Source organism: Actinoplanes rectilineatus (assembly GCF_000962825.1).
Classification (GTDB): Bacteria; Actinomycetota; Actinomycetes; order Mycobacteriales; family Micromonosporaceae; genus Actinoplanes; species Actinoplanes rectilineatus.
This window is the reverse complement of sequence record NZ_JZKF01000056.1, coordinates 1-57,671: the sequence shown is the minus strand read 5'-3', so window position 1 is coordinate 57,671 and position 57,671 is coordinate 1. Positions and strand designations below refer to the sequence as shown.

General features: G+C 72.2%; 38 protein-coding genes and 1 riboswitch (1 of these 39 running past the window's edge). Of the genes, 22 read left to right on the top strand and 16 right to left on the bottom strand.

Going from position 1 to position 57,671, the window contains the following annotated elements:
• The 4 genes from WH85_RS31955 to WH85_RS31940 form a co-directional block, all read right to left on the bottom strand.
• Positions 1-1,173, bottom strand: partial view of a SpoIIE family protein phosphatase gene (locus tag WH85_RS31955; RefSeq protein WP_045745785.1) — the 5' portion only. Its footprint begins 423 nt before the window's first position; the window shows 1,173 of its 1,596 coding nt (coding positions 1-1,173); its start codon is at positions 1,171-1,173; the stop codon falls past the left edge of the window.
• 63 nt (positions 1,174-1,236) lie between these two features.
• On the bottom strand, positions 1,237-2,007 hold the full coding sequence (locus WH85_RS31950; protein WP_045745784.1) for an exodeoxyribonuclease III: 771 nt from the start codon (positions 2,005-2,007) through the stop codon (positions 1,237-1,239).
• A gap of 148 nt (positions 2,008-2,155) precedes the next feature.
• Complete coding sequence (locus WH85_RS31945; protein WP_245674178.1) at positions 2,156-4,432, bottom strand: putative bifunctional diguanylate cyclase/phosphodiesterase; 2,277 nt, start codon at positions 4,430-4,432, stop codon at positions 2,156-2,158.
• A gap of 58 nt (positions 4,433-4,490) precedes the next feature.
• Positions 4,491-5,327 carry a universal stress protein gene (locus WH85_RS31940; protein ID WP_052720964.1) on the bottom strand — a complete coding sequence of 279 codons (837 nt, stop codon included), beginning with the start codon at positions 5,325-5,327 and terminating at the stop codon, positions 4,491-4,493.
• Positions 5,328-5,510: 183 nt separating this feature from the next.
• Between WH85_RS31940 and WH85_RS31935 the strand changes: the two genes are divergently transcribed.
• The 7 genes from WH85_RS31935 (at position 5,511) to WH85_RS31905 (ending at position 24,125) form a co-directional block, all read left to right on the top strand.
• A complete protein-coding gene (locus tag WH85_RS31935; RefSeq protein ID WP_045745782.1) occupies positions 5,511-6,794 on the top strand; it encodes a citrate synthase in 1,284 nt (427 codons plus the stop codon).
• A 105-nt stretch (positions 6,795-6,899) separates the two neighbouring features.
• Complete coding sequence (locus WH85_RS31930) at positions 6,900-8,462, top strand: gluconokinase (RefSeq protein WP_045745781.1); 1,563 nt, start codon at positions 6,900-6,902, stop codon at positions 8,460-8,462.
• Positions 8,463-8,554: 92 nt separating this feature from the next.
• A riboswitch (cobalamin riboswitch) is annotated at positions 8,555-8,685 on the top strand.
• A 10-nt stretch (positions 8,686-8,695) separates the two neighbouring features.
• Positions 8,696-10,978, top strand: a complete 2,283-nt coding sequence (locus tag WH85_RS31925; RefSeq protein ID WP_425394677.1) for a VWA domain-containing protein — start codon at positions 8,696-8,698, stop codon at positions 10,976-10,978.
• Positions 10,979-11,200: 222 nt separating this feature from the next.
• Positions 11,201-11,800, top strand: coding sequence for a cob(I)yrinic acid a,c-diamide adenosyltransferase (cobO, locus tag WH85_RS31920; RefSeq protein WP_045745779.1), 600 nt, complete (start codon positions 11,201-11,203; stop codon positions 11,798-11,800).
• Positions 11,794-13,146, top strand: coding sequence for a cobyrinic acid a,c-diamide synthase CobB (locus WH85_RS31915; protein ID WP_045745778.1), 1,353 nt, complete (start codon positions 11,794-11,796; stop codon positions 13,144-13,146). The genes cobO and WH85_RS31915 overlap by 7 nt, the downstream gene beginning before the upstream one ends.
• Positions 13,137-13,553: a cobalamin biosynthesis protein gene (locus WH85_RS31910; protein WP_045745777.1), complete on the top strand. Its 417-nt coding sequence runs from the start codon at positions 13,137-13,139 to the stop codon at positions 13,551-13,553. Before WH85_RS31915 ends, WH85_RS31910 begins: the two co-directional genes overlap by 10 nt.
• A gap of 48 nt (positions 13,554-13,601) precedes the next feature.
• A complete protein-coding gene (locus tag WH85_RS31905) occupies positions 13,602-24,125 on the top strand; it encodes a beta strand repeat-containing protein (RefSeq protein WP_045745776.1) in 10,524 nt (3,507 codons plus the stop codon).
• A 6-nt stretch (positions 24,126-24,131) separates the two neighbouring features.
• Here WH85_RS31905 and WH85_RS31900 read toward each other — a convergent pair whose 3' ends face one another.
• Both WH85_RS31900 and WH85_RS31895 read right to left on the bottom strand, forming a co-directional pair.
• Complete coding sequence (locus tag WH85_RS31900) at positions 24,132-25,607, bottom strand: glutamate-cysteine ligase family protein (RefSeq protein ID WP_045745775.1); 1,476 nt, start codon at positions 25,605-25,607, stop codon at positions 24,132-24,134.
• A 225-nt stretch (positions 25,608-25,832) separates the two neighbouring features.
• Positions 25,833-26,354, bottom strand: coding sequence for a hypothetical protein (locus WH85_RS31895; RefSeq protein WP_045745774.1), 522 nt, complete (start codon positions 26,352-26,354; stop codon positions 25,833-25,835).
• Between the two features lie 269 nt (positions 26,355-26,623).
• Here WH85_RS31895 and WH85_RS31890 point away from each other — a divergent pair, with 269 nt between their 5' ends.
• On the top strand, positions 26,624-29,854 hold the full coding sequence (locus WH85_RS31890; protein WP_045745773.1) for a hypothetical protein: 3,231 nt from the start codon (positions 26,624-26,626) through the stop codon (positions 29,852-29,854).
• A 377-nt stretch (positions 29,855-30,231) separates the two neighbouring features.
• Here WH85_RS31890 and WH85_RS31885 read toward each other — a convergent pair whose 3' ends face one another.
• A complete protein-coding gene (locus tag WH85_RS31885) occupies positions 30,232-30,957 on the bottom strand; it encodes an ATP-binding protein (RefSeq protein WP_045745772.1) in 726 nt (241 codons plus the stop codon).
• Positions 30,958-31,101: 144 nt separating this feature from the next.
• On the opposite strand from WH85_RS31885, the gene secA2 reads away from it, so the two are divergent.
• The 5 genes from secA2 (at position 31,102) to WH85_RS31860 (ending at position 37,501) form a co-directional block, all read left to right on the top strand.
• The gene (gene secA2, locus WH85_RS31880) at positions 31,102-33,393 is read left to right on the top strand and encodes an accessory Sec system translocase SecA2 (protein WP_045745771.1); all 2,292 of its coding nucleotides are present in this window, start codon (positions 31,102-31,104) and stop codon (positions 33,391-33,393) included.
• 1,469 nt (positions 33,394-34,862) lie between these two features.
• On the top strand, positions 34,863-35,417 hold the full coding sequence (locus WH85_RS31875; protein WP_045745770.1) for a winged helix-turn-helix domain-containing protein: 555 nt from the start codon (positions 34,863-34,865) through the stop codon (positions 35,415-35,417).
• Positions 35,418-35,579: 162 nt separating this feature from the next.
• Positions 35,580-36,212 carry a nucleoside/nucleotide kinase family protein gene (locus tag WH85_RS31870; RefSeq protein WP_045745769.1) on the top strand — a complete coding sequence of 211 codons (633 nt, stop codon included), beginning with the start codon at positions 35,580-35,582 and terminating at the stop codon, positions 36,210-36,212.
• A gap of 200 nt (positions 36,213-36,412) precedes the next feature.
• The gene (locus tag WH85_RS31865) at positions 36,413-36,835 is read left to right on the top strand and encodes a TraR/DksA family transcriptional regulator (protein WP_045745790.1); all 423 of its coding nucleotides are present in this window, start codon (positions 36,413-36,415) and stop codon (positions 36,833-36,835) included.
• 480 nt (positions 36,836-37,315) lie between these two features.
• Entirely contained in the window at positions 37,316-37,501 is a 186-nt protein-coding gene (locus WH85_RS31860; RefSeq protein ID WP_045745768.1) for a hypothetical protein, read from the top strand.
• Positions 37,502-37,505: 4 nt separating this feature from the next.
• Here WH85_RS31860 and WH85_RS31855 read toward each other — a convergent pair whose 3' ends face one another.
• From WH85_RS31855 to WH85_RS31835, 5 genes are all read right to left on the bottom strand, one after another.
• A complete protein-coding gene (locus WH85_RS31855; RefSeq protein WP_045745767.1) occupies positions 37,506-38,207 on the bottom strand; it encodes a hypothetical protein in 702 nt (233 codons plus the stop codon).
• Positions 38,204-40,960, bottom strand: coding sequence for an FtsK/SpoIIIE domain-containing protein (locus tag WH85_RS31850; protein ID WP_045745766.1), 2,757 nt, complete (start codon positions 40,958-40,960; stop codon positions 38,204-38,206). Before WH85_RS31850 ends, WH85_RS31855 begins: the two co-directional genes overlap by 4 nt.
• 45 nt (positions 40,961-41,005) lie before the next feature.
• Positions 41,006-41,905 carry a hypothetical protein gene (locus WH85_RS31845; protein WP_045745765.1) on the bottom strand — a complete coding sequence of 300 codons (900 nt, stop codon included), beginning with the start codon at positions 41,903-41,905 and terminating at the stop codon, positions 41,006-41,008.
• 4 nt (positions 41,906-41,909) lie between these two features.
• Positions 41,910-42,170, bottom strand: a complete 261-nt coding sequence (locus tag WH85_RS31840; RefSeq protein WP_045745764.1) for a hypothetical protein — start codon at positions 42,168-42,170, stop codon at positions 41,910-41,912.
• A 253-nt stretch (positions 42,171-42,423) separates the two neighbouring features.
• Complete coding sequence (locus WH85_RS31835; protein WP_245674177.1) at positions 42,424-42,786, bottom strand: PIN domain-containing protein; 363 nt, start codon at positions 42,784-42,786, stop codon at positions 42,424-42,426.
• 241 nt (positions 42,787-43,027) lie between these two features.
• Between WH85_RS31835 and WH85_RS31830 the strand changes: the two genes are divergently transcribed.
• Complete coding sequence (locus WH85_RS31830; protein WP_045745763.1) at positions 43,028-45,583, top strand: ATP-dependent Clp protease ATP-binding subunit; 2,556 nt, start codon at positions 43,028-43,030, stop codon at positions 45,581-45,583.
• A gap of 84 nt (positions 45,584-45,667) precedes the next feature.
• Here the strand turns inward: WH85_RS31830 and WH85_RS31825 are convergent, their stop codons facing one another.
• Entirely contained in the window at positions 45,668-46,669 is a 1,002-nt protein-coding gene (locus tag WH85_RS31825) for a LysR family transcriptional regulator (RefSeq protein ID WP_045745762.1), read from the bottom strand.
• Between the two features lie 126 nt (positions 46,670-46,795).
• Positions 46,796-47,374 carry a hemerythrin domain-containing protein gene (locus WH85_RS31820; RefSeq protein ID WP_342669812.1) on the bottom strand — a complete coding sequence of 193 codons (579 nt, stop codon included), beginning with the start codon at positions 47,372-47,374 and terminating at the stop codon, positions 46,796-46,798.
• A 100-nt stretch (positions 47,375-47,474) separates the two neighbouring features.
• On the opposite strand from WH85_RS31820, the gene WH85_RS31815 reads away from it, so the two are divergent.
• Both WH85_RS31815 and WH85_RS31810 read left to right on the top strand, forming a co-directional pair.
• Positions 47,475-48,782 carry a M20/M25/M40 family metallo-hydrolase gene (locus WH85_RS31815; protein ID WP_045745761.1) on the top strand — a complete coding sequence of 436 codons (1,308 nt, stop codon included), beginning with the start codon at positions 47,475-47,477 and terminating at the stop codon, positions 48,780-48,782.
• A gap of 22 nt (positions 48,783-48,804) precedes the next feature.
• Positions 48,805-49,473, top strand: a complete 669-nt coding sequence (locus WH85_RS31810; protein ID WP_045745760.1) for a hypothetical protein — start codon at positions 48,805-48,807, stop codon at positions 49,471-49,473.
• Between the two features lie 1,023 nt (positions 49,474-50,496).
• Here the strand turns inward: WH85_RS31810 and WH85_RS31805 are convergent.
• The gene (locus tag WH85_RS31805; RefSeq protein WP_045745759.1) at positions 50,497-50,688 is read right to left on the bottom strand and encodes a DUF5703 family protein; all 192 of its coding nucleotides are present in this window, start codon (positions 50,686-50,688) and stop codon (positions 50,497-50,499) included.
• A 46-nt stretch (positions 50,689-50,734) separates the two neighbouring features.
• Positions 50,735-51,724 carry an aldo/keto reductase gene (locus WH85_RS31800; RefSeq protein ID WP_045745758.1) on the bottom strand — a complete coding sequence of 330 codons (990 nt, stop codon included), beginning with the start codon at positions 51,722-51,724 and terminating at the stop codon, positions 50,735-50,737.
• A gap of 131 nt (positions 51,725-51,855) precedes the next feature.
• Here WH85_RS31800 and WH85_RS31795 point away from each other — a divergent pair, with 131 nt between their 5' ends.
• From WH85_RS31795 to WH85_RS50885, 6 genes are all read left to right on the top strand, one after another.
• Positions 51,856-52,902 (top strand): LLM class F420-dependent oxidoreductase, encoded by a 1,047-nt coding sequence (locus WH85_RS31795; protein ID WP_045745757.1) that lies wholly within the window; start codon positions 51,856-51,858, stop codon positions 52,900-52,902.
• Positions 52,902-53,594 carry a histidine phosphatase family protein gene (locus WH85_RS31790; RefSeq protein ID WP_045745756.1) on the top strand — a complete coding sequence of 231 codons (693 nt, stop codon included), beginning with the start codon at positions 52,902-52,904 and terminating at the stop codon, positions 53,592-53,594. The genes WH85_RS31795 and WH85_RS31790 overlap by 1 nt, the downstream gene beginning before the upstream one ends.
• Positions 53,595-53,702: 108 nt before the next feature.
• Positions 53,703-54,305, top strand: coding sequence for a DUF3090 domain-containing protein (locus WH85_RS31785; RefSeq protein ID WP_045745755.1), 603 nt, complete (start codon positions 53,703-53,705; stop codon positions 54,303-54,305).
• Positions 54,302-55,117 carry an SCO1664 family protein gene (locus WH85_RS31780; protein WP_045745754.1) on the top strand — a complete coding sequence of 272 codons (816 nt, stop codon included), beginning with the start codon at positions 54,302-54,304 and terminating at the stop codon, positions 55,115-55,117. Before WH85_RS31785 ends, WH85_RS31780 begins: the two co-directional genes overlap by 4 nt.
• A gap of 54 nt (positions 55,118-55,171) precedes the next feature.
• On the top strand, positions 55,172-56,410 hold the full coding sequence (gene mshC, locus WH85_RS31775; RefSeq protein ID WP_045745753.1) for a cysteine--1-D-myo-inosityl 2-amino-2-deoxy-alpha-D-glucopyranoside ligase: 1,239 nt from the start codon (positions 55,172-55,174) through the stop codon (positions 56,408-56,410).
• Positions 56,411-57,039: 629 nt separating this feature from the next.
• The gene (locus tag WH85_RS50885) at positions 57,040-57,477 is read left to right on the top strand and encodes a hypothetical protein (protein ID WP_157411339.1); all 438 of its coding nucleotides are present in this window, start codon (positions 57,040-57,042) and stop codon (positions 57,475-57,477) included.
• Positions 57,478-57,671 lie beyond the last annotated feature (194 nt).

Below are 57,671 nucleotides of genomic sequence, written 5' to 3'. Positions count from 1 at the left end.
GAGGGGCGCGGGGTGGCCGCCGGCGGCCAGGTCGAGGCGGACCCGGCCGTGGTCGATGCGGGTCACCGCGCCGGTCACCACGGTGACGAAGCGCCGTGCCCGGCCGCCGCTCATCAGCGCCGTGTTGAGTACGCGCAGCATGTCGACGGGGTCGGTGCCGACCAGGTGCAGGGCGCGCAGGGTCTGCCGGACCTTGCCGGTGAGCACGGCGGCCTCCGGCCCGGTGCCGCACACGTCGCCGAGGGCGAGGGCGGTCGGGCCGCCGTCGGTGAGCGGTTCGAAGACGTCGAAGAAGTCGCCGCCGATCCGCAGGGTGTCGCGGGCCGCCTGGTAGGACCCGGTCAGTTCGAAGCCCTCGGTGTCCGGGAGCACCGGCGGCAGCAGGTCGGCCTGCAGCACCTCGGTGGTGTCGACCTGCTCGCGGTAGAGCACGGCGGCGGCGATCGCCGCACCGGCCCGGGCCGCGAAGACGCGGGCGAGCGCCTCGTCGTCGGTGGTGAACGGGGTGCGCCGGACCAGGATCAGCGCCCCGGCCGGTTCGGCGTTGCCGGGCAGTGGCGTGACCAGCAGGCCGCCGACCGGTCCGAGGTCGGCCGGGAACAGCCATTCGGGGGCCTGCGCCGGGTCCAGCCAGCGGCTCGGGATGGGCGGGAAGCCACCGAGCGCCTCGGTCAGGCCGGGCACCTCCTCGAGCATCCGCTCGTGCAGGGTGCCCTCCTCGACCGGGCGGCCGGGGACGAACCGGGTCCAGGCGCTCTGCCGGCGCACGGACGGCAGGATCACCATGGCCGCGTCGGCGAGGTGACCGGCGGCGAGTTCGACGGTCGTCCGGACGCACCGGCGGATGTGCAGGGACGCGGAGAGCCGGCGGCCGGCTTCGGCCAGGAACGCGCTGCGGGACCGTTCGACCTCCAGCGCGGCGGTCCGTTCGGCCTCGTCGGTGTGGTCGCGCAGGAACCAGGCGTAGTGGTCGTCGTCGAGCCGGCGACGGAACCCCTGGATGTGCTCCCCGTGGAAGGAGGCACCGGTCAGGACGGGAGGCAGGTCGGGCAGGAGCGCCCGTGCCGTCTCGTTGGTGAACAGCACCTCACCGGACGCGGAGCACACCACCGTGGCTTCGGTGGACGCGTCGAGCACGGCCTGGAGCAGGCCTGGCGCGATGACGACGGTCATGCCTCTCCTCCTCTGCGGTCTCAGCCTACGTGCTTTTCCCAGCGAATCGGGCATCAGCGACGGTCAGGACAGGTCGACGATCACCGGAGCGTGATCGGAGGGGCCTTTGCCCTTGCGGGCTTCCCGGTCCACGTACGCGTCGGTCACGCGGTCGCGTACCGCGCTGTCGGCGTAGACCAGGTCGATCCGCATCCCCTTGTTCTGATGGAACATCCCGGCACGGTAGTCCCAGTAGGTGAAGGGACGGTCACCTTTGAGGGGGCGGGCCGGGACGTCGTCGAGTCCGAGCGCGCGCAGGGCGGCGAGCGCCTCTCGTTCCGGAGGGGTCACGTGCGTGGATCCGGCGAACACCGCCGGGTCCCAGACGTCCTCGTCGGTGGGGGCCACGTTGTAGTCGCCGGCGACCACGACCGGTCCCGCTGCCAGATCCGAGACCACACTGTCCCGCAGAGCGGCGAGCCAGCGCAGCTTGTAAGTATAGTGCGGATCCTCCGGAGTACGCCCGTTCGGCACATACACCGAGGTGAAGCGGATGCCGCCGCAGAGGGCGCTGACCGCCCGCGCCTCCGGTTCGGGGAACCCGGGCTCCCCGTCGAAACCGCGCCGCACGTCGTCGAGCCCGACCCGGGACAGCAGGGCGACCCCGTTCCAGCGGCCCTGCCCGTGGTGGGCGGTGGCGTAGCCCAGCGCGGCGACCTCGTCGACCGGGAACGCGTCCTGGGCCAGCTTGGTCTCCTGCAGGCAGACGACGTCCGGCGCGGTGGATCCGAGCCAGTCGAGCAGCCGGGGGAGGCGGGCCTTGACCGAGTTGACGTTCCAGGTGGCGAAGCGCATCACCCCAGGGTGACGCATGGGTGATTCAGCGGCGACGGGGGACCCGGGTGTCGCGGGTGGCGGCCGCCAGGGCCGCGGCCAGACCGGTCACCAGCAGCAGAAGCAGAAGCACCATGAGAGGTGTGGCCATCGCCGCATAATGCCCGACTCAGGCGCCGGACACCAGTCCCGTCCGGTCCGGTTTCGTGACCCGCCACCGCTCGGCGAACTCGGGTGCCGGGACCGCCTTGCCCCAGAGCCAGCCCTGGCCGTTCACCACGCCGACCGCGCCGAGCGCGTCCCGCTGCAGGGTGGTCTCGACGCCCTCGGCGATCACGCTGAGTCCCAGGGCGGTGCTCATCGCGACCACCGCGCGGACGATCTCGTCGTCCTCCACGTTGATGCCGAGCCCGATCACGAACGAGCGGTCGATCTTCACGCCGGTGACCGGGAAGCGGCGCAGGTAGCCGAGGGCGGAGAAACCGGTGCCGAAGTCGTCGACGAGCAGTTTGACGCCGAGTTCGCGGAGCTCGAAGAGGACCCGGGCGGTGAGGCTGGAGCCGTCGACCATCACCGACTCGGTCATCTCCAGGGCCACGCAGCGGGGCGGTACGCCGTACCGCATCATCTCGCCGGACACGATCAGGGGCAGGTCGGCGTCGGTGAGCTGCCGTGGCGAGACGTTGATGGAGAGGTAGAAGTCGTCGCCGACGGTGCCCTCCGAGCGCCAGACGCCCAGCTGGCGCAGGGCCTCCTTGCGGACCCAGGCGCCGATGCTGCCGATCAGCCCGGCGTCCTCGGCGATCGGGATGAACGTCATCGGCGGGATGGTGCCGCGTTCCGGGTGTTCCCAGCGGACCAGCGCCTCCGCGCCCACCGGCAGGCCGGTGTCCAGCCGGACGATCGGCTGGTACGCCACGTGCAGCTGCTCCTCGGTGAGCGCCACCCGCAGCGCCACCTCCAGTTCGATGCGTTCCCGGACCTGCGCGTGCATCGAGGTGTCGAAGATGATCGACCGGCCCGGCCCCTCGGCCTTGGCCCGGTACATCGCGGTGTCGGCGTCGCGCATCAGTGCCTCGGCGATCACCGGAGCCCCGACCGGGTCACCGCCGGCGTGCGCCAGCCCGATCGACGCGCTGATCACCACCTCGTGGTTGATCACCGGGAACGGGCGGGCGAAGCAGGTGCGGATGTCCTCGACCAGGCGCAGCGCGTCCGGTTTCTCCCCGACGTAGACCATCAGGAACTCGTCACCGCCGACCCGGCCGAGCGGGATCCGGGCCGGCACCGTGGTGCGCAGCCGGCGTCCGACATCGATCACCAGCTGGTCGCCGGTGTCGTGCCCCCACGAGTCGTTGACCCACTTGAAGCCGTCCAGGTCGAGCATGTAGACCCAGACCCGGTCCGGTCCGGCCGGGTCGATCGCCCGGACCAGGCGCTCGATCTTCGAGGTGATCGACTTGCGGTTCGGCATGCCGGTCAGCGGGTCGTGCATCGCCTGGTGCTCGCTGCGCAGCTGGGCGGCGACGTGCGCCCGGACCGCGGCGATCGCCCGGGCCAGCAGCAGGGCGACGACCAGCAGGCCGACCACCGCGATCAGGCCCTGTCTCCAGTCGTTGCGGGCCTCCGCCGCCAGCAGCACGAACGGCATGGTCAGCGCCGGGACGATCAGCGCCAGCCGGGGCCAGGACCAGGCCTGCACGGGCGGCCGGTCGGCCCGGCTCATCTCCAGCACCGACGGGTGCAGCGCGGCCACCCCGAGCGCCGTGTACGCGAGCAGGAACGGCACGTTGAGCAGCGGGGAGGCGTAGATGTGGCCGGAGGCGCCGGCGACCGCGTACACGGTGTCGCCGATCAGCATCATCGCCATCGTGCCGAGGACCGCGACCAGGCTGGCCGGCCAGGTCTTGGCGGTGAAGCTCAGGTTCACCACCAGCATCAGCACCAGCACGTCGAGCAGCGGGTAGGTGCCCTGGATGGCGGCGACCACGCCGGAGCGACCGGGCACCCCGGCGGCCGGGGCGGCCAGCAGCAGGGTGCTGGTCATGCCGGCGGACAGCGCCACCATCAGGCCGTCGAGCACGGCGTGCCGGTCCAGTCCCTGCCGGGCCCGGAGCAGGACCACCAGGAACGCGCCGAGTAGCAGGTAGCCGCTGAAGCTGGCCGCGTCGGCGAGCAGCGGCAGCGGCATCGGCTGGTCGGTGACCGCCGGCCGGATCAGGACGCCGACCAGGAAGAGCAGGGCCGACGCGCCCATCAGGAGCCAGGCGGCCGGCGGTTCGGCGCCCCAGTGCCGGGGGCCGCCGAAGCAGGCGCTGACGGTGGCCACGCCGAGCAGGACGAACGCGGTCGTACCGATCGACGACGACGGGAAGAGCGCGTAGACGACGGTGGCGGCGACGCCGCCCACGGCCTGGAGCTGCCACAACCGTCGGGCGAGTGCCACGGGTTCTTCCTCCCGCTTCAGCCCGGAATAGCTGTCGGGATCAACCGTAGCAAATCGGTCAGGTCGCGAGTCTCGGTTCGTGGAACTTCGGTGACCGTGGCACCCGGCGGGCCGGCACCCGCGCACTGTGCACGAAGACCGCCGGGCACAGTCCACGGCGCAGCACCGCGCTCGCGACGGCACCGAGCCGTCCGGAAGCGGTCAGACCTCGAGGTCCGAGAATGATCAGACCCGCGCGGCGCGAGGCCGCGATCAGGGTGGCCGGTGCCGAGCCGGTCAGCACCATCCGGCGTACGCTCGGAAGCTCCGCGACCGCCGCGATGGCCTCGTCGAGCACCCGGTGCCCGGCGGCCTCCTGCCCGTCGTCGAGGACCACGTGCACCGCGTGCACGGCGACCCCGCGCCGCCGCGACTCCTCCGCTGCGAACCGCAGAGCCAGCACCGAGTACGCCGAGCCGTCGACCGCGGCCACCACCGGCCCGGACGGCGGGCGGGCCGTCCGCGTCACCAGCACCGGGCACCACGCCTGGGCCGCCACCTCCGGGGTGATCACCATCCGCCCGGCGCCCAGCACGATCAGCGAGGCGTGCCGGCTCAGGCGCAACAGCACCCGTCCGGCCGGTCCATCCACCAGTTGGCCGCGCGCATCCACGCCGGGTGTGGAACGCTGGGCCGTGACGACCGCCTCCTCGACGACACGCGAGGCGGCCCGGCGAGCCGGGGCGTAATCGGCGCCGGCGGCTCCGGACCGGGGATCGGGCCAGGTGAAAGCGTGCACGACCTTGAGTACCCGACCGCGGGAGCCGGCCTCCCGCGCGGCCAGCCGCACGGCGGCCAGGCCGGCCGTGGTCCCGTCGACACCGGCCACCACGGGTCCCTGCGCCGGGATCTGCATCGGTTCGACCTCCGCTCGGCGTAACAGAGTCGCAATATACCGACCATTGTCTATGGTGCAACGGTCCATACGTACTGGTGACCAATGCCTCAACAGCCAGGCACCTGATGACCCATTCAGGTTGAGGGTTTACGGTGAACGGCAAAATATTCGAGACATCTGCCGGTGAAGTGAGGGAAATACATGACGGATGTCAAGCTCGACCATCCTGGTGGCCAGCTGTCGATGTCGGTACGCAAGGCCGTCGACGGACCGGGCGGCATCGACGTCAGTGCTCTGCTCAAGGAGACCGGCTTCGTCACCCTCGATCAGGGCTTCGTGAACACCGCGTCGACGACCTCGGCGATCACATACATCGATGGTGACCAGGGGATCCTCCGCTACCGCGGATACCCCATCGAGCAACTCGCGGAGAAGTCCACCTTCCTCGAGGTGTCCTACCTGCTGATGAACGGCGAGCTGCCCACGGCCGCCCAGCTGCGGGAGTTCGCCGACCGGATCCGGGTGCACACCCTGCTCCAGGAGGAGATGCGCACCTTCTTCTCCAGTTTCCCGCGGGACGCGCACCCGATGGCCGTGCTCTCCTCGGCGGTCACCGCGCTGTCCACGTTCTACCAGGACGCCCTCGACCCGCTGGACGCCGAGCAGGTCGACATCTCCGCGATCCGCCTGATGGCGAAACTTCCGACGATCGCCGCCTACGCCTACAAGAAGTCCATCGGCCACCCGCTGCCGTACCCGGACAACTCGCTGGACTACGTGCAGAACTTCCTGCGGCTCACGTTCGGCCTGCCCACCGTGGGCTACGACGTGGACCCGAAGGTCGCGAAGATCCTCGACATGCTGTTCATCCTGCACGCCGACCACGAGCAGAACTGCTCCACGTCGAGCGTGCGGCTGGTCGGCTCGTCGCAGGCCAACCTGTTCGCGTCGGTCTCGGCCGGCATCAACGCCCTCTCCGGCCCGCTGCACGGCGGCGCCAACGCGGCGGTCCTCGAGATGCTCGAGCAGATCCGCAAGGACGGCGGAGACGTCAACTCGTTCGTCACTCGCGTGAAGAACAAGGAGAAAGGCGTCAAACTGATGGGCTTCGGCCACCGGGTCTACAAGAATTACGACCCGCGCGCCGCCATCGTCAAGAAGGCCGCCCAGGAGATGCTCTCCACCCTGGACAAGCCGGACCCGCTGCTGGAGATCGCCTTCAAGCTCGAGGAGATCGCCCTCTCCGACGAGTACTTCATCTCCCGCAAGCTCTACCCGAACGTCGACTTCTACACGGGCCTCATCTACAAGGCGATGGGTTTCCCGACCAAGATGTTCACCGTTCTCTTCGCCATCGGCCGTCTCCCGGGCTGGATCGCCCAGTACCAGGAGATGATGCTCGACCCGGCTAACAAGATCGGTCGCCCGCGGCAGATCTACACCGGTGCTCCGGTGCGCGATTTCGTGCCGCTGGATCAGCGCTGACCGTCGTATTTCGTACGCATTTCGAGAGCGCCCCGCCGGCTTCGTGCCGGTGGGGCGCTCTCGTGTCGGGGTATGAGGGTCCGCAGACATCGGAGAGGGGCATGCATGGACGTCGTGATCGGCATCGACACCGGGACCACCGCTACCAAGGGGGTGGCCGCCACCACGACCGGTGAACTCCGGGCACTGGCCAGCGTCCACTACCCGCTGTCGGTCCCCGGGCCCGGCCGCGCCGAACTCGACCCGGCCGCCCTGGTCGACGCCGCCCTGCAGGCGCTGACCGATGTGGCCCACCAGTGCCGGGAGCGCGGCGACCGGGTGGCGGGTGTCGCCCTCAGCTCGTTCCTGCACGCGCTGGTCCCGATGGACGATGCCGGGCGGGCACTGGGACCCGTCGTCACCTGGGCGGACAATCGTTCCGCCGCGCAGAGCCGCCGGATCGCGGCGGACGGGGCGGGGGCGGCGCTGCAGGCGCGTACCGGTACGCCGGTCCACCCGATGTCCCCGCTCACCAAACTCGCCTGGTGGTCCGAGACCGATCCCGATCAGCTGCGCGACACCCCGCGCTGGGGCGGGGTGAAGGAGCTGATCGTCGCGGCGCTCACCGGCGGTCCCTTCCTCGTCGACCTGTCGGTCGCCTCGGGCACCGGCCTCTACGACATCCACGCACGGCAGTGGGACCCCACGGCCGTCAAGATCGCGGGGGTACGCGCGGAGCAACTCGCCGAGGTCGTCCCCACCACGTCCCGGCTGACCCTGTCCACCGCGGTGACCACCGCCGCGGGCCTGCCACCCGGCACCCCACTGATCATCGGTGCCGCCGACGGCCCGCTCGCCAACCTCGGCGTGGGCGCGACCCCGCCCGGCGTGGCAGCGGTCTCGCTGGGCACGTCCGGTGCACTGCGGACCGTGGTCGACCGCCCGGCCGCCGACGAGGCCGGGCGCCTCTTCTGCTACGCGCTGACCGAGGACCGCTGGGTCGTGGGGGGAGCGGTCAACAACGCCGGGTCGGTGGTGCGCTGGGCCGCCCAGTCCCTGACCGGTGTCCCGGACCCCGACGGCTCCTCCCCGGTGGACCCGGCCGACGGCCTCGACGCGGAGCTGCTCGCCGAGGCCGCCACGATCCCGGCCGGCAGCGACGGACTGCTCTGCCTGCCGTACTTCCTGGGCGAACGGGCTCCGTGGTGGCGCCCCGGCATGCGCGGCGCCTACCTCGGCCTGCGCCGCGAACACCACCGCGCCCACCTGGTCCGCGCCGCGGTGGAGGGCGTCTGCCAGCAGCTGGCCCTGGTCCGTGACTCCTTCGAGGCCGAGGGTGTCGCCCTCACCGAGATCCGGGCCACCGGCGGCGCCGCGGCCTCCGCGCTGTGGGTGGCGACCCTGGCCGGCACGCTCGACCTCCCGGTGTCGGTGGCGGACATCCCCGAGGGCACCGCCCTGGGCACCTGCCTGCTGGCCTGGCACGCCCTCGGCGAGTTGCCCGACCTGGACCGGGCCGCCGCCCTGGTGCCGACCGGCGAGACGACCCGGCCCGACCCGCGGGACGCCGCGCTCTACCGGCGCCTGCGCCCACTGGTGGAACGCTCCGCGCTGGCCGTCCTCGACGTGGTGACCGAACTCGACGAACTGGCGCCCGAGCCCCTGCCCGGGACGGAGAAGGCCGTCTGACCTCCGGGGCCGGTGTGAGGGATGTCCTGCGGGCGGGGGCCGCGTTGACGGTTCCACCCCGGGTAGGAAAGAGTGGCCGGGAGCGGTAGCGGAGGAACCCGGTGCGAATCCGGGGCGGTCCCGCCACTGTGACCGGGGAGCGACCTGCCGGCAGAGACGCCACGACCTGCAACGGCGGGCCGGAAGGCGGAGCGGGGAGCGTCGATCCGGGAGTCAGGAGACTCCGGCCGCTCGTGCCACCGTCGCGCGGGCGTGGATACCCGCCGGAAGGGAACCCCGTGACTGTTCCGTACCCGTTCTCGGCCGTGGTCGGCCTGGACGATCTGCGGCTCGCCCTCCTCCTCACCTCCGTGTCGCCGGCCGTCGGCGGCGTGCTGGTCCGCGGCGAGAAGGGCACCGCCAAGAGCACCGTCGTCCGCGCGCTGGCCGGCCTGCTGCCACCGGTCACCGTGGTGCAGGGCTGCCGGTTCGCGTGTGATCCGCAGGCGCCCGACCCGGACTGCCCGGACGGCCCGCACCCGGACGGCGGACCCGACAAGGACCGCCCGGCGAACCTGGTGGAACTGCCGGTCGGCGCCACCGAGGACCGGGTGGTGGGCACACTCGACCTGCAGCGCGCGCTCAGCGACGGGGTGAAGGCCTACGAGCCCGGCCTGCTGGCCGCCGCGCACCGCGGCGTGCTCTACGTCGACGAGGTGAACCTGCTCCCCGACCACCTGGTGGACCTGCTGCTGGACGCGGCCGCGATGGGACGCGCCCACGTCGAACGCGACGGGGTCAGCGTCAAACACGCGGCCCGGTTCCTGCTCGTCGGCACGATGAACCCGGAGGAGGGCGAGCCCCGCCCGCAGCTGGTGGACCGGTTCGGCCTGGTGGTGAACGTGGCGGCGCCCCGCGACGCGGTGCAGCGTGCCGAGGTGGTGCGGCGGCGGCTGGCGTACGAGGCGGATCCGGCCGGGTTCGCGTCCCGGTTCTCCGCGGACGAGCGACGCTACGCGGCCCGGATCGCGGAGGCCCGTGCCCGGCTGCCGCTGGTGACCCTGCCCGACGAGGAACTGGACCGGATCGCCCGGGTCTGCCTCGCCTATGGCGTGGACGGGATGCGGGCCGACATCGTGGTGGCGCGGTGCGCGGTGGCACTGGCCGCCTGGCACGGCCGGGACACGGTGACGGCCGAGGACGTGGCGGGCGCGGCGCGGCTGGCCCTGCCGCACCGGCGGCGCACCGACCCGCTCGACCCGCCGGGCACCGACGAGGAACGGCTCGAGGAGGCGCTGGCCGAGGCCGAGCGTCAGGCCGAGCAGGAGCGCGCATCGCAGGATCAGGCCGATCGGGACCCGGACGGCGGTCCCGACGGTGACGGTCCCGATGGTGACGGTGACGGTCCTCCGGGGGGCGGTGAGCCGCGAGGTCCGCGTGACGGCGGCGGGCCGCAGGGCGGTTCCCACCCCGGCGACGGTACGCAGGGGAGCACCGCGACTGACGACCCGGCGGATCCGGGGCCGGACCCGGCGAGCGGGCAGCCGCAGACCTCGGGGGCGATGGCGAGCGCCGGGGCGGCGTACCGTACCCGGACCCTGCGGATCTCGGCCCGCGGCGAGGGGGGACATGCCGGACGGCGGTCGCCGGCGTTCGCGCGCCGGGGCCGTGTCGTCGGGAGTCGCGTTCCGGCGGGGAAGCCGGCCGGGGCGCCGCATCTGACGGCGACGCTGATGGCGGCTCTGGAACGGGCCGCCGCGGGCGCCGACGCCGCGCCGGGACGATCCGTCACGCCGGGAGGATCCGTCACGCCGGGACCTTCTGGGGAGCCGGGACGATCCGTGGTGCCGGGACGTTTCGGGACGCCGGGACTGCCTGTGCGGACGGGACCGGTCGTGCGGGTCGAGCCCCGCGACCTCCGGGAATCCGTGCACGTCGGCCGGGAGGCGAACCTGGTGCTGTTCGTCGTGGACGCGTCCGGATCGATGGCGGCCCGTAAGCGGATGACCCTGGTGAAGACCGCGGTGCTGTCGTTGCTGCGGGACGCCTACCAGCGACGGGACCGGATCGGCATGATCACGTTCCGGGGTGCGGACGCCGAGGTGGTGCTCCCGCCCACGTCCAGTCACGAGGTCGGCGTGATGCGGCTGGCCGCGCTGCGGACCGGCGGGCGCACACCGCTGGCGGCCGGACTCCGTGCCGCCGCGGCCACGATCGCCACCGAGCGCCGCCGGGACCCGCGACGCCGGCCGCTGCTGGTGCTGGTCACCGACGGCCGGGCGACCAGCGGGCCGGACCCGGTGGGTCTAGCGCCGCTGCTCAGCGGTGTCTCGGCGGTCGTCGTCGACTGCGAGTCCGGTCCGATCCGGATCGGTCGTGCCCGTCGGCTGGCCGCCGCGCTGCGGGCCGACGTGATGCCCCTGGAGCAGTTGCAGGCCGCGACCGTTCTCGGTGGGCGTGCCGCGGCCGGCTCTCCGTCCGGAGCCGGCTCCACGGCCGGTGTCGCGGGCGACCGGGCTTACCGCCGGGCGGCGTGATCCACCGGTTCTGAAGCCGCCGGCCACGGAGAGTCCCCGGTCGCCGCGGTGCGCCACCGCCGCCGGGCCGGGCCACCGCCGCCGGGCCGGGCCACCGCCGGTGGGTGGGTGGCATGAGCCGGGCCGTGCGTGATCGCCGCGGGTCCCGGGACGACCGGTATTCGGCGGGAACGGATCCGTGCGTACCCCACATGAATTCGATCTTGGAGAGGGCGAGCGAGCATGCCGCAAGGGAAAGTCACCACTGTTCCGGACGACGGACTGACGACGCGGCAGCGACGCCGGCAGGCGGTGTTCGCCGTGCACACCGGGCCGGGCAAGGGCAAGTCGACGGCCGCGTTCGGGATGGCGCTGCGCGCGTGGAGCGCGGGGTGGCCGGTCGGCGTCTTCCAGTTCGTGAAGTCGCAGAAGTGGAAGGTCGGCGAGGAGACCGCGCTGAAGGCCCTGAACGGGGTCAACGGTACGCCGGTCACCTGGCACAAGATGGGCGAAGGATGGTCCTGGATCCAGCGGGCCGGCACCGAGCGTGACCACGCCGCCGAGGCCGCCGAGGGCTGGGAACAGATCAAGCGGGACCTGGCCGCCGAGACGCACAGGTTCTACGTGCTCGACGAGTTCACCTATCCGATGAAGTGGGGCTGGGTCGACGTCGCCGAGGTGATCTCGGTGATCCGGGACCGCCCCGGCACGCAGCACGTGGTGATCACCGGACGGGACGCTCACCCGGACCTGATCGAGGCCGCCGATCTGGTCACCGAGATGACCAAGATCAAGCACCCGATGGACGCCGGCCGCAAGGGACAGCAGGGCATCGAATGGTGAGCATCCCCCGGGTGGTGATCGCCGCGCCGGCGTCCGGGCACGGCAAGACCACGGTGGCCACCGGCCTGCTCGCCGCGTTCGCCCGGCGGGGCATGACGGTGGCGCCGTTCAAGGTCGGGCCGGACTACATCGACCCGGGCTACCACGCGCTGGCCGCAGGCCGTCCGGGACGCAACCTGGATCCGGTGATGGTCGGCGAGGAGACCGTCGGCCCGCTGTTCGCGCACGGTGCGGCGGGCGCCGGCATCGCGATCGTCGAGGGCGTGATGGGCCTCTACGACGGCCGGACCGGCGCCGGCGAGCAGGGCTCCACCGCGCAGGTCGCCGAGCTGCTGCAGGCCCCGGTGATCCTGGTGGTGGACGCCGCCGCGCAGGGCCGTTCGGTGGCCGCGCTGGTGCACGGTTTCCGCAGCTTCGGCACGGTCCGGCTGGCCGGGGTGATCCTGAACCGGGTCGGGTCGGACCGTCACGAGCAGATCCTGCGGGACGCCTGCGAAGAGGTCGGCACGCCCGTGCTGGGGGCGATGCGCCGGGCAGACGCGGTCGCCGCGCCGTCCCGCCACCTCGGTCTGGTGCCCGCGGCCGAGCGCCGGACCGAGGCGCTGGCCTCGGTCGACGCCCTCGCGTCGCTGGTCGCGTCGTCGATCGACCTCGATGCAGTGGCGGCGGTGGCCCGGTCGGCGCCGCCGCTCGACGTCACCCCGTGGAGTCCGGTCGCCGAGGAGCCGGCGCAGGGCGCTCCGGTGGTCGCGCTCGCCGGTGGTCCGGCTTTCTCCTTCGCGTACGCGGAAACGGCGGAACTCCTCGCCGGCGCCGGAGCGACGGTGGTGACCGTGGACCCGTTGCACGACACCGCGTTGCCGGAAGGGACCCGGGCGCTCGTGGTCGGCGGCGGTTTCCCCGAGGTGTACGCCTCCGAACTGTCCGCCAACGATCATTTGCGGACGGCGGTGCGGGAGTTCGCGTCGGCGGGCGGGCTGATCTCGGCGGAGTGCGCGGGGCTGCTGTGGCTGTGCCGGACGCTGGACGGCGCGCCGATGTGCGGTGTCCTCGACGCGGAGGCCGCCATGACGCCGTCGCTGACGTTGGGCTACCGGGATGCGGTGGCGCTGAGTGACAGTCCCCTGGCGCCGGCGGGTTACCGGGTGACCGGCCACGAGTTCCACCGGACCGTGGTGCATCCGCGGTCGGGGGTGCTGCTGTCGCCGGCCGGCGGTGCGGCGTGGGCGTGGCGGGGCGCCGATCCGGAGGGTTTCGCGGGTCCGGCGGTGCACGCGTCGTACCTGCATCTGCACTGGGCGGGGCATCCGCAGATGGCGGCCCGTCTGGTCGGGGCTTGTTCCTAGGCCTGGGCGCCCGGGCCGGCACCTGCCGGGCGGACCTGTCCGCGGCGGTGGCGGCGGCGCTGCGGACGGCCGGGCTCGCCCCGGAGGCGGTCACGGTGCTGGCGACGCTCGACCGGCGGGCGGCGGAGGAGCCGGTGCGGCTGCTCGCCCGGGAGCTCGGCTGGCGCCTGGTGGGGTATCCGGCCGCCGCGCTGGGCGGCCGGACGGTGCCGGGCCCGAGCGCCGCGGTCCTGGCCGCGGTCGGAACGCCGTCGGTGGCCGAAGCCGCGGCGTTACGGGCCGCCGGGGTGCAAAGTCGGCTGATTCTACCCAAACAGGTCTTTGCTCGGGTGACCGTTGCGATCGCCATACCTCGTCCGGGTGGCGATCCGACCATTTGCGAGAAACATTCGGAAAGTCGGACCTGACCCGTTCCCGGCCGTGAGAATCGGCTCGTGCTCTCGTCTCGGAGGGACGTGCGCCGGTGGGTCGCGATCGTGGTCGTCGCCGCGGTCGCCGTCGCCACCAGCGGCAGGTCCGCAGTGCTGGCCGCGTCCAACAGCTACGCCACGTCCGCCCAGGCGTTACGGCTGAGCCTGAACGTGCTCAACGGCGTGGTGCCGCTGACCCTGAACAGTCCGAACGCCGCACAGACCTGGGTGGACGGCGGCCCCACCGCCACCCAGTCGGTAGCCAACGGCGGGCTGAACGCGCTCGGCGTCTCGGTGCTGAACCTCGGCGCGGTCACCGCCACCGCCGGGCCGGCCACCAGCGGCGGCGGGGGCCGGGCCCAGGCCGACGTGGCCGGGCTGGGGCTGCTCGGGGCGGCCGGCATCAGCACCGGCGCGATCAAGACGAGTTGCGTGGTCAACTCCTCCGGGATAACCACCACCGTCGACATCGCCAACCTGAAGCTCGGCGGCTCGCCGATCCTCAACCCGGACGCCAACCTCAAGCTGAACCTGCCCGGCCTGGCGTCGGTGACCATCGACAAGCGGACCGCGACCTGGAACACCAGCACCGGCAAGTTCGACTACAACGTCCGCGCGCTCGACGTCGGCCTGCTCAACGGCGCCCTCGGTGTGATCGCCAACGGCAGCGTGGTGGTCGCCGAGTCGGTCTGCTCCGGCACGATCAAACTGGGCACGATCACCACCACGCCGGTCGCGCTGGCGCCGGGCGAATCGGGCACCGCCACCGTCACGGTGACCAACGTCGGCGACACCGGTGCGCAGAACACCACCGTGAAGATCCCGCAGCCGCCGGCCACGTACGTCGTCGACCTGCCGACCAGCACCGGCGGCGGGACGTGCAGCACGGCGGATCCGGCGTACATCGTCTGCACCGGGGTGACCGTGCCCGGCACCGGCAACGCGAAGATCTCGCTCCCGGTCCGGCTCAAGGCGTCGGCGGCCTCGAACACCGCCGCCTGGGCCCCGGCCGTCGGCACGATCAGTGGCACCAGCGTGCCGGTGCCGCAGGCCCCGACGGCGACCATGGAGATCACCGGCGGCGGCACGCTCGCCACCGGGCTGGCCCGCAAGTCGCTCTCCGGGACGGTCACCACGACCCCGGTCACCCTGCCGGCCGGCAAGATCGTCACGCCGCGGCTGACGGTCGCCAACGCCGGTCCGTCGGACGCCCTCACCACCATCACGATCCCGCTGACCAGTCTCCCGGCCGGTGTCACCGTCGAGTCGGCGACCGCGGGCGGCACGGCGTGCACCGTCACCGGGTCGATCGTCTGTTCCGGGATCACCGTGCCGGGCGGCGGGTCGGTCGCCGTCGACCTCAGCACCTCCGCCTCCCTCGCCGCCGCCGTCAACGCCACCTGGGACGTCTCCGGGGTGACCGCACCGCTCAACGGCACCGCGGTGACCGGTGCGGGCCGGCTGCTCACCATCGGGTACCCGGACGTCAACCTCACCGGCGGCGTCACGATCACCCCGGCCACCGCGACACCCGGCGGCGCGCCGGCCACCGCCACGATCCAGGTGGCCAACTCCGGCGCCGCGGCGTCCCAATCGACCACCATCACGATCCCGGCGCCGCCGAGCGGGTACACCGTCGGCACGGTCACCAGTACGAACGGCGGCACCTGCGTCACCGCCACGTCCGGCGTCACCACGTGCACCGGGGTGACGGTGCCGGCCGGCAAGTCGACCACGATCTCGGTGCCGGTCACCCTCGCCTCCGGGGCCACCGCCACCTGGGCCGCCGCCACCGGCACCCCGGTCACCGCGACGGCCGGCCCGGCCGGCGGCACCGCCACCGGCACGATCGTCACGCCCGCCCCGCGGTACACCCTGGGCGTCACCGCGGACGTCCCGGCCGAGGGCACCGTCAGCCCCGGGCAGACCGCGTCGGTCACCGCGAAGGTCTACAACCAGGGGCCGTCCGACGCCAAGCAGGGCAAGTTCGTGGTGGTCGCGCCGAACAACACCTCGTTCGGTCCGCTGACCGGCACCGCCGCGACGCTGTGCAGCACCACCCTGCTGAACCTGCAGCTGAACTGCGCCGCGGACATCCCCGCGGACGGCACCGGCGTGAGCCTGACCCTGCCACTGGTGGTGTCACCGCTGGCGGACCCGTCCACCCCGGTCACCGGCGGCTGCTTCAGCGTGGACGGCGACAGCGCCTGCGGGGCCTCACCGGACGTCAAGATCCCGGCGATCGTGCTGCGCAGCGGCCTGGCCACCCGGCTGAGCACCACGTTCACCCCGGCCACCATCACGCCCGGCGCGACCGGCACCGGCACGCTCACGCTGACCTCCAGCAAGGCCGAGACGGCGCTGAACGCGGCGATCTCGACGCTGCTGCTGCCGTCCGGCTTCACGATCACCTCGGCGACCGTGCCCGGCGGCACCTGCGTCACCGGCGGTACCGCGCTCACCTGCACCGGCATCACCCTGGCCGCCGGCGTCGGCAAGGACATCGCCGTCAGGATCACGGTGGATCCGGCCACCATCGCGCCCAAGGCCTGGGCGCCGAGCGTGACCCTCACGACCGCCAACGAGACGACCCTGGCGGCCGGTCCGCTGGCCGGCACCGGCACGGTCAGCTACACCCTGGCGGCCACCGCCACCGCGCCCGCCGACGGCACGGTCGAGCCGGGCGGCGACACCACGATGACGTTCGGCGTCACCAACAGCGGCCCGTCGAACGCCCCGCTGGCCACGTTCAGCGTGGTAGCGCCGGTCGGCACCAGCTTCGGCACGCTCACCGGCCAGGCGGCCACCGTCTGCAAGCTGAGCATCGGCTCGATGCTGCTCTGCTCGGCGAACCTGCCGGCGAACGCCACCACCGGCACCCTCACCGTCCCGCTGAAGGTCGCCGCCAACGCCGACGTGGACAAGGCGGTCACCGGCGGTTGCGTGGACGTCAACGGCATCCCGGGCTGTGACAGCGCCGACCGGGCCATCCCGGCGTTCACGTTGCGGGTGCCGTTCGCCGCGCAGGCCGCGCTCTCCGCCGACCGTGCCGACGTCACGCCCGGCAGCACCGCCACCGCCACCGTGCACGTGACCGCGCCCCGCAACGAGCTGACCGGCACGGCGCTGACCGTGCCGCTGGCGGCCCTGCCGGCCGGTCTCACCGCGACCGCCGTGACCGGCCCGTCCGGGGCCTCCTGCGCGCTCACCGCGTCGCAGGCCGGCTGCTCCGGCCTGACGATCGCCAAGGGCGCCTCCGCCGACGTCACACTCACCGTGGCCGCCGCGTCGTCGGCCGCGACCGGCACGTCGTGGACCGCCGCCGGCGTCACCGTCGCCGCCGGCGGCCAGTCGATCACCAGCAGCCCGGAGCTGGCCCGGGTCACCGGCGCCAAGCCGAACCTGGACGCCTCGCTCAGCCTGAACGTGGGCAGCCTGCTGCCCGGCGGCGGCGGGCTGCTCGGCGTCAACCTGGTCAACACCGGCCCGTCCGACGCGACGAACACGCCGGTCAACGTGATCGCCCCGCTCGGCACCACGATCGGGACGCTGACCGGGGCCACGGCCGGCGCCTGCACGGTGGCGGCGAGCACCACCCTGGCGTCCTGCACCGTCAACCTGGCCGCCGGCGACCCGGCGCTGTCCCTGAGCGTCCCGCTGCAGGTCGGCCTGAACGTGCTGCCCGGCAAAGCGGTCACCAGCGGCTGCGTCGACCTGGACGCGGACGGCGCCTGCACCGCCGCGGTCGACAAGCTGATCCCGAACCTGACGGTCGCCGTGCCGCTGCAGCTGCGGACCACGGTCACCACCACGCCGGCCCGGATCAAGCCGGGTCAGGACGGCGACGCCAAGGTCACGCTGACCTCGACCGGCGCCGAGAGCGGCCTCACCGTGACCGTGCCGACCACCGGCATGCCGGCCGGCGCCTCGGTGACCGCCGCGAGCGTGCCGACCGGCACCTGCACCCTGGGCAGCCCGGTCACCTGCACCGGGATCTCCCTCACCGCGGGTACGCCGACCGCCGTCACCCTGAAGGTGGCCTCCGCGTCGAGCGGCTCGGCCGGGCTGTGGACCGCGGTCGGCATCGGGGTGAAGAACGCCACCGAGAGCGCCGTCGCCGCCGGTCCGCTGGCCGTGGTCGAGCCGCCGGTGAGCACCCTGACCGGTGCCGTCACCGTCCCGGCGAGCGGCACCGTCGGCCTCGGCGGGGTGGCGGACCTGGCCGTCGACGTGACCAACACCGGACCCTCGGACGCCAAGCCGGCGGTCTTCACCGTCACCGCCCCGCTCGGCACCACCCTCGGGACCGTCCCGTCCGGCTGTCTCAACGCGCTCGGCCTGGCCGCGGTCTGCTCCATGCCGCTGGCCGCCGGGGCGAGCACCGGCCCGCTGACCTTCCCGGTCAACGTCCCGGCCGGCGCCGACCCGTTCACCGCGCTGACCGGCGGCTGCGTCAGCCTGGACGGGGTGGCCGGCTGCGGGACCGGTGACAAGGTCATCCCGGACATCTCGCTGGCGGTGCCGCTGGAACGGGCGCTGACCGTGCAGGCCGACCCGGTCACCGTGGTGCCGGGCCGCAGCGACGACGCCACGCTCCGACTGACCGGCGGCAAGACGCCGCTGGACGACCTGGTGGTGACCGTCCCGGTGAGCGGGCTGCCCAGCGGCCTCACGCTGGACGCGGTCACCCCGGACTCGGGCAGCTGCCTGCAGGCGGCGGCCGGTCTGCCGTACGTGTGCACCGGCGTCGACGTGGCGTCCGGCACGGTCGCCCCGATCAAGCTGGATCTGACCGCCGACCCGGGCGCCACCCCCGGCGGGGTGTGGAACGCGGCCGGCATCACCACCGGGCTCGGCGCCGACCTGCTGACCACCACCAAGCAGCTGGCGACCGTCGGCCTGCCCGACATCGACCTGGTCCCGGTGGTGACCACGCCCGGCCCGATCGACCCCGGCAAGACCGGCACGCTGGGCGTCACCCTGACCAACGACGGCGACTCGAACGCGGTCGGCGTCGCCGTCGGGGTGATCCCGCCGGTCGGCGTCACCGTCGGCGCCCCGCCGGCCGGCTGCGCCGCGAACGCCGGCACCGGCGGCCTGACCTGCGTCACCGACCTGCTCGCCGGCGCGACCGGCGCGGTCACCTCGATCCCGCTGGTGGTGGACCCGGGCGCCAGTCCCGGCAAGACCCTGACCGGCGGTTGCGTCGACCTGGACAACGACGGGCACTGCCTGGCCCCGCCGGACGTGACGATCGGCCCGATCGCCGTCAGCACGCCGTTCGACCGGCAGGTCAGCGTGCACACCGCGCCGGTCACCATCGCGCCCGGTGACACCGGCACCGCCGGTCTCCTGATCGACGCCCTGCAGGGGCAGAGCCAGCCGCTGTCGATCACCGTTCCGGTCGGCAACCTGCCGCCCACCATGCAGATCGGCACCCCGACGGTGGACCAGGGCGGCACCTGCGTCACCGGCACCGGCACGATCACCTGTTCCGGCATCGACCTGAGCGCGCCCGGCGTCGCCACGGTGTCGATCCCGGTCACCGTGGACGCGGCCGCCCCCACCGACCAGGTCTGGGGCGTCACCGGCTCGCAGGTCCTGAACGCCCTGAGCGAGGCGGTCGGCGGCAGCGGCGTGCTGGTCAACACCGGCGTCGTGCCGTACCTGCTGGGCGCGCTGGTGGACGTGCCCGCCGACGACACCGTGCTGCCCGGCACGACCGCGCTGGTCAAGGCGGTCGTCGACAACACCGGCACCGGACTTGCCGACGCCGTCCCGGTCACCGCCCTCGCCCCGGCCGGCACCACGTTCGACCCGAACGCCCTCCCGGCCGGCTGCACCTCGCTCACCAGCACCGCGCTGAGCTGCGGGATCACCCTGAACACGGGCGACTCCGCCACGCTGAACCTGCCGATCGCCGTGCCGAACCCGGCGCCCGCGTCCACCATCACCGGCGGCTGCCTGGACCTGGGCGGCGACGGCAAGTGCGACCCGGCCGACGTGAAGATCGGCGACTTCGACCTGCGTGAGCCGCTGACCGACGTCCTCTCGCTGGTCTCGGCGGCCCCGGCCACGATCACCCCGGGAAAGACCGGCATCGCGTCCGTGCAGCTCGGCACCACCCTCGACCGCGACGACCTGAAGCTCACCGTCGACCCGGCCGGGCTGCCGGGCGGCCTCGCGGTCACCGCGGCGACCGTGGCCGGGGCCGGGTGTACCGTCACCGCCGGTGCGGTCTCCTGCCCGGACGTGGACATCGCCGGCGGTGACATCGCGAAGCTGAACCTGACCCTGGCCGCCGACCCGGCCGCCCACCCCGGCGACACCTGGGCCCCGGCGATCACGCTGGCCCAGGGCCTCACCGACACCACCGTGCTGAAGAACCTGGTCGCCACGGTCGGCGCGGCCGACAACGGCAGCGGCCTGTCCGTGCCGGTGACCGTGCCGGCCGACGGTACGGTGCTGCCCGGCACCAGTGCCGACCTGCGGATCAGCATGATCAACCCGGGGCCGTCGCTGCTGCCGCACGCCCTGGCCGCGATCAAGGCGCCGGACGGCACCACCTTCGGCGTCCTGGACGCGCCCGCCTCCGGCCTGTGCGCCAAGGACTCGTCCACGCTGGTCACCTGCGTCACCGATCTGGCCGTCGGCGCGCTGCCGTTCCGGCTGCCGCTGGACATCCCGGCGACCACCACACCCGGCTCGACCATCAGCGGCGGCTGCCTCGACCTGAACGTCGACGGCGTCTGCGGCTCGCCGGACACCCCGCTGCCCGCGTTCGACCTGGGCAAGCCGTTCGGCGCCCAGGCCCAGGTCAGCCTGGAACCGGGCACGATCGTCCCGGGCGGTACCGGCACCGGCGTGCTCCGGCTGACCGCCGACCGGGCCCTCAGCGGGCTGACCGCCACCGTCCCGCTCACCGGTCTGCCCACCGGGCTCACGGTGACCGGCGCGACCGGCCCGGCCGGCTCGATCTGCACCCTGGCCGGCGCGATCGTCTGCACCGGCGTGACCGCGCCGAACGCCACCACCGACCTGGTCACGGTGGCGCTGAAAGCCGCGTCGTCGATGCCCGGCGACGTGGCCTGGACCCCGCCGGCGGTGACCGTCACCAACGCGGCCGGCGACGTCGCCGAGACCGTCGGCACGCTGATCCGGACCGGGACGCCGGTCTCCGACCTGAAATACGCCATCACCGCCCCGGCCGGCACGATCGCCCCCGGTGGCACGGCGGCGCTCACCGTCGGCGTGACCAACGCCGGCCCGTCCGACGCCCTCGCCGCGGTCACCCGCATCAAGGCGCCGGCCGGCACCACCTTCGGCGACCTGACCGGCACCACCGCCCAGGACTGCGCCACCGTCGGCGTCACCCAGCTGGACTGCACGGTGAACCTGGCACCCGGCGCCCCGGCACTGCAGTGGCAGCTCCCGGTGCAGGTCCCGGCGAACGCCGACCCGGACACCGACCTCTCCGGTGGGTGCGTCGACACCAACCGGGACTCGACCTGCGGGGCGGGCGAGACGCTGCTGCCCACCCTGCACCTCACCCCGACCCTGGCGCAGGGGCTGACCGTCACGGTGCCGAACCCGCCGACGATCCAGCCCGGGCGTACCGGCAGCGTCGGGGTGGACCTGACCGCCACCCGGGCCCGGACCGGTCTGGCGGTGAGCGTGCCGCTGGTGTCGCTGCCGGCCGGCATGGCGATCACCGGCGCCCAGGCACCCGGCGCGGTGTGCGGCCTGGACCTGGTGACGGTGACGTGCACCGGTGTGGACGTGAAAGCCGGCGGCACCACCACGGTCACCCTGAACACCACGGTGCTGGGCACGGCGGCGCCGGGGGACACCTGGACGCCGACCGCCACGGTCACCGAGGGGCTGCAGTCGGTGTCGCGGACACTCACCGCCGCCACCATCGGCGATGCGGACACCGACGTCACGGTCGACGTGACCGCCCCGCTCGCCGGCCTGCTGAACCCGGGGGACGCCGGTGAACTCGCGGTGACCGTGGCCAACGCGGGGAGCTCCACCGCCCACGACGTCACCTACACCTTCCTGGCCCCGGCCGGCGCCGTCTTCACCCCGCCGGCCGGCACCACCGCCTCGCTCTGCGCGGTCGGCGCGTCCGGCGCCGCCACGACCTGCACCGTGGACGTCGGCGGCAACGCCAAGGTGCGCCTGCCGCTGCCGTTCGCCGTCTCGCCCACCGCCGACCCGCGGATCCCGCTCACCGGCGGGTGCGTGGACCTCGACGAGGACAGCGCCTGCACGCTCGCGGACACCGCCATCCCGGTCGTCACGCTCGCCGTCCCGCTGCTCGGCCGGCTCACCGTCGACGGCGTCCCGGCGACGGTCGTCCCCGGGCGCAGCGGCACCGGCGTGATCCGGGTGACCAGCACCGGCGCGCTGACGGCGGCGACCATCGCGATCCCGCTGACCGGCCTGCCCAGCGGAGTCACCGTCACCGCCGCCGGCGGACCGGAGGGCTCCGCCTGCGTGCTGACCCCGGCCCTGGTCACCTGCACGGGCATCGACCTGGCCGCCGGGAAGAACAACGCCGTCTCGGTGATCACCCAGGTGGCCGGCACGGTGGCCCCGGGCGTGACCTGGACGCCGTCCGGCATCACGGTCACCGCCGGCGGACAGGTCGTCACCGGCAGCGCCGCGCTGACCACGGTGGCCGACCGGTCGTCGAAGGTGACCTGGACGATCACCGGCACCGGCGGGACCGCCACACCGGGCGCGACGAAGACGATCACCGCGACCGCGACCAACTACGGTCCCTCGGACGCCCGCGACGGCAAGGTGACGGTGGTGGCACCGACCAGCACCACGTTCGGCGCCCTCACCGGCACGATCGCGCAGTACTGCCAGGCCGTACCCGGGAACCGGCTGTTGACCTGCGCGTACAACCTGGACGTCGGCTCCTCGGTGAGCTGGGCCCTGCCGCTGGTGGTCGACCCGACCCTGGAGGAGGGCGTCGAGATCGGTGACGGCTGCCTCTCCACCGACGGCAACACCACCTGCGACCAGGGCGACACCGGGTTCGGCCGGACCACCGTCGACCAGCCGCTGCGGGAGAAGGCGACGCTCACGCTGACCCCGGCGGTGGTCAAGCCGGGCGGCAAGGGCACCGCCAAGGTGACCATGAGCACGACCACCGGGTTCAGCAGCCTCAGCCTGACCGTCCCGCTGACCACCCTGCCCGCCGAGATCAGCCTGACCAGTGCGGCGATCGGCGGCGACACCTGCACGATCGCCAAGGACGCGGTCCGCTGCACCCGGATCGCGCTGGCCGCCGGCACCCCGCGCACCCTCAACCTGGGCGTGACGCTCGCCAGGAGCACCGAGAACAGCGAGGACCCGCCGACCTGGCAGGTCACCGGCGTCACCCTGGTCGAACCCGCCGACCCGGCCGACCAGGTCACCGTCGCCGGCGTGCTGGTCAGCACGGACCGGACGAGCACCGCGGTCAGCGTCGCCGTCGGGGCGCCCTCGGTGGCCACGCCGGCCCGCGGGGAGACGACCGTCCTGCCGATCACCCTGTCCAACTCCGGAACGGGGGCGGCGGTGGCGTACCCGGTGACCGCGGTCCTGCCTCAGGGCACCACACGCGGGACCCTGCCGGCCGGGTGCACCGCGGGAAGCACCGCCCGGATCGTCACCTGCACGGTGAACGTCGCGGCCGGCGGCACCACCAGGATCGCGCTGCCGGTGGTGGTCGGCACCGGCGCGACGCCGGGCAGCACGCTCAGCGGTGGCTGTCTCGACTCCGCGCTCGCCACCGGCACCCCGGTCTTCGACCTGGCCTGCGGCGGGAAGACCGACGTGGCGCTGCCCAGCCTCAAGGTCAAGCAGTTCCCGGTGGACCTGAGCCTGCAGTACTCCGGCGGCACGGTGTCCGCGACCAACGGCGGGTCGGTGCTGCTGCGCGTCGACTACGGCAACAAGGGCACCCAGACCGCCAAGGACGTCGAGTTCCTGCTCGTCCCGCCGGCCGCCACCACCGTGCAGCGCGTCGAGATCGTCGGGGACACCGACGAGAGCACCGCGAGCATCGCGTCGGCCACCACCGCCACCTGTACGGCGGCGACCGACGTGGCGGCCGGCGCGGTGCGCTGCGTGGGCCCCGACTCGGCGGCCGAGAGCGGCAGCCAGCTGCTGGTCACCCTCAAGGTGGGCACGGTGGAGAAGGCCGGCGTGCACGCCCTGAAGATCACCGTCAGCACGGTGGACGACGACGGCAACGCCGCGGACAACGCCCTCGAGGTGCCGATGAGGCTGGCCGCCGCGGACAGCGACGACGAGACCGCCGGCGAGGACGAGGACGACGGCGGCAGCACCGACGAGAGCGACGGGACCGGCAGCGACGACGCGTCGCTGGCCACCACCGGCGCCAAGGTCACCGGAATGGCGACCCTGGCGGTCCTGGCACTGGCCGGCGGCGCGGGCATCCTGCTCCTGGTCCGCGGCAACGACCCGCTGACCGTCTCGGACAACAGGTTCCGGCACGCCCGCGACCCGCAGACCCGGTTCCGGCACGCCGCCCGCCGCACCCGGCGATGACGACCCTCAGACGCCGGGCCACTCGTGGACGGGGATGTTCTCGTGCATCAGCGGAAGGTAGCGGCGCAGCATCTCGTGCAGCGCCCGCTGCCGGTCCTGGCCCTGCGCCTCCAGCGCGTGCAGCGTCTCCACCTGCCAGGCCGCGCCGTTGCGGTGCCGCAGGCAGCGCTGCTCGATGATGCCGAGGAGACGGTCCCGGTGGGTGGGGGAGACACCCCAGGCGTCCAGCCCCTCGGCCGCCTGCGGGAGCAGCCGGCGCAGCACCAGCTCGGTGACCGGCAGGGTGCCGTGACCGGGCCAGAAGACACTCGCGTCGATGCCGTGCCGGGCGCAGTTGTGGAAGTTCTCCTCGGCCGCACGGAAGCTCATCTGCGACCAGACCGGGCGGTCGGCCTCGGCGAGCGTCCGGACCAGACCGTAGTAGAACGCCGCGTTGGCGATCGTGTCCGCCACCGTCGGCCCGGCCGGCAGCACCCGGTTCTCCACCCGCAGGTGCGGCCGCCCGTCGACCACCGCGTAGATCGGGCGGTTCCACCGGTACACCGTCCCGTTGTGCAGCCGCAGCTCGCTCAGCTCCGGGATCTCGCCGCGCTCCAGGATGTCCGCCGGATCGTCGATGTCGCAGATCGGCAGCAGCGCCGGGAAGTATCTGACGTTCTCCTCGAACAGGTCGAACACACTGGTGATCCAGCGTTCCCCGAACCACACCCGCGGGCGTACGCCCTGCGCCCGGATCTCCTCCGAGCGGGTGTCGGTGGCCTGCTCGAAGAGCGGGATCCGGGTCTCACGCCAGAGCTCGCGCCCGAACAGCAGCGGCGAGTTCGCGCCCAGCGCCAGCTGCACCCCGGCGATCACCTCGGAGGCGTTCCAGTACGCCGCGAAGTCCGCCGGACTGACCTGCAGGTGGAACTGGGTGCTGGTGCAGGCGGCCTCGGGCGCGATGGTGTCGGTGGTGACCGCCAGCCGGTCCACGCCGTCGATGCGGATGTCCAGGTCCTCGCCGCGGGCCGCGAAGATCTGCTCGTTGAGCAGCTGGTACCGCGGGTTGGCGGAGATCGATTCGCCGGTCAGGTGTTCGCGCCGCAGGGTGGGCAGGATCCCGATGGTCACCATGTGTGCCCCGGCGGTCCGGGCGCGGCGCTCCGCCTCGTTCAGGCTGGCCCGCAGGCCGCGTTCCAGTTCGGCGAAGTCGTCACCGGCCAGCCGCCGCGGCGGCAGGTTGATCTCGACGTTGAACTGGCCCAGTTCGGTCTGGAAGTCCTCGTCCGCGATGGCGCCGAGCACCTCGGCGTTGCGCATCGCCGGATCGGCCGCCTCGTCGATCAGGTTGAGCTCGATCTCCATGCCGGTCATCGGCCGCTCGAAGTCGAAGCGGGACTCCCGCAGCATGGTCGCGAAGACGTCCAGGCTCCGGCGGATCTTCTGCCGGTACCTGGTCCGGTCCTCCCGGGTGAAGTTGGTCTGGTCGACTTTCTCGCCCATGTCGCACCACCTTCCGAGCCGTCAGCGGCGGGGGAGAGCGCGCGGGGCGGCGGGCTTCCCCTCGGCCTCATGATGACCGCTGTCCACTGCGGATTCACCGCTTCGGTTCACCATTGCCGCCAGGCGAACGGTGCGGTGCCGTGTCAGGTTGACCATGGACGGCCGGTATACCCGCCGGCCCCGCCTTCCACACCGCCCGCTGGTGACGGGCCCCGGAGTGCGGCGTCAGCGCAGCCAGGCGGCGAGCACCACGCCGAAGATGACGAGCCCCAGCGTGGCCTGCATGAGCAGGACCGGGCCGAGGTGCGACCAGCGGGTCGGGATGCGGGGCGTGAGTGGCTGCATGGTGGTCAGGTTCACCACCTGCATCAGCTTGACCGGCAGGGTGGGGTCGGCCTGCGGCTGGGTGCGGACCTGGACGAGATCGCCCCGGTGCAGCGCCGACTGCGGCAGCTGTCCGTGCATCTCGATCTCGTAGGTCTGTCCCAGGTCGTCACGCAGGCGGACCGGGGTGACCAGGAACTCCGGACCCTTGCGAAGCTCCTTGAGGGTCCGCCGGGCCGGTTTCATCCGGAGCAGCGCGCCGACCATCTGCGCGATGCCGGCGGCGATGAAGACGGCGACGGCCAGTGGCCGGCCGACCTGGACCTCGCGCGTGTACGAGGCCTGGAAGCCGAGGAAACGGCCGGTGATGATGGGACTGACGTGCCGGAGGATCCGCTCGCGGTGCAGCTCGGTGTCTTCCATTGGGGGTCACCTCCTGGATGTTCTTCAATGCTACGGAGTGAAATGGCTCCAGCACCGTGAGTGAATCAGCGCATCCTGATCTCTCTGCTTACCTCCTTCTCCTCATGCCTGTGGCGCAATACTGCCGAATTCGCTACTGATCTGGGCAAAGACACCCTCCGGGCACCCTCGAAGAGGTGAACTGTTCTCGGAAATCCATCCGGCAACCCGGGGATGGCATCCGGTCGGCCGGAGGCACACGGCAGGCCGGGAATGGGGGAGGAAGCCCAGTGGCGTCGACGAACGCGTACGTCAAGCCGGAGAGCCTGCTGGCGCAGACCGCCCGCACCATGGTCGAGGCACACGGCGGCGGCTCCGGCCCACGCGACGGCATGACGCTCTGCCCCACCTGCGGCGAACGGCTGCCCTGCCGGATCGCACTCTCCGCCGCCGAGGTGCTGGCCGCCGCCGGACTGGCCGAGGAATCCGGCCTGGTGGCGCTGACCCGGCCGGCGGCGCTCCGCGACGACACCCGCCCACCCTGGGCCACACCCCTGGAGGAACCGGTCTGGGAGGACTCGTGGTCGACACCGGAGGAGCCGCCGCCGGCGCGTACCCGGTCGCGATCACGGTACCGCGACGACGACGCCGAGGAGCCGGTCCCGGCGTACCAGCCGTCGCACGGCCGGCACTCGCACAGCCGGGGCCTGCACAGCGAACCGGTCGAGGACGACCTGCCGCACTCGTCCGCGCGACCGATTTCGCCCACGCCGATCCGAACGTCCGCGCCCCCGGTCTCGCCGACGCCGGTCGCCTCGTCCGCGCCCCCGGTCTCACCGAGGCCGGTCGCCTCGTCCGCGCAGCCGGTCTCACCCACGCCGGTCGGTGCCTGGGAGGACAGCGGCTGGGCCAAGCCCGAGCCGGAACCGGAGAACGGCGGCGCCGGAGCCCGCACCCCCACCCCGGCCCCACCCTGGGCGTTCCCCTCCATCGACGAGACCGGTCACCCCGCGAACGACCCCGAGCCGACCGGTGCCGCAAACGCCGACCGGGGATACAGCCTCCCGGGCGAAGACCCTTCCCACGGTACGAGCGAAGAGCCCACTGACCCCGACGACAGGGGCTACACCTCCCCGTGGGCGGCCGAACCGGAACCGCAGCCCCGGGGCAGGGGACGCGGATCCCAGCAGGCCGACACCGGGTACACCTCGCCGTCATGGGTGACCGGGGCATCCGACCACGAGGAACCGGAGGAGCCCGCGCCGCCGGCCCACCCGGAATACACCGGAGGCGGCAGCCCGACCGGTCTCGCCGGCCGCATCCACGGACACTCGTCACCGGCGGCCGGGCTGTCCCGGCCGTCCGGGGCCACCGCGCCGTCCGGCGGTCCCGGTCTCCCCACCGGCGGCAACCCGTCCCGCCCCACCGGCCTGTCCGGCGCCTCCCTGTCAGGAGTCTCGGGCTCGTCCGGGGACTCGAGTGGGTCCGAGGGCGCAAGCTCGTCCCGCGGAGGCTCGTCCGACCAGCCGTCCGGACTGGCCCGCCGCGCCAGGATCCCGTTCGAGGAGGCGTTCCGGGGTGACCTCAACGCACCCCTCGGCACCTTCAACTCCCCGGCCAGCAGCGGCCTGAGCGGTCCCGCGGGCGGTGGCTACGGCTCCGCGGGCGGTGGCCTCAACGATCCTGCCGGTGGCGGCTACGGTCCGGCGAACGGTGGCGGCCTGTCTCACGGTGGCGGTCCGTCTCATGACGGCGGTCTCTCTCATGGCGGCGGTCTCTCCCATGGTGGTGACTTCTCCCATGGTGGTGACTTCTCCCATGGTGGTGGCCTCTCCACGCCGGAGCCGAACGGGTCGGCCCGGCCCTACCAGGAATCGCCGCTCTCCGGCGACGGCACGGGCCTGAACGCCCTGTCGCTGCCGAACCCGAACTCCGCGCCGCCAACCCCGCGGATCTCCCTGCCCCCGCTGCCCGGAAAAGCGGGAACCGAGGACTCCCAGGAACTCCCGCCGACCTGGGCCGCCCCGACCCGGCCGGACGAAAGCCCGTCGAGCGGCGAGTCCGGCCTCGGGCCTTCCACAGCCTCCGGTCTCGGGCCTTCCACGGCCTCCGGTCTCGGCGCCGCGCAGTTGGCCTCCGGTCTCGGCCAGCCCTCGCACAGCGGCCCCTCCCAGGGTGGCCTCCCGCAGGGGGGACCCGGCTTGGGCGGTCTGTCCCGTCCGGGCGGTGACCTGGCGTCGCGGCTCGCGCCGCCGCCCGCCCCCGAATCCCCTTCCGGCCTGTCCGCGGGCCCCGCACCGATGGGCCCGTCGCTGGCCGGCGGATTCGCCTCGGGTGGATTCGCGGCCGGCGGAAACACCGAATCGTCCACCACCCCGGCCTACCAGGACGAGCCGTCCTCGGGGCTTCAGCCAGCCGCACCATCCTCGGGGCTCCAGACGGCTGGTCCCTCTTCGGGACTCCAGACGGCTGGTCCCTCTTCGGGACTCCAGACGGCTGGTCCCTCTTCGGGGCTCCAGCCGGCCGCACCGGCCGGGGGCTTCCAGATGGCCGGTTCGGCCTCCGGTCTCCCGGCGGCACCGCCCCCCGCCCCGCCTGTCGGGCAGGCCGCCACCCACATTCCGCCGCCGGCCGCGACGTTCCAGGCTCCGGCGTCCCCGCCCTCCACTTCGCAGGCTCCCGCGCCGCAAGCCCCGACCCTGCAGGCTCCGGCACCGACCCTGCAGGCGTCGGCGCCCCAGGCACCTACTCTTCAGGCGCCGGGTCTTCAGGCATCGACCCTGCAAGCATCGACCCTGCAGGCGCCCGGTCTTCAGGAGTCCACTCTGCAGGCTCCGGCGCCCCAGGCTGAGACGCCGCCGGCCCCGCCCGCCCCGGGGATTCCGACGCCGGAACTGGGACAGCCGGCCACCTACAGCCAGCAGAACAGCCCGCTCGACGCTCCCCGGTTCACCCGCTCGGCCCGTCCCATGCAGCACAGCACCACGGCCGACGGCGGTGCGGTGCCGCTGCCGCCGCCTCCCGGGAGCGGCGTACGGCACCAGGCCGGCGATCACGGCGTACCCCCGAAAGGAACGACACCCGCACCTGCCGTGACCGGGATGGGGACCGAGACGCCGCAGGCGGCCGGTCGTCCGCAGTTGCAGGCGCCGGATCTGGGACAGTACGCGCGCCCGCAGACCCCGGACGCGGGGACGGCCGGTGCCGCTCCGCAGAATTCGGGACTCGCCCACAGTGCTTCGGGACTCGGCCAGAGCGCTTCAGGTACGGGTCAGAGCGCTTCGGGCCTGGGCCAGGCCACTTCGGGTCTGCAGGCTCCGAACATGGGGCAGAGTGCTCCGGGTCTGCAGGCTCCGAACATGGGGCAGAGCGCTCCGGGTCTGCAGGCTCCGGACATGGGCCAGCACGGTGCGCAGGCGTCGGGTCTCTCCGGTCTGTCGGCAGTCGCGCCGTCCGCCCCGGCGCCGTCCGAGGGGCCTGGCGACGGTTCCGCGGCGCCGAGCGGACTGCCCCGCTTCTAGACATGTTTCGTGGTCAGGGTGCGAAGCCCGTCCGCGTGGTGATTTCGGGCGCGTTGGACGCCCGAAGTCACCACACCCGTGGCGGTGTGGTGATTATGGGCGCGTTGGACGCCCGAAGTCACCACACCCGTGGCGGTGTGGTGATTATGGGCGCGTTGGACGCCCCAAGTCACCACACCCCTGGTGGTGTGGTGAATACGGGCGCGCTGGACGCCCGAAATCACCACGCTGTTGTGGGTGTGGTGAATTGGGGCGTCCAGCGCGGCCGTAATCACCCCACCCCACCACGGTCGTGCGGTCGGGCCGTGCCTGTGCGAGGCGCGATGCGCGGCCAGGCCCACGGTGCTGCCGGGCTTTTCGTATCTGGCCCTGTCCGGTCAGGCGACCAGCCGGCTCCACACCACTTTGCCGCCGGTCACCGGGAGCACACCCCACGCGTCGGTCAGGTCTCGGACCAGGTGCAGTCCGCGACCGCCCGCGTCGGCGACCGTCGGCTCGAGGGCGCGCGGCATCCGCCGGCTGCCGTCCCGGACCGCCAGGGTGATCCGTCCCGCGCGCCGGCCCAGCGTGACCTGCATGGTGGTGTGCGCGTGCCGGACCACGTTCGCCACCAGCTCCGTCGCGACCAGAGTGGCGTTCGAAGTCACCTCCGCGCCGTGCGCCCACGCCGAACAGGCGTCCCCGACGAGCCGGCGCACCTGACGGCAGGCCTCCGGCAGCGGGCGCAGCCGGACGCGTACCCGGGCACCCTCGCCGTCCAGGATCTCCAGAGCGTCCGAACGGCTGCCGGCCACGTCCACCAGCGCCAGCGCCGGGTCGGTCGCCAGCGCCGCCCGGGTGTCCGCGTTCGCACCGCAGATCACGATCGGGATGTCCGGGAATTCGGTGGCCGCCCGGATCGCCGCGGCCAGCGGCTCCAGCGCCCCCGGCTCGGCGACCCGCAGACGGGCGACGTCGAGCAGCAGACGGTCCGGCATCACCGACAGGCTGCGCCGGACCGCCGCGCCGAAGGCGTCACCGGTGATCCGGTCCAGGGTGCCGGCGACGGTCAGGACAGCGACCGGAAGGTTCCCCTCCGGCCGGCAGATGAGCTGGCTCGGCATGGGCGCTCCTTCCGGGTACCAGGAATCGCAGACCCCCCAGGGTGCCCGGTGAGCAGCTCCGGCAAACGGAGAAAAAGCACCTTCTGAAGCATGGCCGGGAGTCCGGCGCTTGAGACGGGGCAAAATAAAGTACCGTTGCGCGCCATGGGTGTGTCGCAGCGGTTGAAGAACCGGTTCCGCAAGTTTCTGCAGCGTCCCGGGACAACAGTGGACCTCGGCCCGCTGTCGAAGCGCCTGGGAGCCATCGAGGCGCGAGAAGAGGCGCTCCAGGAACTGGACGACGCCGCGTTGACCGAAGCGGCCCGGGAGGCCGACAGTTACGTCGAGATCTGTGCCATCGGACGGGAGGCGTCCCGGCGGGCCATCGGCCAGCGGCCGTACGACGTTCAGCTCCTCGGTGCCATGGCCCTGCTCGACAAGCGGGTCGCCGAGATGGCCACCGGTGAGGGCAAGACGCTCACCGCCACCATCGCGGCGTACGGGCATGTCCGTCTCGGCGACGGCCCGGTCCACGTGCTGACCGTCAACGACTACCTCGCCAAGCGTGACGCCACCTGGATGGAGCCGATCTACACGCTGCTCGGCCTGACCGTCGGCTGGATCACCGAGGCGATGACGCCGGAGGAGCGCCGGGAGGCGTACGCGGCCGACGTCACCTACGTGTCGGTCAGCGAGGCCGGCTTCGACTACCTGCGCGACCAGCTGGTCACCGACGTCGCCGACCGGGTGCAGCGTGAACTCGCCACCGCGATCGTCGACGAGGCCGACTCGATCCTGATCGACGAGGCCCGCGTGCCGATGGTGCTCGCCGGCAGCGTGGCCACCGAGTCCAACCCGGTGCTCGAGGCCGCCGAGATCGTCCGCGGGCTGCGCAACGGCAAGGACTACGAGGTGGCCGAGGACGGCCGCAGCGTGGCGTTCACCGACGATGGCCTGAAGAACGTCGAGGAGCAGCTCGGCGGCGTCGACCTGTACGCCGACGACCAGGTGGAGCACCTCTCCGCGGTCAACGTCGCCCTGCACGCGCACGCGCTGCTGCGCCGCGACGTCGACTACATCGTCCGCAACGGCGGCGTCGAGCTGATCGACGAGATGCGCGGCCGGGTCGCCCAGCGCCGCCGCTGGCCGGACGGTCTGCAGGCCGCCGTGGAGGCCAAGGAGGGTCTGACCTCCACCGCCGAGGGCGAGGTGCTGGACACCCTCACGGTGCAGGCCTTCATCGCGCTGTACAAGAACGCGTGTGGCATGACCGCGACCGCGGTGCACGTCGGCGAGCAGCTCCGGGAGTACTTCAAACTCGAGGTCGCGGTCATCCCGTCGAACACCCCGAACATCCGCGAGGACGACCCGGACCGGATCTACTCGGCGCACGACATGCGCGACGAGGCACTGGTCGAGGAAATCAAGATCGCGCACGACAAGGGCCGTCCGGTTCTGATCGGCACCCTGGACGTGAAGGCGTCCGAGCGTCTCGCCGAGCAGCTCGCAGCGGCCGGCGTGCCGAGCAGCGTACTGAACGCGAAGAACGACGTCGAGGAAGCCACCATCATCGCCGAGGCGGGCGCGCTCGGCGCCGTCACCGTCTCCACCCAGATGGCCGGCCGCGGCGTCGACATCCGCCTCGGCGGCTCCGACGAGAAGGACCGCGACGCGGTGGTCGAGCTCGGCGGCCTCTACGTGATCGGCTCCGGCCGCCACGACAGCCGCCGCGTCGACGACCAGCTGCGTGGCCGCGCCGGCCGGCAGGGCGACCCGGGCGCCTCGGTGTTCTTCGTCAGCCTCGAGGACGAACTGGTCACCCGGCACGCCGGTGACATCCTGCCGGCGTCGCCCCGGATGGACATCGACGGTGTCGTCCACGACGCCCAGGTGGAGTACGCGGTCGAGCACGCCCAGCGGGTCGCCGAAGGCGTCAACCACGAGATCCACCGCAACACCTGGCGGTACAGCGTCGTCATCGAACAGCAGCGCCTGCTCCTGGCCGAACGCCGCGAGCGCCTGCTGACCTCCGAAGTCGCCGCGATCATGCTGCTGGAGAAGTCCGAGGAGAAGGCGAAGGAGACCGACGAGGACGTGCTGTCCGACTCGGCCCGGGCGATCGCCCTCTACCACCTGGACCGTCTGTGGGCCGAGCACATCGCGTACCTGAACGAGGTCCGCGAGGGCGTTCACCTGCGCGCCCTGGGCAAGCTGGACCCGCTCGACGAGTTCCACCGGGCGGCGGTGCCGGCCTTCCAGGAGCTGCTGACCCAGGTCGAAACCCGCACGATCGAGACGTTCGACGAGGTCGACCTGACCGACGGCTGGCAGCCGGACCGGGCCGAGATCGTCCGCCCGAGCGCCACCTGGACCTACCTGGTGCACGACAACCCGTTCGGGTCCGAACTCGACCGCCTGATCGCCGCAGTCGGCCGCCGCCTGACCTCCGGCGGCTGACAGACCGACCTCCCTCGGGCAGGCGGGCACCCTTTCCGCCCTCCTGCCCGAGCGCCCGGACAGTTCGCCTTCATCACACCCGATCATGTTGTCGGGTGTGCTCGCCGTGCTGTTGAGGGCAGCCATCGCACCCGATCATGTCGTTGGGTGCGCTCACCGTGTCGGTAAGGGCGGCCATCGCACCCGATACATCATCGGGTGCCGCCTGCCGCCTGCCGCCTGCCGCCTGCCGCCTGCCGCCTGCCGCCTGCCGCCGCCAGATCGTGTTTGTGGGTCCCGGGGCTGAGGTGGGTAACTGCACCCGGTGTCGCCGTCGGGTGCGGTCACCGTCTGATTTGGGGTGATCGTCGCGCCCGATCATGTTGACGGGTGCACGCACCATGCCGACGACGGTGGTCGGCGCACCCGATATGTCATCGGGTACCGCGACCGCCTCATGTTTCGCGAGTCTTGAGGCCCGGGCCGGTGACGGCACCCGGTGAGGCCGTTGGGTGCACTCACCGTCCCGTTCGGGGAGGCCGCTGCACCCGACCATGTTGTTGGGTGCGCTCAAATCCCGTTCGAGGCGGTCGTCGCACCCGATCTTGTCATCGGGTGCGCCCGCCATCGAGCAGGACGGTCGTTGCGCCCGTTGCATCATCGGGTGCTGCCACCGCCTGCCGTCGGGTGCTGCCACCGCCTCATGTCCCGCATGTCCCGCATGTCCCGCATGGCCCGTGGCCCGTGGCCCCGGCCTGGGGCGGTGGGCGCGCCCGGTGTGGTCGTCGGGTGCGTTCGCCGTCTGATTTGGGTCGGTCGTCTTACCCGATCACGGCGCTGGGTGCGCTCGCCGCGCCGGTGACGGTGGTAGCCGCACCCGATACGTCATCGGGTGCCGCAGCCGCCTCGTGCTCCGTGGGGTCTGAGACCAGGTCGGTGAGTGCACCCGGTGCGGTTGTTGGGTGCGGCTACCGTCTGGTTGAGGTGGCTGTCGTACCCGATCATGTTGTTGGGTTGGCTCGCCATGCCGGTGACGGCGGTCAGCACACCCGATATGTCATCGGGTGCCGCCACTGGCCGGTGTGCTGCTCATCCTGCGCGATGCTGCTCATCCTGCGCGATGCTGCTCATCCTGCGCGGTGCTGCGCGGTGCTGCGCGGTGCTGCGCGGTGCAGCGCGGTGCAGCGCGGTGCAGGTTGATCTAGCTGCCGATTCTGGACGTTGACGGGGGTTCGGGTGAGGGCTTTGGCGTGGGCCGCGCCACGGGTTCGGCGGACCGGCGACCTGGCCGTCATTCGGCAATGCTTAATGAGGCTGACAGATAGCGTTACCGGAATGCATTTGTGTGACCGTGAACAATGTGGAACGTCTTTCCCACACTGTGGTTGGCGACTTGACCCGCGAACGGGCGGGCGGGAAATATCGTCCCCGCTTTACGCACAGTGATCGTTCATATTCGCTTGCCGCAGCAAATTCTGGGGGATGAATCAATGCCGGTCAGCGCATTGTCGCCGCGAGCCGATCGCGGTTCCGCGGGACCGGGCCGGGGTTCCGGCCGTCGTTCCGCCGAGCCGGCGTTGACCGTGACGGTTGCCATCCCGCTCACCGGTGACGTGGTGTCGCCGCAGGCCCACAAGCTGCTCGCCGCGGTGCGGGAGCTGGTCGAGCTCAGCCGGGGCACGGTGACCGTCGAGCAGGCCGAGGCGCCGGAGGAGTTCGTCGAGGAGATCCTGCCGGACGGTCCGGAGGTGCGGTTGCAGGTCTCGTCGCGCCAGGCGCTGCTGGAGGGTGTCCCGCTGACGTTGACCCGTCTCGAGTTCGACCTGCTGCTCTTCCTCGCCGAGCGCCCTCGGCGGGTGTTCAGCCGGGCTCAGCTGCTCGCCGCGGTCTGGGGTTACGAGCGGGCCGGCGAGCGCACGGTCGATGTCCACGTTCGCCGTGTGCGTCTCAAGCTCGGCTCCCAGGTCTCGCTGATCACTACGGTCTACGGGGTCGGTTACCGGCTGGCCGACGACGCCCGGGTCCTGATCATGCCGCACGACTGACCGGCCTGCCCCGCAAAGCCGGAAGCACCCGGGGGAGTGCTGTGACAACGCGGCCTGGTGAGTGCGGCAACGCGGCCCGGTGAGTGCGACAGTGCTGCTCGGCGAGTGCGGCAACGCGGCCCGGTGAGTGCGACAACGCCGCCCGGCGAGCATGATCGACGCATGCGTGTCACCCCCGTCTCGTACCCCAAATTGATCGATGATCTGGCCGATCGTCTCGCGAGTCGGGAATCCGACAGTCGCCTCCGGGTGGCCGTCGACGGCGCCGACGCTGCCGCCCCCGGAGCCCTCGCCGACGCCCTCGTCGATCCGTTGCGGGTCCTCGGTCGCCCGGTCGTCCGCGTCGACACCAGGGATTTTCTTCGTCCGGCCTCGGTGCGGCTGGAGTTCGGGCGGACCAATCCGGACTCGTTCTACTCCGGCTGGTTCGACGAGGCGGGCCTGATCCGGGAGGTTCTGGACCCGGCCGGACCGGGCGGCTCCGGGCGGATCCTGCTCAAACTGTGGGACGCCGACATCGATCGTGCGGCGCGTGAGCCTTATCGCGAACTCGCCGGTAACACGATCGTCGTGGTCAGCGGGCCGCTGCTGCTCGGCGCGGGCCTGCCCTTCGACTTCACTGTCCATCTTGAACTGTCGGCTGCTGCTCTGGAGCGCCGGACGCCCTCTGGCCTGCTCTGGACTGTGCCGGCGCATCGGCGGTACGTCGAGGAAGTGAATCCCGGATCGTTCGCCGACGTGGTCGTCCGGGTCGACGATCCGCGGCGGCCGGCGCTCGTGGTGGGCGATCGTTGAGCCGCGGCGCAAGACCCGTGTGCCGAGTCCGTGGCGGATTCGACCACTGACAGTTATGCTCCGGTTACTTTTTCGCGGGGGTCCCGTTTGGGATCTTCGGCGGTGGGTATCGACCGGCTCCACAAGTCGAGCCGTACCGGGACGAGGGTGACCCGGCGATGGTCCACCGGCTGGGGCTGATGGAAGGGCAGGGGGACAGCATGCTCGTCAACGGAGCGATTGTTGCGGGTAAGGGCTCGAGCACGGCGAAGCTGCGCTCGGTCGAGGAGATCGAGCAGATCCGGGCGCTCCTGCGGGACCGTTTCGAGGAGCTCAACACCGAGTACGAAGAGGCCGTCGCCCAGAATCATCGGCTTCGGCTGGTCGAGATCGGCGACGCGGCCGGCGACGACCAGGCCGACAGCGGGTCGAAGACGGCGGAGCGCGACGCCGCGTCGTCGCTGCTGCGCACGCTGCTCGACCGGCGCACCCAGGCGGAGCACGCGATGCAGCGGCTCGACGAGGGCACCTACGGCAACTGCGAGGGTTGTTCCCACCCGATCCCGGTGGAGCGCCTCGAGGTGTTCCCGTCCGCGACGTCGTGTGTGAACTGCAAGCAGGTCCGCGAGCGCCGCGCCAGCTGACGATTTCCGGGGCCTGCCGGCGGAGTGGGCCCCGAAATCGCAGGTCCACGGTGGACGGTCGTGGGTGAAATGCGCGGCCGCCCCATTTCCACGGCAAAGAGCGGCGTTCCGGTCACCGCCCGGCGATGCTCATTGTCAGATCTTTCCGGGGTACGCGTTCCACCTCCCACAACCACAGATGACCCGTCCCACCGCCACCCAGATCCTCGCGGCACCCGTGGTGCCGGCGCGGTGTCCCGTGGCGAGGGCGCAGGGCGCACCAGCCCGTCCGGACCGCAGTAGTGGCGAAGACGCGGTGAAACCGGTCCGGATCGCCGGCCGTGGCGAATCTCTGAACGGTCAGGCACTCCGGACCGCGGTAGTGCGGGCCGAAGTGCAGACGACGGTCCGAGCGGGCGGGTGACGCCTCAGCCGACGGCCGGAGTCACGTCGAGCGGCCGAGCGTGTTCCGGACGGCGAAGGCCGGGTATCCACTACCCCATGACGGACATCCGGAATCCCGACGAGCAGTCGCAGCCGCCCGAACCCGACGGTGATCCGCATGGCGGCGACTACGAGTACGACGAGGCGCACAGCGAGGGCACCGGTCAGGCCGTCCCCGACGCCCTGCGCGCCGAGGCCGACCGCCGACGGGACCTGAACCCGCCCGCGAGCAGGAGCACGTGACGGCTCAGGTCTGCGCGAACTGTACCGCCGCGAACAGCAGCCCCGCCGTCACCAGCCCGGTGGTCAGCACGGTCGCCACCGCCGCGGTGTCCAGTCCGACACCTCGCCGGTCGGCCACCAGTTTGGCGCTCACCACCGCCAGTACCGGGAAGCAGAGCAGCACCAGCAGGGCCACCACCGGCGCCGCCTGGTGCCAGTCGCCGGCCGAGGCTTCGCCGGTGCGGCGCAGCACGGTGTTGCCGATCACGCCGAGGAGCCCGCCGGCGAACCCGAACACGCCGAACAGCACGGTGTGCCCGAAGGTCAGGGGCCGGGCCGGCGGGGTGTACTTGACCCGGGTCTCCACCTCGTCGAGGTAGTCGGTGGCGTCCCGGTCGCCGCGCTGCCGGGGGATGCTCGCCTCGGGCAGGGAGTGCCCGAACCGTTCGGCCACCGGTCCGACCCGGTGGACGTATTCGGACCAGAGTCCGGCGGCCCGCGCGTCGACCTGTTCGAGGTCGCGTTGTGCCTGCCGGACGTCCTGCTGGGCGGCACGGAGTTCGTTCTCGGCTTCCTGGACGGCGCCGAGGGCGGCCCGGGCCCGTTCGGCGTGCCAGGTGGCCGCCTCCTGGCGCAGGTCGGCGGCGCGCTCGTCCAGCGTGGTGAGACGCTGCAGCACGGTGCGGTAGTCGGCCCGATCGAGGTCGGCCGGTTCGAGTTCGCTCATGAGGTTCCGTAGGGGATGATCACCTCGGCGCCGCGGTGGACCGAGCGGTCGAAATGCAGTGCTCGCCACGGGCGGGGGTACCAGTTCGGCGCCCCGGTGCCCGGGTAGAACGGCGAGAGTTCGCTGCCGTGCACGTCCAGCGCCACCCAGGCGCCGATCGGGTCGGTCCGCGACGCCTGCCCGCCGAGGGTGTCCCGGAGTAGTCCGGCGCCCCGCCACCATCCGATCACGTGCAGGCGGCGTTCCGGCCCCTGCCGCAGGATCGTCCGTATCTGGTCACCGGTGGTCCGGCCGCCGGGCAGGGCGTCCGCGGCGTAGATCAGGATGTAGTGCGGCTTGTCGGCGGGGAACGCGGAGGAGGCGTCGGCCGCGGCGTCCTCGAGGAGCATGTCCACGTTGTCGTTGTCGTAGCGTCCCGAGCCGGGGATCCGGGCGGCCAGCGAGTCGGCCGCGGCCCGGGCGTCGGGGTCCAGGCAGACGATCGAGAAGCGGGCGCCGTCCGGGCCGAACTGGGCGGCCAGGGACCGTCCGGCGGTGGAGAGGATCGCGCAGGCCTCGTCGGTGCGGGTGCCGAGGACGGCGAGGTTGCGGCCGGGTGCCCGGCGCATCACGGTGCGCGCCGACCGCGCCGCGACGTCGATGGTCTCGCCGAGCAGGGCGATCGGTGCCGGGGCGGATTCGGCGGCGCGCAGCGACCGGAAGTCGGGACTGTCCGCGAGCCGGGGCACCACGTCGCCGTCGAAGAGCCGGGGTGGCCCGATCTCGGGTGGTCGCCGCCGCCACAGCCGGTGCTGCAGGGCGCTCCACTGGTCCCGGTCGCCGGCGGACGGCACCCGGACGATCCGGTTGGCCCCGGACGCGCCGGAGTCCGCGTTCACCACCGCGTGGTACCGGGGCAGCGAGTCGGCTGCCGCGTTCAGTTCGGCGAGTACCCGGCGGGCCCGGGGCAGCGCGATCCGCAGCGAGAACTGGGCGACCAGCGCGGGCCGTCCCCACAGGGCCTCGATGCCGGAGACGTCCTGGCTGGCCAGCACCAGGTGGATGCCCTGGGACCGGCCGCGGCGGGCCAGGTCTTCGAGCAGGTCGACCGCCTCGTTGGCGACCGCGTCGCGCCCGGAGAGCAGGACCTGGAACTCGTCGACGACGGCCACGATCCGCGGCCAGGAGCCGTCCGGGTCCTCGGCGCGCAGTTCGGCGAGGCTGGTCACCTCGTGCTGTTTGGCGGCGTCCGCCCGGCGCCGTAGTTCGGTGCCGAGGAACCGGAGCAGGGCCAGGCCGAACTCCCGGTCGGTGTTGACGTTCACCCCGACGAGGCGGACGTGCGGCAGCCAGCTCGGGTCGCGCCGGCCCGGCGCGAACCGGGCGAACGACACGCCCTCCTTGAAGTCGAGCAGGTAGAACGCGAGTTCCTCGGGGGAGTAGCGGGCGGCCAGCGCGCCCATCCACGCGTAGATGAAGTTGGTCTTGCCGGTGCCGGACGGGCCGGCGATGAGCGCGTGCGGCGGGTAGTCGCTCAGGGTCACCTGCACGCGCGGTCCGTGCGGGCTGTCGCCGAGCGGCGCGGTCAGCCCGGTCGCGGAGCTCTCCCGCCACTCCTCGCCGGCGTCGGGCAGCAGGCTGTCCAGGGCCACCGGGGCCGGTCCGGCGGCCACCGCCTCGGCGATCTGCCGGCAGGTCGCGGTGACCACCGTGGCCGGTGGCGCCGGGTCCAGGCGGATCGGCAGGTCACCGGCGCTCTGGACGCGGGCGTCGTCGCCGGCGGCCGCCTCGATGAACTCGATGCCGTCGGTCTGGTCCACCGCGAGTCCCCGGATCACCAGGTGCACCCCGCAGGCCGCCCCGGTACGCAACAGCCGGTCGAGCTGGGACCGTTCGTGCCGGGACAGCTCGCCCGCCCCGAGCAGTACCGCGACCCGCCAGGGTTCCGGGCGCCGTTTGGTGGCGGCGTGGAGTTCCCGCACCGAGGAGTACTCCCCGGCGAGGACCGTCTCGTTGATCCGCCGGACGTGGTCGACCAGTTCGTCGAGGAGTCCGCCGAGGCCGTCCGGCCCGACGAAGGTGAGCACACCGGCCGGGGCGAGCGGCGCGAATCCGGCCAGTCCGCCACCGAGGTGCTCCGGGTCGTACCCGATCAGCTGCACCGACCCGGGGATGCTGGTGCCCAGCGCCCGCAGCAGCAGACCGGCCACCACGTCGTCGCCGGTCCGGCGGTCGCCGTCGACGACGATGTGCCCGTGGTCGAGGAGCCGGACCAGGGCCGGGACCTGCGGGGACGCCTGCTCGGGCAGCGGCTCGGGGTCGTCCGGGGGCGGTGGGGCCGACCCGGGTGCCCCGGACCACGCGCCACCGGCCCGTTCCGGGCGTTCGGCGCGGCGCGGTTCGGGCAGTGGGGCCTCGGGCAGCATCAGGCGCCCGATCCGCAGTTCGGCGGCGCGGGCCAGCGGGGTGGCCTCCCAGCTGTGCCAGGGTTCCCCGGCGGCGCCCGGCGCGGCCCGCTCGGCGGCGCCCGCCGCCGCACCGGCGAGGCCGGCGAGTTCGGTGGCGTGCCAGGTCTCGATCTCGGCCAGCCGCTGGTCCCGGGTGGCCTTGAGTTTGTGCCGGCGGGCCTCGGCGGCCGCGCTGATCCGCTGCCACTGGTCCAGCGCCGCCGTCTCGGCCTTGCGGGCCAGATCCAGGGCGGTCTGGGCGAGACCCAGGGCGTGCGACAGCCCGGCCCGGATCTCCATCACCTGTTGCTTGGTGGATTCAGCCATGTCCCGCCGGCATCGTCGTCTCGGGCATCTCGGGTGGTGCGGGGGTCACCGGCGGTCGCCCTCGGCGGCCCCGGCACCGGGGTGTACCGGCTCGGGGGCGTCCGGGTTCAGCGCACCGGCGTCGCGTCCGAGCCGGGCCAGTAGTACGCCGGTCAGCACGCTCGCGGTGACCGCGGTGTCCGCAGGGTGCCCGGCCGGCCGGTCGGCCCCCTGCTGTTTCTCCACCGGGACCCGGCAGATCCGGTCGATCAGCGTCTCCAGCACACCGGGTTGATTCCCCGGCAGCAGCGCTTTCACCCGTCCCTCGGCGGCGGTGCGCAAACGGGGGACGTCCTCCGGGCGGGGCTCGTGGCCGAGCAGGTCACCGGCGAGGCGGTGCAGCACCGCGGGGGTGACCGCGGCCAGTCCGAGGCCGGTCGACGCGTTCACCGCGTGCAGCTCGCGGCCCAGCCGGGACCGGTCACCGGCGCGGACCCCGGCGGCGACCCGGCGCAGCAGCTCGGCGGTGTCGGTGCCGTCCGGTTCGGGGGTCTTCTCCGGGGCGGGCTCGCCGGTCAGCTCGGCGACCCGCCGCTGCCACCACGGGCCGAGCCTCTCGGTCGCCGGTGCGGTCGCCTGCTCGTCGCCGCGGGCCGAGTCGTCCGGCCGCATCGAGGCCCGCCACTCCTGGCCGGGGGCCGCGCCGGGGGTGCCGGCCAGCCCGACGGCGGCCAGGTAGGCGTCGATCGCGTCCTGGGCGGCGCGCAGGGCCGCTGCCGCGCGTTCCACGTGTTCGGTGGCGTTGCCCAGCTGGGGTACGCCCATCGGGTCGACGGACTGCTCGCGGACCCACATCAGGATCTCGGTGGCGCTGCGCAGCTTTTCCATCGCCGCGGTCACCTGACCGGTGGGAAGCTCGTCGGAGGTGGCGCGGAGCTGGGCGCCGAGTTCCTGCAGCAGCGACATCGTGTCAGAGGGTCGCCGTGTAGGTCTGCGCCTGCTCGACGGCCACCAGAGTGGCGCTGAGGCACTCCTCGAGCTGTTGATCGGCCTGGGAGAGTGACGCGTGGGCGGCCCCGACGGCGTCGTTGGTGCTGCCGTCGAGGGCGGCGGCCAGGCTCTGCTGAGCCTCACCGATCTTCTCCCGGGCCGCCTGTATCGCCGCCTGCCCCTCGGAGACCTGCTGAAGTGCGGCGTCCACGGCAGCTCTTACCTCGGCGACACTGGCCACCCGTGCAGCCTCCTGTACGGCGTTCCCACTTGCGTTCCCAGCCTACCGCCCGGTTCTCGCCGTGCCGTGTTCGGATGCCCTATTTGGCAGACCCCGATCACCGCGGTCCACCGGCCGGATCCGGCACACCGGCACCCGCCGTCGACGACGATCACCCAGCTGGCCTGCTGTACGGCCCGCAGTCCACTGTGGATCATGATAACCCGCGGGGCCGTCGTCCGCATCGAAGTGGCCCGGCCGGGCCGTCACCCGATCAGCGGGGGACCGACGACGGGCCGCGGACCTCGGCGCCCAGGGCCGTGGCGCGCTCGCGCAGCTCCCGGTCGGCGGTGACGACCACGGTGCGCCTGCCGGCGGACTCCTGGCGTACCACATCAATGATCTTGTCATCGCCGGAGCCGGACGCGCGCTCCAGGCGCACCCCACCCGGACCTTGCGGAATGTCCCGGGCCCGGCCCTCGACGACCAGGACCACCTCGACCGGGCCGGGAAGGCCGGGCAGTCCCGTGGCCGGCAGCGCCGCGAGGTCGTCGCGCAGCCGGATCGCGGCGCCCGCCCGGTCGCGCCACCAGCCGTCCGGCACCGAGCCGACCACGTTGGCGCCGTCGACGATCACCAGGGGCGCAGATCCGCGCTCCGGGCCTGCGGACGCACCGGGAGGGGCATCCTGATGTTGAGGTGCCGGGGGCGCAGGCTCCTGGAACACGGGTGTCAGGGGCGGTTCGGCCATGAAGTTGAGCGTACTCCAGTCAACTTTTTTCGCGATCCGGGAATCACCGGCCCGCTTCACGCGCTTCTGACACGTGGGTTCCCTGATGTCCCGGGAGCCCACCGAAGTACCAGGGGAGAGAGCACAGATGAGCATCGGACCGTTCGGGCCCACCGGGCCCGGCCAGTGGGACGACCTGTTCGCGCGCTTCTTCGGTGCGGCCGAGCCGCGCCGCGCGGCGCAGCGATTCGACATCGCCCGCTACATGAGCAACGACGCCCGGCACGTTCTCGCCGACGCCGCACGCCGGGCCGGCGAACTGGCCGGCACCGCCCGGCCCCTCGCCGACCTCGACACCGACCACCTGCTGTGGGCCGTGCTCCAGCAGGACCCGATGAAGCAGACCGTGCGCCGCGCCGGGGCCGACCCCGACACCCTGCTGCGCGAGCTGGAGTCGCGTGGCGGCGAGACCGCCGGCCGTGACCTGCCCGAACAGGTGGCCCTCACCCCGGCCGCCAAGCGGGCGCTGCTGGACAGTCTGCAGATCTCCCGCGCGGTCGGCGCCTCCTACATCGGACCGGAACACATCCTGATGGCACTCGGCCTCAACCCCGACTCGGTCGCCGGCCGCCTGCTCGCCGGGCGCCTCGACGCGCGCGCCATCCCGCACGCCGAGCCGCCGGCCGGGCAGAACCCGGGCGGCCAGGGCGGTCCCCGCTCCGGCCCGTCGTCGACGCCCACGCTGGAGCAGTTCGGCGTGGACCTGACCGAGTCGGCCCGCCGCGGCGAGATCGACCCGGTGATCGGCCGGGCCGACGAGATCGAACAGGCCGTGGAGATCCTGTCCCGGCGTACCAAGAACAACCCGGTCCTGATCGGTGAGGCCGGCGTCGGCAAGACCGCGATCGTCGAGGGGCTGGCCCAGCGCATCGTGGACGGCGACGTCCCGCTGACCCTGCAGGACATGCGGGTCGTGCAGCTCGACCTGGCCGCCCTGGTGGCCGGCACCCGCTACCGCGGCGACTTCGAGGAGCGCATGCGCAAGGTCCTCGACGAGATCCAGGGCTCCGGCGACGACCTGATCGTCTTCCTGGACGAGATCCACACCCTGGTCGGGGCCGGTGGTGGCGGCGACGGCGGCGGGATGGACGCGAGCAACATGCTCAAGCCCGCCCTGGCCCGCGGCAAGCTGCGGGTGATCGGCGCGACCACCCTCGACGAGTACCGCCGGAACATCGAGAAGGACCCCGCGCTGGCCCGCCGGTTCCAGCCGGTGCACGTGGGCGAGCCGTCGGTGGCGGACACCGTGGCGATCCTGCGCGGCCTGCGGGACAACTACGAGGCCCACCACCAGGTACGCATCACCGACGAGGCGCTGGACGCCGCGGCGGTCTACTCGGACCGCTACATCACCGACCGGTTCCTGCCGGACAAGGCGATCGACCTGGTCGACCAGGCCGGCGCCCGGGTACGCCTGCGGATGAAGACCCCGGATGCCGGGCTGCGCGAACGCGAACGCCGCCTCGAGCAGCTCAACCGGGACCGGGACCAGGCGGTGGCCGCCGAGCACTACGAGGAGGCGTCCCGGCTGCGCGACCAGATCAACGATCTGAAGGCGCAGATCGCCGGCGTCGGCGGCGGCTCGGGCGGTGTGCCGCAGGTGACCGGGGCGGACGTGGCCGAGGTGGTCTCCCGCGCCACCGGGATCCCGGTGGCGCAGTTGACCGAGGCCGAACGGGACCGCCTGCTCAAGCTGGAGGACCACCTGCACGCCCACGTGATCGGGCAGGACGACGCGGTCGAGGCTGTCGCCGAGGCGGTCCGCCGCTCGCGGGCCGGACTGGGCGACCCGGACCGGCCGGTCGGCAGTTTCCTGTTCCTCGGGCCCACCGGGGTCGGCAAGACCGAACTGGCCCGCTCGCTGGCACAGTCGCTGTTCGGCGAGGCGGACCGGATGATCCGGCTGGACATGAGCGAGTTCCAGGAACGGCACACGGTGTCGCGCCTGGTCGGTGCGCCTCCCGGCTATGTCGGGTACGACGAGGCGGGCCAGCTGACCGAGGCGGTGCGCCGCCGGCCGTACAGCGTGGTGCTGCTCGACGAGATCGAGAAGGCCCACCCGGACGTGTTCAACATCCTGCTGCAGGTGCTCGACGACGGGCGGCTGACCGACAGTCAGGGGCGGACGGTCAGCTTCAAGAACACCGTACTGATCATGACGAGCAACCTGGGCTCGGACCTGATCACCGGCAGCACCCGCAGCGTCGGCTTCGGCGGCCCGGACACCGGCCGCTCCGCCGACGAGGAGCTGCGTGACCGGCTCGACCGGCGGCTGCGCGAACAGCTGCGTCCCGAGTTCATCAACCGGATCGACGAGATCATCGTCTTCCGGCAGCTCGAGGACGACCAGTTGCACCGGATCACCGAGATGATGCTCGAGGAGACCCGGCGGCGGCTGGCCGCGCAGGACGTCCGGCTGGAGGTCAGTGGGGCCGCGGTGGACTGGCTGTCGGACCGCGGGTTCCAGCCGGAGTTCGGGGCCCGGCCGCTGCGCCGGACCATCCAGCGCGAGCTCGACAACCGGCTGTCCAAGATGTTGCTCGCGGCGGATCTGGCGCCCGGCCAGACGGTACGGGTGGACGCCCGGGACAGCGAGTTGACCTTCGCGGTGGAGTCGACGACGGCACCGGCCGTGGCGAGGTGAGGGTTTTCCCTTGAGTTTCATCCATCGGGGGCGCCGGCAGGATCCGGTGCCCCCGATGTCGTCTGTTCGTGCCGCCCGACGTGGTTACGCCGCGGCCAGTTCGGCGCCGGCGCTGTTGCCTCCGCCGCCGCTGGCACCGAGGTGCGGGTGTCCGCGTATCCACTCGACATAGCCCTCGTTGCGGGCGATCACGTCCTGGTAGGCCTCCTGGGCCAGCTCCATCAGCCGCGACGCGCTGCGGGCCGCCGGCGACTCCGGGTGCCAGCCGAGCACCAGCCGCCAGCGCAGCGGCGCGCCGCGCAACGGCCGGGTGGTCAGGCCCGCCGGTGGCCGGAACGTCGGCTGGCACAGGCCGACGGCCAGTCCCAGCTCGACCATGTCCACGCAGGCCCGCGGGTCGGTCTCGAGCATCTTGCGGGGCGCGAACCCGGCCCGGGCGCAGGCCGCCGCGAAACAGTCCGCGAAGCAGCCGTCGCCGGTGCCGGCCACCCACTGCTCCTCGGCCAGCTCGGCCAGGTCGACCTCGGCCCCCTTGGCCTGCGGGTGGTCCTCCGGCATCAGCACGCAGACGCCGTCGACCGCGATGGTCTCCCACATCAGGCCGTAGTCCGCCGACGGCATGGCGTCCCCGCAGACCCCGGCCTGGGCGTAGTCCAGCTTGCCGGCGAGGACCATGGTGGCCAGCTCGTCGACGTAGTAGGACGCGTGCGTGGAGATCTGGGCGTCCGGCTGGGTGGTGGAGAGCCGGTGCAGCAGGTGCGCGACGACCGGCCCGCCGATCGCGCCGATCCGGTACCGGCTCATCACGTCGTGGCTGCCGGCGGCCAGGCGGGCGGCCTCGTCCTGAAGGCCCTTCATCGCGGGCAGCAGCACCCGGGCGCGGGAGAGCACGAGCTCTCCCAGCGCGGTTGGGCGTGCCCCACGGCGGTCGCGGTCGAACAGCGGGCCACCGAGCGTCCGCTCGATGCGCTGCAGTTGCGCGGTGAGCGCTGGTTGGGCGAGGCCCAACTGTGACGCGGCCTTGGTCACGCTGCCGGTCTCCGCGATGGCGCAGACCACCTTCAGATGCCGCAGCTCGAGGTTCATAGCGTGACGTTAGGACTAGAAAGGGATCGAAGGCTAGCCCTGCGAGCCGGAGAAAGATCCGCATCCTGTGACAAACGTATTAACGAACAGGACAGACTCGACTTACCGCCCGCTACTGGCGTTTGATTACAGATCGCGCATGTATGTAGTACGCGCGGTCGCCACATCGCGGATCTTGTCGACCACGCCGAGAAGCGGATCCACCACCTTGTTCCACGGTGGGCGGCTCGGCGTCCGCGGGTGCGGACGGGTCGGTGCCGCCTCCTCGGTGGTCTCCAGCCGGTTCCCCAGACGGATCAGAGTCTCGATCGGCACCATCTGCTCCAACAGCGGTAACAACTCCTCCGCGTCGGCCTCGACATGCCGCCGGACCGCCGCCACGACCCGCCCGGGATCCCCGCCGCGTTCCAGATCCCGCAACAACTCCAGCAGCGCGAGATCCTCGGCCAGTTCCCGGTCGGCGATCGCCCCGCCGCCCGGCACGGTGGCCCGGACCGCGGGATAGAGGTACTGCTCCTCGCCGGAGAGATGGCGGGAGGCGGTGGCGACCAGAACGGACGCCACCTTCTTGTCATCGGGAGCGTCGGCGAGACGCTCGGCCAGGGAGATCAGCTCACGGTGCTGCTCGGCGACGACATCGATGATGTTGCGCCCGGTGGTCTCGCCACCGACCGGCGGCAGCGGGGGAAGATTCACGTCAGACACGTCCGACGTGATACCCCGCACCCGGCCTCGACCAAACGACGTTCCCGTCCCGCCGCCCCTGAGCGGAGGTGAAGAAACACTTTCCTGGTAAGAATGGCGGATGACCACCACCGCGGCCGACGAGGTCACCGGGCTCTGCCGTGACCTGCTGCGCATCGACACCACCAACACCGGCGACCCGCTGACGACCGTCGGCGAACGCGTCGCCGCCGAATACGTGGCCGAGAAGCTCGGCGAGGTCGGCATCGAGTCGCAGCTGCTCGAGTCGGCGCCGAAACGCGCCAACCTGGTCGCCCGGATCCCCGGCGCCGACCGCAGCCGCGGCGCGCTGCTCGTGCACGGCCACCTCGACGTGGTCCCCGCCGACGCCGCCGAGTGGTCGGTCCCGCCGTTCGCCGGCGAGATCAAGGACGGCTACCTGTGGGGCCGCGGCGCCGTCGACATGAAGGACTTCGACGCCATGGTGCTCGCCGTGGTCCGCGACTGGCAGCGCACCGGATACGTGCCGCCGCGCGACATCGTCCTGGCGTACACCGCCGACGAGGAAGCCGGCATGGAGTACGGCTCCCAGTGGCTGGTCCAGAACCACGCCGAGCAGTTCGAAGGCTGCACCGAGGCGATCGGTGAGGTCGGCGGCTACTCCTACACCGTCAACGACGACCTGCGCCTCTACCTGGTGCAGACCGCCGAGAAGGGCCTCGACTGGCTGCGCCTGCACGCCCACGGGCGGCCCGGCCACGGCTCCTTCATCCACGACGACAACGCGGTCACCCGGCTCGCCGAGGCCGTCGCCGCGGTCGGCAACCACCGCTTCCCGGTCGTCGTCACCCCCACCGTGCGGGCCTTCCTCGAACAGGTCAGCGACGCCCTGCAGATCGACCTGAACCCGGACGACCCGGAGCTGGCGATCGCGAAACTGGGCCCGATCGCCAACCTGATCGGCGCGACCATCCGCAACACCGCCAACCCGACCCGGCTCGCCGCGGGATACAAGGACAACGTCATCCCCGGCAAGGCGTCCGCGACGATCGACTGCCGCACCCTGCCCGGCCAGGCCGACTCGTTCCTCGCCGAACTCCGCGACATCATCGGGCCCGACCTGGAGATCGAACACATCCACCGGCAACCGGCCGTCGAGACCGCCTTCGAGGGTGACCTGGTCGAGGCGATGGGCGCGGCGCTGCGTGCCGAGGACCCCGGGGCGCGTACCGTGCCGTACCTGATGTCCGGCGGCACCGACGCCAAGGCCTTCGCCACGCTGGGGATCCGCTGTTTCGGCTTCGCGCCGCTGCGGCTCCCGCCCGACCTCAACTTTGCCGCCCTGTTCCACGGCATCGACGAGCGGGTACCGGTGGAGGGGCTAGAGTTCGGCGTGCGTGTGCTGGACCGTCTGCTCCGCAACAGCTGAATCCGGAAGGACCCCGATACTCATGAGCGACCAGAACGCTGAACTCGACGCCGCCCTCGAGCGGGTTGTCGAGGCGGCGCGGGCTCACCTTGCCGCCGTCAAGGCAGCCGCCGGCCGCATCGACGACGACGACGTCTGGCAGGCGTACGTCGACTTGAACAACGCGAGTTTCGCCTACGACGAGAAGCTGCTCGACGCGTTCGGCGAGGTCACCCCCTGGGATGTCGAATCCATCGACCCCGACGAGGCCGACCACCGCTTCGCCACCTCCGCGGACGGATCCGGCGACGGCGCCGCCGACCCGTACCCGCAGGTCATCTCGGTCCGCCAGCGTCGCGACTACCGCGTCCCGAGCGTGGCGGCCCTGCTCCGCGTCGCCGAGACCGCCCGACGCGCCTCCGTCCCCGACGACGAGGACGCCGGCCCGGTCGAATCGGTCGGCGAGGCCGTCCTCGAGCTGCTGCAGGCCGGTGACGGCTCCCTGGCCTCCCTGGACGTGCCCGAGCTGGAGCCGCTCGACGGCCTCCTCACGGTCACCGAGGTCACCGAGCCCCTCGACCTCGAAGCCTTCGACGACGCCGACGGCACCGGCCCGTTCTCCCCGGCCGAGGGCGACGCGCTGGTCGGCCGCCTCGACGAGCACCCGTTCCTCCCGGACGACGAGGACGACCACGCGGGCCACGCCCACTAGTCTCCTGCTCTGCGCTGCTCTTCACTGTCGACGGCCTCGGGCTTCCCGCCCGGGGCCGTTCGTTCGTCACTCTTGGGCGGCAGGGCTTCAGCCTCTTCTCGGGTACGCCGTAAAGCAGTCCCGCCGCAACCCGCCCGCTCGTGTCGGCCTGTTCGCGTCGGCTCGCGCCCGCCTGTTCGCGCCGGCTCGTGTCGGCCTGTTCGTGCTCGTCTGCGTCGCGTTTGCCTGTTCGTCGGCTCGTCTGTGCTTGCGTCAGGCTGGGAACCCCGAGTGACGGCAGGGAACCCTGAGCCGTGGGTGATGGCTCATTTTCGTTTCCCGAGTAGCCGTGGGCGACGGCTCGGTCGGCGTGGCCGTCGGTGGTGGTCGATCCGTGAGTCGAGAACGACCGTCAACGGCGGCCGGGCGACCTGAGCCGTCGGTCACGGTTCGTTGATGCGTCGGGAGCGGTCCTGAGCGACGGCGGGGAATCCCGAGCCGTGGGTGACGGCTCATTTCCGTCTCCCGGGTAGCCGTGGGCGACGGCTCGGCCGGCCGTGATGCCGCTCAGCATAAGTTGATCACGATGCCGGCCGAGGGCTTGGCCACTGCCGCCATCGTGCCTGCCGAGCGTCACCTGCGGTTGCTTCCCGTCGACTCAGCTCAGCCACTCGGAGCCTCCGTGCCCGTTGTCCGGATCACCATGAGCTGAGTGGCATTCCGGCCGGTCGGGCTGTTGGGGGCGGTCGATTCGGGAAGCCGAGGGCGGCCGTGGGCTGCGGCCGGTGGTGCCTGAGCCGTCGCCGGCGGTTGTTCAGTGCCGAGGGTGAAAACCGTGCACGACCGGTGTGGCTGACGTGACGGCCGGCCCGTGGCGACAGCGGGCGGGTCGCGGATGGTGAGGGCCGTGGGGCGTTCGGGGCCGCATGGGCCCGGAACGGCGGCAGGGGAGTGCGGGAACGCGGCGCGGGCGGTCAGCGTGAGAGCGCGTTCCTGCGGTTGTTCGGCCCCTAGGTCGTACCATATATGCGGTTTTAAGGGTGTTTAGTAACTCAGATTGGGCTGCGGGGTGGGCTGTACGCGGCGGCGCAGCACGACTTTGCGGGAGCCGTCGCGGAAGAGCTGAACGCGGGCGAGTTCCCAGCCGGAGAATTCGGCCTGGATGGCGAGTTGCGCCGCCGCGGTCAGCCGGTCGACATTGCTGGGCAACCGCAGCGGCGCATATTCGTAGTCCATGGACACCAATATGCGCTTCCGTCCTGCGTGAGGCCAGTCCCGTCGGTCACATGTCGGGGTAACCGGTGCCCTCGCGTTCGGGGTATCCGACGTCGATGGCGGAGACGTCGTCGAGCGCGACGGCGATCTCCGCGGGCAGGGTCAGCTGTTCACTGCGCAGGGCGCCCTGGAGCTGACCGGCGGTGCGCGCGCCGAGGATGGCCGAGGCGATGCCGGGGCGGTCGCGGATCCAGGCGAGCGCCACCTCGAGAGGGGAGACGCCGAGGCCGCCGGCCGCTATCACGACCGCCTCGACGATGCTGGAACTGCGCGGTTCGAGATAGGTCCGCACGAACGGGGCCATGTGATCCGAAGCAGCCCGGGAGTCGAGGGGGCGACCGTTGCGGTATTTGCCGGTGAGCACGCCGCGGCCCAGCGGGGACCAGGCGAGCACCCCGAAGCCGAGGGCTGCGGCGGCGGGCAGAACTTCGCGCTCTATGCCGCGTTCGAGCAGGGAATACTCCATCTGGGCGGCGACGATCGGGGCCCGTGAGGGGTACGCGGCCTGCCACGTCGCCGCGCGGGCGATCTGCCAGGCGGCGAAGTTGGAGACGCCGGCGTAGCGCACCCTCCCGCTGTTCACCGCCTGATCCAGAGCGGACAGGGTCTCCTCGAACGGGGTCTGCGCGTCGTAGCCGTGGACCTGCCACAGGTCGACGTAGTCGGTCCCGAGCCGGCGCAGCGACGCGTCCAGCGAACGCAGCAGGTTGCCGCGGGAGCCGTCGCGTGGCCGGTAGCCCTGCGGGGTCAGGCCCGCCTTCGTCGCGATCACCACCTGGTCGCGGGGGACCATCTGGTCGAGCAGGGAGCCGATGACCGCCTCGGCGTCGCCGTCGCCGTAGACGTCGGCGGTGTCGATCAGCGTGCCGCCGGCCTCCAGGAACACCTTGAGCTGGGCGGCCGCGTCGTCGGGGTCGGTGTCCCGGCCCCAGGTCATGGTGCCGAGCGCGAGCCGCGAAACCGCTAGCCCGCTTCGGCCGAGCGGTCGCTGGTACATGAGTGAACCTTATTCAGAGCAGGCCGGCGGCGAAATGATCCGCCCGGACCTGAGTCGGTCGGTTACCGGACGGAAACGTAAGCCCGACCGGTCAGTAGGCTTGCTTCCACATCAAGATCTGGGAGGACACTGTGCGGCTCGGTCTCAGTCTCGGATATCAGACGGCGTGGAGCACGCCCGCCGACCACCTCGCCATGGCGCAGGAGGCCGACCGGCTCGGATATGCGGTGGTGTGGGCCGCCGAGGCGTACGGATCGGACACGGTGAGCATGCTCGCCTGGATGGCCGGGCAGACCGAGCGCATCGACCTGGGTGCCGCCGTCATGCAGATCCCGGCGCGCACCCCGGCGATGACCGCGATGACCGCCGCGACGATCGACACCCTGTCCGGCGGCCGGTTCCGGCTCGGGCTGGGCGTGTCCGGGCCGCAGGTCTCCGAGGGCTGGCACGGCGTGAAGTTCGCCAAACCGCTGGGCCGCACCCGGGAGTACGTGGACATCGTCCGGATGGCGCTGGCCCGGGAGAAGGTGTCCTACGACGGCGAGCACTACACGCTGCCCCTGCCCGGCGGCGCCGGCAAGGCGATCAAGCTGGGTTTCCACCCGCAGCGCACGGACGTGCCGATCTACCTGGCCGCGGTCGGCCCGAAGAACCTGGAGCTGGCCGGGGAGGTCGCCGACGGCTGGCTGGCGATCTTCTTCGCCCCGGACGGCGCCGAGGAGCAGCTCGCGGTGATCAAGGCCGGCCGGGAGCGCAGCGGCAAGACCCTGGACGGGTTCGACATCGCGCCGACCGTCCCGGTGGTGCTCGGCGACGACGTGGCGGCCTGCGCCGACGTGGTCCGGTGGTACGCGGCGCTGTACATCGGCGGGATGGGCAGCCGGGAGCAGAACTTCTACAACCAGCTCGCGGTCCGGATGGGCTACGCCGAAGAGGCCAAACTCGTCCAGGACCTCTACCTGAACAAGCAGGTCGCCGAGGCGGCCGCCGCGGTGCCGCAGGAGTTCATCGAGCGGACCTCGATCATCGGCGACAAGAAGCGGGTCGTCGAGCGGATCCGGGAGTACGCGGCGGCCGGTGTCGGCACCCTGTCGGTCAGCCCGTACGTGGGCGACCGGGAGAGCGGTATCCGTACTCTGCGCATCGTCGCGGAGGCGTTCGAGGAATCGGGAGTCTAGTGGCCACCGTCCTGTTGTTGCGGCACGGCCGTACCACCGCCAACGCGTCCGGTGGACTGGCCGGCCGCCGCCCGGTCGAACTCGACGACACCGGGCGCGCCCAGGCCGCCCGGGTCCGCGACCGGCTCGGTGTGCTGCCGCTGGCCACCGTCGTGTCCAGCCCGCTGATCCGGTGCCGGCAGACCGTTGCGATCGCCACCCCGGCCGCCGAGCCGGAGCTGGACGAGGGCCTGATCGAATGCGGGTACGGCGACTGGGAGGGCCGCCCCCTCAAGGAACTGGCCGAGGAGCCGCTCTGGCCGGTGGTGCAGCAGCACCCGAGCGCCGTGGTCTTCCCGAACGGCGAGGCGATGGCGGACATGTCGGCACGGGCGATCGCCACGGTCCGGTCCTGGGACGCGCGGGTCACCGCCGAACACGGGCCGGAGGCGATCTGGCTGGCATGCAGCCACGGCGATGTGATCAAGGCCATCGTCGCCGACGCGCTGGGCCTGCATCTGGACCAGTTCCAGCGGATCGTGGCCGACCCGGCATCGATCACCGTGATCCGGTACACGCCGACGCGGCCGTTCCTGGTGCGGGTCAACGACACGGGTGACCTTGCTTCACTCGTACCCCCGAAAAAAGACGGCCGGGAGCGGGCCGATCAGAGTGACGCCGCGGTGGGTGGAGGCGCCGGAGGCGGCGTCTGAGGCGTTCCGTAACCGGAATATCGACGCAGAGTCGTGGCGGTTGCGCCCTCGGCGAACCGGGGACCTTGACCCGCGCGGTTACCGCCGCGGATGGCTAGGGTTGTCGGCATGACCCACCAAGTACATGCCTTCGAGCCGCCCGAGCGGTTCGTCGCCGGGACGGTGGGCGAGCCCGGGGACCGCGCTTTCTACCTCCAGGCACGCGGCGGTGGCCGAGTGGTCAGTGTCGCTCTGGAGAAGGTCCAGGTGTCGCTGCTCGCCGAGAAACTCGAGGAGCTGCTCCTCGAGGCCAACAAGCGGTTCGGCATCACCCTGCCGGAGATCCCCGTGCTCGCGGTGCATGACAACGAGCCGCTCGACTCCCCGATCGACGAGGAGTTCCGGGTCGGCACGCTGGGTCTCGCCTTCGACGTGGACACCGGCACCGTCGTGATCGAGGCGATCGAGGCCGGCGAGCCGGACACCGAGATCCCCGGCGACGGGCTGGGCGCCGACGACGATGACGATGATGAGGACGACGAGGACGAGGACGACGAGCCCGACGACGATCTCGATCGTCTGCGGGTCCGGCTGACCCCCGAGGCGACCCGCGCGTTCATCGACCGGGCCCGCCGGGTCGTCGCCGCCGGCCGTCCGCCCTGCCCGCTCTGCGGACAGCCGCTGGACCCGGCCGGACACCTCTGCCCCCGGCACAACGGTTACCACCGGTGACGGCGGAGCCCGCAGCCGTGCTGGCCGAGACGGACGCCCTCGAGCTGCTCGGCCGCGGCCGGATCGACATCGAGGGGCGCCTCGTCGACGCCTCCAACACGACGCTGCGGGCTGAGATCACCCTGGACGGGGTGACCCGGCGCTGCGTCTACAAGCCGGTCCGCGGCGAGCGCCCGCTGTGGGACTTCCCGGACGGCACCCTCGCCGGCCGTGAAGTGTCGGCCTACCTGGTGTCCCGGGCCACCGGCTGGGGCCTGGTGCCGCCGACGATCCTGCGGGACGGCCCGCTCGGCCCCGGTGCGCTGCAACTCTGGATCGACGAGCCCGCCGAGGTCGGTTCGCTGATCGGTTTCGTGCCGGCGTTCGACGTGCCGGAGGGCTGGTTCGCGGTGGCGTCGGCCCGCGACGACGACGGCGACGCCTACGCACTGGCCCACGCCGACGACCCCCGCCTGGCCCGGCTCGCCGTCTTCGACGCGGTGATCAACAACGCCGACCGCAAGGGCGGCCACGTGCTCTACCCGGCCAGCGGTGACGTGCACGGCGTCGACCACGGCGTCAGCTTCCACGTGGAGAACAAGCTGCGCACGGTCCTCTGGGGCTGGACCGGTAAACCGCTGCCGGCCGAGGCGACCGACGTGCTCGCCCGCCTGGGTGAACAACTCGACGGCCCGCTCGGCGAGGCCCTCGACGAACACCTGACCATCACCGAGGTGCGGCAGGTCGGCCGCCGGGTGAAACGCCTGATGCGGGCGTGCCGTTTCCCGGAACCGCCCCAGGAATGGCCGGCCATCCCCTGGCCGCCGATCTAGAGGTTTAGGTCACGCGAGCGGATTTCATATAACGCCGCTGGATAGGCTCCGAGCATGGACGCTTGGACCGGTCACGACGTACCCACCCTGCCGGGGAATGCACCCGCGTTGCGGCTCTACGACTCGGCGCGCCGGTCGCTGGAACCGACCACGCCGGGCGAGACGGCGACGATGTACGTCTGCGGCATCACCCCCTACGACGCGACCCATCTCGGCCACGCCGCCACGATGATCGCGTTCGATCTGGTCAACCGGCTGTGGCGCGACGCCGGCCACCGGGTCACCTATGTGCAGAACGTGACCGACATCGACGATCCGCTGCTGGAACGGGCCGAACGTGACGGCGAGGACTGGGTGGTCCTGGCCATGCGCGAGACGGCCCTGTTCCGCGAGGACATGGAAGCCCTGCGGATCATCCCGCCGGCACACTATGTTGGCGCCGTCGAATCGATCCCGTCCATCGTCACGCACGTGATCTCCCTGCTCGACCAGGGCGCGGCGTACCGTCTCGACGACGGCACCGGCGACATCTACTTCGACATCGCCGCGGCGCCGCACTGGGGCTACGAGTCGAACCTGTCCGTCGCGGACATGACGACCCTGTCGGCCGAACGCGGCGGCGACCCGGACCGCGACGGCAAACGCGACCCGCTGGACCCGCTGCTGTGGCGCGGCGCCCGCGACGGCGAACCGAAGTGGGACGGCGGCGAACTCGGCCCCGGCCGCCCCGGCTGGCACATCGAATGCGCCACGATCGCCCTGAACCTGCTGGGCGACACGATCGACGTGCAGGGCGGCGGCAGCGACCTGCTGTACCCGCACCACGAGTGTTCGGCCGCCCACGCGGAGGTCCTGACGGGCGCGGCACCGTTCGCCCGCCACTACGCGCACGCCGGCATGATCGGCCTCGACGGCGAGAAGATGTCGAAGTCCCGCGGCAACCTGGTCTTCGTCTCCCGCCTCCGGGGCGACGGCATCGACCCGATGGCGGTCCGCCTGGGCCTCCTGTCGGGCCACTACCGCAGCGACCGTGACTGGACGGACGACGTCCTGAAGACCGGCCAGCAGCGCCTGTCCCGCTGGCGTGAGGCGGCCGAGGCGGAGTCGGGCCCGTCGGGCGAGGGCCTGCTGGCGGCCGTTCGCGAAGCCCTGAACAACGACCTGGACGCGCCGGGGGCCCTGACCGTGGTCGACGCCTGGGTGGACGCGGCCCTGGCGGGCGCGGGCGACGACGAGCAGGCGCCGAGGTTGATGGCCCAGGCGGTGGACGCGTTGCTGGGCGTGCGGCTCTAGGCAGATGGGCCGGTCACGCTGCCTTTCGGGTACGCGGTGACCGGCCGCTCCAGTCCGCCCGCACAGCGTGTTCCGGGGAACCGGCATGGTCCTGCTCGCCGGGCCTGTCGGCCGGTTTCGTCTCCGCTTGGTCTCTGCTCCGTGTGCGCGTCTTTGTCTCCGCTCCGTGCGCGCGTCCTGACTTTGCTCTGTGTGCGCGTGGGGCTTCGCGTTCCGAGTTTCGTGTCTTCGTCTTTCGTCTTTTCGTCTTTTCGTGAAGCTTCGCCACCTCGGCGTGGCTTCACTTTTTTCTGTGGCCTCGTTTGGTGCGGCGGTCTGAGCGTTCGCCAGTCGGCGTGTCGGGATCACCCACCCGTTCGCTGACCCGCGTGGTGTCCGTCCCCGGTCATTACTCGACCCGTTTTCGCTGTTCACGGCCTTGTCCCGCGGTGGGGGCGGCGTGCGCCGAACGCGAATGCACCTTCAGGGAATGAACCGGCCTTTCGGACCCTAACCCGCCCGCTTCTGCCGCGGAGCAATTTCCCCCAATCCGTGCACCATGGTTTCTTCTGTGCGCAAAATAGGTGCAATAGGGCCTTTCTCGGGACAAACTCTCCCTTGGTCATACCAACTCCGGAAGGAAACACATCATGCGTCGTACGGCTCTGTTCCTCGGCGGCATCTTCCTCGCCGCCGGCGCGAGCCTCGCCATGGCCGCTCCGGCCCAGGCGGCCGACCACAAGTGCAAGAAGGACCGCGGTGGCTACGGCGCCGTCCACGGCCTGCCGGGCGGCGGCCTGGGTGCCGGTGCTCTGGGCGGCGGTCTCGGCGGTTCCCTGAACGCTTCCATCAGCGGTGGCCTGGCCGGTGGCCTCGGCGGCGGTCTGGGCGGCGGCCTCGGTGGCGGCCTCGGTGGCCTGAGCCTCGGCGGTCTCGGCGGCGGCCTGGGTGGCGGCGCGCTGGGCGGCGGCGGTCTGGGCGGCCTGGGTGGCGGCCTCGGCGGTCTGGGTGGCGGTCTGGGCGGCGGTCACCCGCACTCCCACAACACGCAGATCGGCCTGATCAACCTCGGCAACGACATCTTCTGATCTCGTAGCTGCGCAAACCCCGGGACGCTCCAAGTCTCCCGGGGTTTGCGCTTTCCCGCCCCGGTAACTTCCTGCTCGCAAGGCTTCCAAGCGCGCCGCCCTCTCTGGTTTGCTCAGCTCGTCAGCTCGTCAGCTCGTCAGCTCGTCAGCTCGTCAGCTCGTCAGCTCGTCAGCTCGTCAGCTCGTCAGCTCGT

Excerpts from the sequence above, each read along its gene's own strand:
- WH85_RS31940 (WP_052720964.1), bottom strand. The coding sequence starts at position 5,327 with ATGCAGATCCCGGCGCAGGGACCCGTGGTGGCCGGTGTCGACGGGACC.
- WH85_RS31810 (WP_045745760.1), top strand. The coding sequence starts at position 48,805 with ATGAGCGACCAGAACGCTGAACTCGACGCCGCCCTCGAGCGGGTTGTC.
- WH85_RS31885 (WP_045745772.1), bottom strand. The coding sequence starts at position 30,957 with ATGCCGAGCCAGCTCATCTGCCGGCCGGAGGGGAACCTTCCGGTCGCT.
- WH85_RS31935 (WP_045745782.1), top strand. The coding sequence starts at position 5,511 with ATGACGGATGTCAAGCTCGACCATCCTGGTGGCCAGCTGTCGATGTCG.
- WH85_RS50885 (WP_157411339.1), top strand. The coding sequence starts at position 57,040 with ATGCGTCGTACGGCTCTGTTCCTCGGCGGCATCTTCCTCGCCGCCGGC.
- WH85_RS31785 (WP_045745755.1), top strand. The coding sequence starts at position 53,703 with ATGACCCACCAAGTACATGCCTTCGAGCCGCCCGAGCGGTTCGTCGCC.
- mshC (WP_045745753.1), top strand. The coding sequence starts at position 55,172 with ATGGACGCTTGGACCGGTCACGACGTACCCACCCTGCCGGGGAATGCA.
- WH85_RS31830 (WP_045745763.1), top strand. The coding sequence starts at position 43,028 with ATGAGCATCGGACCGTTCGGGCCCACCGGGCCCGGCCAGTGGGACGAC.
- WH85_RS31915 (WP_045745778.1), top strand. The coding sequence starts at position 11,794 with ATGGTGAGCATCCCCCGGGTGGTGATCGCCGCGCCGGCGTCCGGGCAC.
- WH85_RS31850 (WP_045745766.1), bottom strand. The coding sequence starts at position 40,960 with ATGGCTGAATCCACCAAGCAACAGGTGATGGAGATCCGGGCCGGGCTG.
- WH85_RS31865 (WP_045745790.1), top strand. The coding sequence starts at position 36,413 with ATGCTCGTCAACGGAGCGATTGTTGCGGGTAAGGGCTCGAGCACGGCG.
- WH85_RS31950 (WP_045745784.1), bottom strand. The coding sequence starts at position 2,007 with ATGCGCTTCGCCACCTGGAACGTCAACTCGGTCAAGGCCCGCCTCCCC.
- WH85_RS31845 (WP_045745765.1), bottom strand. The coding sequence starts at position 41,905 with ATGTCGCTGCTGCAGGAACTCGGCGCCCAGCTCCGCGCCACCTCCGAC.
- WH85_RS31805 (WP_045745759.1), bottom strand. The coding sequence starts at position 50,688 with ATGGACTACGAATATGCGCCGCTGCGGTTGCCCAGCAATGTCGACCGG.
- cobO (WP_045745779.1), top strand. The coding sequence starts at position 11,201 with ATGCCGCAAGGGAAAGTCACCACTGTTCCGGACGACGGACTGACGACG.
- WH85_RS31900 (WP_045745775.1), bottom strand. The coding sequence starts at position 25,607 with ATGGGCGAGAAAGTCGACCAGACCAACTTCACCCGGGAGGACCGGACC.
- WH85_RS31875 (WP_045745770.1), top strand. The coding sequence starts at position 34,863 with ATGCCGGTCAGCGCATTGTCGCCGCGAGCCGATCGCGGTTCCGCGGGA.
- WH85_RS31800 (WP_045745758.1), bottom strand. The coding sequence starts at position 51,724 with ATGTACCAGCGACCGCTCGGCCGAAGCGGGCTAGCGGTTTCGCGGCTC.
- WH85_RS31895 (WP_045745774.1), bottom strand. The coding sequence starts at position 26,354 with ATGGAAGACACCGAGCTGCACCGCGAGCGGATCCTCCGGCACGTCAGT.
- WH85_RS31855 (WP_045745767.1), bottom strand. The coding sequence starts at position 38,207 with ATGAGCGAACTCGAACCGGCCGACCTCGATCGGGCCGACTACCGCACC.
- WH85_RS31825 (WP_045745762.1), bottom strand. The coding sequence starts at position 46,669 with ATGAACCTCGAGCTGCGGCATCTGAAGGTGGTCTGCGCCATCGCGGAG.
- WH85_RS31870 (WP_045745769.1), top strand. The coding sequence starts at position 35,580 with ATGCGTGTCACCCCCGTCTCGTACCCCAAATTGATCGATGATCTGGCC.
- WH85_RS31815 (WP_045745761.1), top strand. The coding sequence starts at position 47,475 with ATGACCACCACCGCGGCCGACGAGGTCACCGGGCTCTGCCGTGACCTG.
- WH85_RS31930 (WP_045745781.1), top strand. The coding sequence starts at position 6,900 with ATGGACGTCGTGATCGGCATCGACACCGGGACCACCGCTACCAAGGGG.
- secA2 (WP_045745771.1), top strand. The coding sequence starts at position 31,102 with ATGGGTGTGTCGCAGCGGTTGAAGAACCGGTTCCGCAAGTTTCTGCAG.
- WH85_RS31860 (WP_045745768.1), top strand. The coding sequence starts at position 37,316 with ATGACGGACATCCGGAATCCCGACGAGCAGTCGCAGCCGCCCGAACCC.